The sequence below is a fragment of the Streptomyces venezuelae genome (assembly GCF_008642375.1).
Lineage (GTDB): Bacteria > Actinomycetota > Actinomycetes > Streptomycetales > Streptomycetaceae > Streptomyces > Streptomyces venezuelae_G.
In genome coordinates this window covers 3580430-3634523 of record NZ_CP029194.1, presented here as the reverse complement: position 1 = coordinate 3634523, position 54094 = coordinate 3580430, and the positions used below count along the sequence as shown (strand labels likewise).

59 protein-coding genes and 1 tRNA gene (2 of these 60 cut by a window edge) are annotated in these 54094 nt (G+C 71.9%); 25 read left to right on the top strand and 35 right to left on the bottom strand.

The window, feature by feature from the left end; genetic code table 11:
• Positions 1-166, bottom strand: the start of a protein-coding gene (locus DEJ46_RS16325; protein WP_150267198.1) for a winged helix-turn-helix transcriptional regulator. 272 nt of this gene lie to the left of the window's left edge; the window shows 166 of its 438 coding nt (coding positions 1-166); it begins with the start codon at positions 164-166; the stop codon falls past the left edge of the window.
• A gap of 138 nt (positions 167-304) precedes the next feature.
• On the opposite strand from DEJ46_RS16325, the gene DEJ46_RS16320 reads away from it, so the two are divergent.
• Positions 305-622, top strand: coding sequence for a DUF6401 family natural product biosynthesis protein (locus DEJ46_RS16320; protein ID WP_150267196.1), 318 nt, complete (start codon positions 305-307; stop codon positions 620-622).
• A 26-nt stretch (positions 623-648) separates the two neighbouring features.
• Here the strand turns inward: DEJ46_RS16320 and rarD are convergent, their stop codons facing one another.
• Positions 649-1560: an EamA family transporter RarD gene (gene rarD / locus DEJ46_RS16315; protein ID WP_411757825.1), complete on the bottom strand. Its 912-nt coding sequence runs from the start codon at positions 1558-1560 to the stop codon at positions 649-651.
• Positions 1561-1737: 177 nt separating this feature from the next.
• Complete coding sequence (locus tag DEJ46_RS16310; RefSeq protein ID WP_150267194.1) at positions 1738-2604, bottom strand: NmrA family NAD(P)-binding protein; 867 nt, start codon at positions 2602-2604, stop codon at positions 1738-1740.
• 107 nt (positions 2605-2711) lie between these two features.
• Here DEJ46_RS16310 and DEJ46_RS16305 point away from each other — a divergent pair, with 107 nt between their 5' ends.
• The 4 genes from DEJ46_RS16305 to DEJ46_RS16290 all read left to right on the top strand — a co-directional run bounded on the left by DEJ46_RS16305 (position 2712) and on the right by DEJ46_RS16290 (position 8723).
• Positions 2712-3122, top strand: coding sequence for a winged helix-turn-helix transcriptional regulator (locus DEJ46_RS16305; protein ID WP_150267193.1), 411 nt, complete (start codon positions 2712-2714; stop codon positions 3120-3122).
• Positions 3123-3205: 83 nt separating this feature from the next.
• On the top strand, positions 3206-4051 hold the full coding sequence (locus DEJ46_RS16300) for a hypothetical protein (protein ID WP_150267191.1): 846 nt from the start codon (positions 3206-3208) through the stop codon (positions 4049-4051).
• Positions 4048-6534, top strand: a complete 2487-nt coding sequence (locus DEJ46_RS16295; RefSeq protein ID WP_223834675.1) for a protein kinase domain-containing protein — start codon at positions 4048-4050, stop codon at positions 6532-6534. The genes DEJ46_RS16300 and DEJ46_RS16295 overlap by 4 nt, the downstream gene beginning before the upstream one ends.
• Positions 6535-6536: 2 nt before the next feature.
• The gene (locus DEJ46_RS16290; protein WP_150267189.1) at positions 6537-8723 is read left to right on the top strand and encodes a bifunctional serine/threonine-protein kinase/ABC transporter substrate-binding protein; all 2187 of its coding nucleotides are present in this window, start codon (positions 6537-6539) and stop codon (positions 8721-8723) included.
• A 55-nt stretch (positions 8724-8778) separates the two neighbouring features.
• Here the strand turns inward: DEJ46_RS16290 and DEJ46_RS16285 are convergent, their stop codons facing one another.
• The 5 genes from DEJ46_RS16285 to DEJ46_RS16265 all read right to left on the bottom strand — a co-directional run bounded on the left by DEJ46_RS16285 (position 8779) and on the right by DEJ46_RS16265 (position 15525).
• Positions 8779-9840, bottom strand: coding sequence for a 2-oxoacid:ferredoxin oxidoreductase subunit beta (locus tag DEJ46_RS16285; RefSeq protein WP_150267187.1), 1062 nt, complete (start codon positions 9838-9840; stop codon positions 8779-8781).
• Positions 9833-11770 (bottom strand): 2-oxoacid:acceptor oxidoreductase subunit alpha, encoded by a 1938-nt coding sequence (locus tag DEJ46_RS16280; RefSeq protein ID WP_150267185.1) that lies wholly within the window; start codon positions 11768-11770, stop codon positions 9833-9835. The genes DEJ46_RS16285 and DEJ46_RS16280 overlap by 8 nt, the downstream gene beginning before the upstream one ends.
• A 360-nt stretch (positions 11771-12130) precedes the next feature.
• Entirely contained in the window at positions 12131-12790 is a 660-nt protein-coding gene (locus DEJ46_RS16275; RefSeq protein ID WP_056652441.1) for a response regulator transcription factor, read from the bottom strand.
• Positions 12791-12922: 132 nt separating this feature from the next.
• On the bottom strand, positions 12923-14209 hold the full coding sequence (locus tag DEJ46_RS16270) for a sensor histidine kinase (protein ID WP_150267184.1): 1287 nt from the start codon (positions 14207-14209) through the stop codon (positions 12923-12925).
• Positions 14210-14361: 152 nt separating this feature from the next.
• Positions 14362-15525 (bottom strand): sensor histidine kinase, encoded by a 1164-nt coding sequence (locus DEJ46_RS16265; protein WP_150267182.1) that lies wholly within the window; start codon positions 15523-15525, stop codon positions 14362-14364.
• 146 nt (positions 15526-15671) lie between these two features.
• On the opposite strand from DEJ46_RS16265, the gene DEJ46_RS16260 reads away from it, so the two are divergent.
• The 14 genes from DEJ46_RS16260 to DEJ46_RS16195 all read left to right on the top strand — a co-directional run bounded on the left by DEJ46_RS16260 (position 15672) and on the right by DEJ46_RS16195 (position 28762).
• Positions 15672-16100: an NADH-quinone oxidoreductase subunit A gene (locus DEJ46_RS16260; protein WP_174867584.1), complete on the top strand. Its 429-nt coding sequence runs from the start codon at positions 15672-15674 to the stop codon at positions 16098-16100.
• Entirely contained in the window at positions 16091-16654 is a 564-nt protein-coding gene (locus DEJ46_RS16255) for an NADH-quinone oxidoreductase subunit B (protein WP_150267180.1), read from the top strand. The genes DEJ46_RS16260 and DEJ46_RS16255 overlap by 10 nt, the downstream gene beginning before the upstream one ends.
• Positions 16651-18120, top strand: coding sequence for an NADH-quinone oxidoreductase subunit C (locus tag DEJ46_RS16250; RefSeq protein WP_150267178.1), 1470 nt, complete (start codon positions 16651-16653; stop codon positions 18118-18120). Before DEJ46_RS16255 ends, DEJ46_RS16250 begins: the two co-directional genes overlap by 4 nt.
• Positions 18117-19085 (top strand): complex I subunit 1/NuoH family protein, encoded by a 969-nt coding sequence (locus DEJ46_RS16245; RefSeq protein WP_150267176.1) that lies wholly within the window; start codon positions 18117-18119, stop codon positions 19083-19085. Before DEJ46_RS16250 ends, DEJ46_RS16245 begins: the two co-directional genes overlap by 4 nt.
• A 107-nt stretch (positions 19086-19192) precedes the next feature.
• Positions 19193-19732 carry a 4Fe-4S binding protein gene (locus DEJ46_RS16240; protein WP_150267174.1) on the top strand — a complete coding sequence of 180 codons (540 nt, stop codon included), beginning with the start codon at positions 19193-19195 and terminating at the stop codon, positions 19730-19732.
• The gene (locus DEJ46_RS16235) at positions 19729-20286 is read left to right on the top strand and encodes an NADH-quinone oxidoreductase subunit J (RefSeq protein ID WP_223834664.1); all 558 of its coding nucleotides are present in this window, start codon (positions 19729-19731) and stop codon (positions 20284-20286) included. Before DEJ46_RS16240 ends, DEJ46_RS16235 begins: the two co-directional genes overlap by 4 nt.
• Positions 20286-20690 carry an NADH-quinone oxidoreductase subunit NuoK gene (nuoK, locus tag DEJ46_RS16230; RefSeq protein WP_150267172.1) on the top strand — a complete coding sequence of 135 codons (405 nt, stop codon included), beginning with the start codon at positions 20286-20288 and terminating at the stop codon, positions 20688-20690. The genes DEJ46_RS16235 and nuoK overlap by 1 nt, the downstream gene beginning before the upstream one ends.
• On the top strand, positions 20687-22678 hold the full coding sequence (locus DEJ46_RS16225) for an NADH-quinone oxidoreductase subunit L (protein WP_150267169.1): 1992 nt from the start codon (positions 20687-20689) through the stop codon (positions 22676-22678). The genes nuoK and DEJ46_RS16225 overlap by 4 nt, the downstream gene beginning before the upstream one ends.
• A gap of 27 nt (positions 22679-22705) precedes the next feature.
• Positions 22706-24259, top strand: a complete 1554-nt coding sequence (locus DEJ46_RS16220; RefSeq protein ID WP_150274471.1) for a NuoM family protein — start codon at positions 22706-22708, stop codon at positions 24257-24259.
• Positions 24256-25791, top strand: coding sequence for an NADH-quinone oxidoreductase subunit N (locus DEJ46_RS16215; protein WP_150267167.1), 1536 nt, complete (start codon positions 24256-24258; stop codon positions 25789-25791). Before DEJ46_RS16220 ends, DEJ46_RS16215 begins: the two co-directional genes overlap by 4 nt.
• A gap of 34 nt (positions 25792-25825) precedes the next feature.
• Complete coding sequence (gene mscL / locus DEJ46_RS16210) at positions 25826-26281, top strand: large conductance mechanosensitive channel protein MscL (protein ID WP_150267165.1); 456 nt, start codon at positions 25826-25828, stop codon at positions 26279-26281.
• Between the two features lie 164 nt (positions 26282-26445).
• Positions 26446-27309: a zinc metalloprotease HtpX gene (htpX, locus tag DEJ46_RS16205; protein ID WP_150267163.1), complete on the top strand. Its 864-nt coding sequence runs from the start codon at positions 26446-26448 to the stop codon at positions 27307-27309.
• A complete protein-coding gene (locus DEJ46_RS16200) occupies positions 27306-27698 on the top strand; it encodes a YccF domain-containing protein (RefSeq protein WP_150267161.1) in 393 nt (130 codons plus the stop codon). Before htpX ends, DEJ46_RS16200 begins: the two co-directional genes overlap by 4 nt.
• Positions 27698-28762: a hypothetical protein gene (locus DEJ46_RS16195; protein ID WP_150267159.1), complete on the top strand. Its 1065-nt coding sequence runs from the start codon at positions 27698-27700 to the stop codon at positions 28760-28762. The genes DEJ46_RS16200 and DEJ46_RS16195 overlap by 1 nt, the downstream gene beginning before the upstream one ends.
• Here the strand turns inward: DEJ46_RS16195 and DEJ46_RS16190 are convergent.
• Genes DEJ46_RS16190 through DEJ46_RS16180 form a run of 3 tightly spaced genes read right to left on the bottom strand, consistent with a single transcriptional unit; the run spans position 28728 to position 31111 of the window.
• Entirely contained in the window at positions 28728-29966 is a 1239-nt protein-coding gene (locus DEJ46_RS16190) for an APC family permease (RefSeq protein ID WP_150267157.1), read from the bottom strand. The two genes, DEJ46_RS16195 and DEJ46_RS16190, sit on opposite strands and share 35 nt — an antisense overlap.
• An 18-nt stretch (positions 29967-29984) precedes the next feature.
• Complete coding sequence (locus tag DEJ46_RS16185) at positions 29985-30608, bottom strand: alpha-ketoglutarate-dependent dioxygenase AlkB family protein (protein ID WP_150267155.1); 624 nt, start codon at positions 30606-30608, stop codon at positions 29985-29987.
• Complete coding sequence (locus tag DEJ46_RS16180) at positions 30605-31111, bottom strand: methylated-DNA--[protein]-cysteine S-methyltransferase (protein WP_150267153.1); 507 nt, start codon at positions 31109-31111, stop codon at positions 30605-30607. The genes DEJ46_RS16185 and DEJ46_RS16180 overlap by 4 nt, the downstream gene beginning before the upstream one ends.
• Positions 31112-31462: 351 nt before the next feature.
• Here DEJ46_RS16180 and DEJ46_RS39920 point away from each other — a divergent pair, with 351 nt between their 5' ends.
• The 3 genes from DEJ46_RS39920 to DEJ46_RS16160 all read left to right on the top strand — a co-directional run bounded on the left by DEJ46_RS39920 (position 31463) and on the right by DEJ46_RS16160 (position 33472).
• Positions 31463-31858: a hypothetical protein gene (locus tag DEJ46_RS39920; RefSeq protein ID WP_223834662.1), complete on the top strand. Its 396-nt coding sequence runs from the start codon at positions 31463-31465 to the stop codon at positions 31856-31858.
• Complete coding sequence (locus DEJ46_RS16170; protein WP_150267151.1) at positions 31855-32109, top strand: hypothetical protein; 255 nt, start codon at positions 31855-31857, stop codon at positions 32107-32109. The genes DEJ46_RS39920 and DEJ46_RS16170 overlap by 4 nt, the downstream gene beginning before the upstream one ends.
• A gap of 874 nt (positions 32110-32983) precedes the next feature.
• Positions 32984-33472, top strand: coding sequence for a DUF4352 domain-containing protein (locus tag DEJ46_RS16160; RefSeq protein ID WP_223834660.1), 489 nt, complete (start codon positions 32984-32986; stop codon positions 33470-33472).
• 294 nt (positions 33473-33766) lie between these two features.
• Here the strand turns inward: DEJ46_RS16160 and DEJ46_RS16155 are convergent, their stop codons facing one another.
• The 13 genes from DEJ46_RS16155 to DEJ46_RS16100 form a co-directional block, all read right to left on the bottom strand.
• Positions 33767-33982, bottom strand: a complete 216-nt coding sequence (locus DEJ46_RS16155) for a hypothetical protein (protein ID WP_150267145.1) — start codon at positions 33980-33982, stop codon at positions 33767-33769.
• Positions 33983-34069: 87 nt separating this feature from the next.
• Positions 34070-34912, bottom strand: coding sequence for a helix-turn-helix domain-containing protein (locus DEJ46_RS16150; protein WP_150267144.1), 843 nt, complete (start codon positions 34910-34912; stop codon positions 34070-34072).
• Complete coding sequence (locus DEJ46_RS16145; RefSeq protein WP_150267142.1) at positions 34909-35652, bottom strand: DUF6879 family protein; 744 nt, start codon at positions 35650-35652, stop codon at positions 34909-34911. Before DEJ46_RS16145 ends, DEJ46_RS16150 begins: the two co-directional genes overlap by 4 nt.
• A gap of 170 nt (positions 35653-35822) precedes the next feature.
• On the bottom strand, positions 35823-36611 hold the full coding sequence (locus DEJ46_RS16140) for a phage antirepressor KilAC domain-containing protein (RefSeq protein WP_190622678.1): 789 nt from the start codon (positions 36609-36611) through the stop codon (positions 35823-35825).
• Between the two features lie 349 nt (positions 36612-36960).
• A complete protein-coding gene (locus DEJ46_RS16135) occupies positions 36961-37230 on the bottom strand; it encodes a hypothetical protein (protein WP_150267138.1) in 270 nt (89 codons plus the stop codon).
• Positions 37227-37943 (bottom strand): hypothetical protein, encoded by a 717-nt coding sequence (locus tag DEJ46_RS16130; RefSeq protein WP_150267136.1) that lies wholly within the window; start codon positions 37941-37943, stop codon positions 37227-37229. Before DEJ46_RS16130 ends, DEJ46_RS16135 begins: the two co-directional genes overlap by 4 nt.
• A complete protein-coding gene (locus DEJ46_RS16125) occupies positions 37940-38362 on the bottom strand; it encodes a helix-turn-helix domain-containing protein (protein WP_223834659.1) in 423 nt (140 codons plus the stop codon). The genes DEJ46_RS16130 and DEJ46_RS16125 overlap by 4 nt, the downstream gene beginning before the upstream one ends.
• Positions 38355-38678, bottom strand: coding sequence for a hypothetical protein (locus DEJ46_RS39915; RefSeq protein WP_223834651.1), 324 nt, complete (start codon positions 38676-38678; stop codon positions 38355-38357). Before DEJ46_RS39915 ends, DEJ46_RS16125 begins: the two co-directional genes overlap by 8 nt.
• Positions 38679-38994: 316 nt before the next feature.
• Positions 38995-40512 carry a phage/plasmid primase, P4 family gene (locus DEJ46_RS16120; protein ID WP_150267133.1) on the bottom strand — a complete coding sequence of 506 codons (1518 nt, stop codon included), beginning with the start codon at positions 40510-40512 and terminating at the stop codon, positions 38995-38997.
• Positions 40512-40991, bottom strand: a complete 480-nt coding sequence (locus DEJ46_RS16115; protein WP_150267132.1) for a DUF2742 domain-containing protein — start codon at positions 40989-40991, stop codon at positions 40512-40514. Before DEJ46_RS16115 ends, DEJ46_RS16120 begins: the two co-directional genes overlap by 1 nt.
• Positions 40988-41218, bottom strand: coding sequence for a hypothetical protein (locus DEJ46_RS16110; RefSeq protein WP_150267130.1), 231 nt, complete (start codon positions 41216-41218; stop codon positions 40988-40990). The genes DEJ46_RS16115 and DEJ46_RS16110 overlap by 4 nt, the downstream gene beginning before the upstream one ends.
• The gene (locus DEJ46_RS16105) at positions 41215-41550 is read right to left on the bottom strand and encodes a hypothetical protein (RefSeq protein ID WP_150267128.1); all 336 of its coding nucleotides are present in this window, start codon (positions 41548-41550) and stop codon (positions 41215-41217) included. Before DEJ46_RS16105 ends, DEJ46_RS16110 begins: the two co-directional genes overlap by 4 nt.
• Positions 41551-41675: 125 nt before the next feature.
• On the bottom strand, positions 41676-41891 hold the full coding sequence (locus DEJ46_RS16100; RefSeq protein ID WP_150267126.1) for a helix-turn-helix transcriptional regulator: 216 nt from the start codon (positions 41889-41891) through the stop codon (positions 41676-41678).
• Between the two features lie 88 nt (positions 41892-41979).
• On the opposite strand from DEJ46_RS16100, the gene DEJ46_RS16095 reads away from it, so the two are divergent.
• Both DEJ46_RS16095 and DEJ46_RS16090 read left to right on the top strand, forming a co-directional pair.
• A complete protein-coding gene (locus DEJ46_RS16095; protein ID WP_150267124.1) occupies positions 41980-42807 on the top strand; it encodes a helix-turn-helix domain-containing protein in 828 nt (275 codons plus the stop codon).
• Positions 42800-44140 carry a tyrosine-type recombinase/integrase gene (locus DEJ46_RS16090; RefSeq protein WP_150267122.1) on the top strand — a complete coding sequence of 447 codons (1341 nt, stop codon included), beginning with the start codon at positions 42800-42802 and terminating at the stop codon, positions 44138-44140. Before DEJ46_RS16095 ends, DEJ46_RS16090 begins: the two co-directional genes overlap by 8 nt.
• A 28-nt stretch (positions 44141-44168) precedes the next feature.
• On the opposite strand, the gene DEJ46_RS16085 is transcribed toward DEJ46_RS16090, so the two are convergent.
• Positions 44169-44660, bottom strand: coding sequence for a YajQ family cyclic di-GMP-binding protein (locus tag DEJ46_RS16085; protein WP_055641880.1), 492 nt, complete (start codon positions 44658-44660; stop codon positions 44169-44171).
• 168 nt (positions 44661-44828) lie between these two features.
• On the opposite strand from DEJ46_RS16085, the gene DEJ46_RS16080 reads away from it, so the two are divergent.
• Positions 44829-44910, top strand: a tRNA-Tyr gene (locus tag DEJ46_RS16080).
• Between the two features lie 177 nt (positions 44911-45087).
• Here DEJ46_RS16080 and DEJ46_RS16075 read toward each other — a convergent pair.
• From DEJ46_RS16075 to DEJ46_RS16030, 10 genes are all read right to left on the bottom strand, one after another.
• Complete coding sequence (locus DEJ46_RS16075; protein ID WP_150267120.1) at positions 45088-46473, bottom strand: tyrosine-type recombinase/integrase; 1386 nt, start codon at positions 46471-46473, stop codon at positions 45088-45090.
• Positions 46470-46676 (bottom strand): helix-turn-helix transcriptional regulator, encoded by a 207-nt coding sequence (locus DEJ46_RS16070; protein ID WP_150267118.1) that lies wholly within the window; start codon positions 46674-46676, stop codon positions 46470-46472. Before DEJ46_RS16070 ends, DEJ46_RS16075 begins: the two co-directional genes overlap by 4 nt.
• A gap of 520 nt (positions 46677-47196) precedes the next feature.
• Positions 47197-48669: an ATP-binding protein gene (locus tag DEJ46_RS16065; protein ID WP_150267116.1), complete on the bottom strand. Its 1473-nt coding sequence runs from the start codon at positions 48667-48669 to the stop codon at positions 47197-47199.
• A gap of 1 nt (position 48670) precedes the next feature.
• A complete protein-coding gene (locus DEJ46_RS16060) occupies positions 48671-49543 on the bottom strand; it encodes a bifunctional DNA primase/polymerase (protein WP_150267114.1) in 873 nt (290 codons plus the stop codon).
• Positions 49544-49627: 84 nt separating this feature from the next.
• Positions 49628-50032, bottom strand: coding sequence for an RNase adapter RapZ (locus DEJ46_RS16055; RefSeq protein WP_150267113.1), 405 nt, complete (start codon positions 50030-50032; stop codon positions 49628-49630).
• A gap of 12 nt (positions 50033-50044) precedes the next feature.
• Positions 50045-50536 (bottom strand): hypothetical protein, encoded by a 492-nt coding sequence (locus DEJ46_RS39910; RefSeq protein WP_223834649.1) that lies wholly within the window; start codon positions 50534-50536, stop codon positions 50045-50047.
• A gap of 180 nt (positions 50537-50716) precedes the next feature.
• A complete protein-coding gene (gene traB / locus DEJ46_RS16045) occupies positions 50717-52747 on the bottom strand; it encodes a plasmid transfer protein TraB (RefSeq protein ID WP_150267111.1) in 2031 nt (676 codons plus the stop codon).
• Between the two features lie 23 nt (positions 52748-52770).
• Entirely contained in the window at positions 52771-53340 is a 570-nt protein-coding gene (gene traA / locus DEJ46_RS16040) for a plasmid transfer protein TraA (RefSeq protein ID WP_150267109.1), read from the bottom strand.
• Positions 53341-53357: 17 nt separating this feature from the next.
• Positions 53358-53810, bottom strand: coding sequence for a hypothetical protein (locus DEJ46_RS16035; RefSeq protein WP_150267107.1), 453 nt, complete (start codon positions 53808-53810; stop codon positions 53358-53360).
• A gap of 133 nt (positions 53811-53943) precedes the next feature.
• On the bottom strand, positions 53944-54094 hold the 3' portion of the coding sequence (locus DEJ46_RS16030) for a hypothetical protein (RefSeq protein WP_150267105.1). It continues 65 nt past the right edge of the window; the window shows 151 of its 216 coding nt (coding positions 66-216); the start codon falls outside the window, past its right edge; the stop codon is at positions 53944-53946.

Here is a 54094-nt window from a genome sequence, read left to right as displayed (position 1 = left end):
GGTCGAGGAGGGCGATGACGAGGAGGGACCACTTGTCGGCGACGCGGTCGAGGATCTGGCGGACCTCGCAGTCCTCGCGGGTGTCCCACTGGAAGGGATCGGGGTCCCCGTCGCTCCCGTAGCTCGCCGCGCAGTGGCTCGGTGCCTTGATGGCGCTGTCATCCATGCCGCCGATCCTGACGCAGGGCCCGGTCGGTTACAAGAGGGAACCGACCCCATGGGCGGTAACCGGCCACCTCGGACCCCCGCCGGCTGCGACCAAGGTCACGTCCTGGACCTCCCGGTCCGCACCTAATGTGGAGTGATGAGCGATTCGCCCCGCTGTCCGTTGACCGACCTCGCCGTCGCGTACCTGCCGCGGCTCGCGGATGTCACCGCCGAGCCGGGCCTCGCGGCCGCCGTCGACCAGCACGCCGCCGCGGTGTGCGACACGCTCGTCCCGGCCCAGCGGGGGCCGGAGGGCCGGACCGTAGGGCGGGAGGAGCTCTCCGACTACGTGCGCGGCTTCACCCACGGGCTCTCCGAGGCCGAGTGGGCCGAGCCCGCGGGCCACGACTTCGTGACCCTGCGGCTGACGGCGGTCTGCTGGCTGATTCGGGAGCACGACCTGCTGGACGCGTGAGGGCCGGCGCCCCGGGCCGCCCAGGGTCAGCGCCCCTGGTGGACCTTCTCGGCCGAGGCGGCCTCGACCGAGGCCACCGCCTCCGCCGCCGCGGCGGCCATCGCGGCCCGGCTGCGGCGGGCCGTGCGCAGTGCGTCCCAGGTGAGGAGCGTCAGGGCGAGCCAGACGAGCGAGAAGCCCGCCCACCGCTCCGGCGGCATCGCCTCGTGGAAGTACAGGACCCCGAGGAGGAACTGGAAGGTCGGCGCCAGGTACTGGAGCAGTCCGAGCGTCGACAGCGGTACGCGGATGGCGGCCGCCCCGAAGCAGACCAGCGGCACCGCCGTGACGATGCCGGTGGAGACGAGCAGGGCCGCGTGCCCGGCGCCCCCGGAGCCGAAGGCCAGCGTGCCCTGGGTGCCGAGCCAGACCAGGTAGCCGAGGGCCGGCAGGAACTGGACGGCGGTCTCGGCGGCGAGCGACTCCAGTCCGCCGAGGTTGAGCTTCTTCTTCACGAGTCCGTAGACCGCGAAGGAGGAGGCGAGGGTGAGCGAGATCCACGGCGGCTGCCCGTACCCGATCGCGAGGACCAGGACGGCCGCGAAGCCGACGCCGACCGCCGCCCACTGCGCCGGGCGCAGCCGCTCCTTGAGGACGAGGACGCCGAGCGCGATGGTGACGAGCGGGTTGATGAAGTAGCCGAGGGAGGCCTCGACGACCCGGCCGGTGTTGACCGACCAGATGTAGAGGCCCCAGTTCACGCTGATGACGGCGGCGGCGACGGTGATCAGCGCGAGCTTGCGCGGGCTGCGCACGAGCTCCGGTATCCAGCCCCAGCGGCGGAGCGCGAGCAGCGCGATGCCGACGAAGACGAGCGACCAGACCATCCGGTGGGCGAGGATCTCGACGGCCCCGGCGGGCTTGAGGAGCGGCCAGAAGAGCGGGACCAGTCCCCACATGCCGTAGGCGCCGATCCCGTAGAGCAGTCCTGCTCGTCCCTCGTTCTCCGTCTTCGTCTCCACCGGACCTCCTGCCCTGCCCTGCCCCGCGCCACGCTGTCCTGTCGAAGGTAGCGCCGCGCGGGGGTGGTTGTCATGCCCGTATCGCCATACGGTCATGACATTTCAAGGGCGGGTTCAGGAGGCGTTCAGCGCTTCCTTGATCGTCACGGCGATCGGGGTGGTCGGGCGGCCGATCAGACGGGCCAGGTCGCCGGTCCGCAGGGCGAGCGCACCGCGCTCGACGGCCCGGTCGACGTCGACCAGGATCGCGGCGAAGGGCTCCGGGACCCCGGCGCCGGTGAGGATCGCGAGGTGCGTCTCGGCGGGGACGTTGCTGTACGTGACCTCCCGGCCGGACCGGGCGGCGACCTCGGCCGCGTACTCGGCGAGCGACCAGGCGGTGTCGCCGCTCAGCTCGTACGCCCGGTTCAGGTGCTCCTCGGCCGGGCCGGTCAGGACGGCGGCCGCGGCGGCGGCGAAGTCCGCGCGGGTGGCGGAGGCGATCCGGCCCTCGCCGGCGTTGGCGACGACGGCGCCGTGGGCCAGGACGGGGGCGAGGTTCGCGGTGTAGTTCTCGCTGTACCAGCCGTTGCGGAGGAAGGTGTACGGCAGGCCGGAGGCGAGGATCAGCCGCTCGGTCTCCTGGTGCTCGGCGGCCAGGTCGAAGTCGGCCTCCGGGCCGCCGAGGATGCTCGTGTACGCGAGCTGGGCGACGCCCGCCGCCTTCGCCGCGCCGAGCACGGCGGCGTGCTGGGGGACGCGCCGCCCGACCTCGCTGCCCGAGACGAGGAGCACCCGGTCGCCGGCCTCGAAGGCCTCCGCCAGGGTCTCCGGCCGGTCGTAGTCCGCGATCCGCAGCTCGACGCCGCGCTCCGCGAGGTCGGCGGCCTTCTCCTTGTTCCGGACGACGGCGGCGACGGGCGCGGCCGGGACGGCGGCGAGGAGGGCGTCGATGACGAGACGGCCGAGCTGTCCGGTGGCTCCGGTGACGACGATGCTCATGGTGCTTCCTTCTCCCGGGGGGTGCGGTGGGCGATGCGCTCACCGGTACTCACCGTACGACCGGCACTATCTATTCGTAAGTACCCACTTTGAAGTAAGGTACTGGTATGGGAGTAAGTGAGGAACCGAAGAGCCTGCTGGCGGACGTCGGCGGAGCGATGTGCCCGGCCCGGCTCGTCCTGGAACACGTCACCAGCCGCTGGGCCGTGCTGATCCTCATCGCGCTGCGCGAGCGCGCGTACCGCTTCAGCGAGCTGCGCCGCCGGGTCGGCGGGGTGAGCGAGAAGATGCTCACGCAGACGCTCCAGACCCTGGAGCGCGACGGCTTCGTCCACCGCGACGCCAAGCCCGTCATCCCGCCCCGCGTCGACTACAGCCTCACCGCCATGGGCGAGGAGGCCGCCCGCCAGGTCTGGGAGCTCGCCCGCTGGACCGACCGGCGGGTCCCGGAGGTCGAGGAGGCCCGCGCGCGGTACGACGAGGCCCGTCGCGAGAGCGCTACCGGTTCGTCTCAATGATGTTGTAACCGGGGCGAGTTGTCCCCACGGGTCGTACGATCTGGTCACTGTTCGGGGGAACCGTGAAGGACCGTGGGGGAACTGTGGCGTACGGGGACCGAAGACTGCTGCGTGCCTGCTGTGGCCTACTGCTGGGCGGGCTGATCGCGACCGGCTGCTCCGACGGCGGCGACGAGGGGAAGAGGCCCGACGGCGGCAAGGGCAAGGGGAGTACGAGCGCGTCGGCCGCCCCGACGACGGCGAGCCCGGCCCCGACGCCGACCGCCCTCGACTTCGTTCCCGACCCGAAGCGCGCGCCCAGGACCGAGGCCGACGCCCGGCGGATCGCCCTCGCCGTCGTCGCCGGGCCCGACGCCTGGGGCCCGGACTACGTGAAGCGCACCCCGCACCTCAGCGGCCCCGCCTACTGGCCCGTCCTCGGCGAGGACTGCGCCTGGGGGACGGGCGTTCGGCCCTCCACCGTCCTCTACAACGTCACCGCCTACAGCGAGATCCCCGCCGACGGCGCCCGCGGGACCCTCCGGGTCGCCGCCACCGTCACCGTGCACCGCAGCGAGAGCGACGCCGACTGGGAGATGGCCGGGACCCTGGAGGAGGCGCTCCGCTGCCCCGACCAGAAACTGCGCGACGGCGAACGCATCTCCCAGCTCATCTCCCTCGGCAACCCCTTCGGCGTCGGCGGGAACTTCACCGCCACCGACTCCCTGGGAGAGCGAGGCCTCTACCTCGCCGACGGTGTGAAGGGCGAGCAGTTCTACGGCTGGTACCAGTCCCGGATCGGCCAGGTCACCGTCGCCACCGTCGTCAAGGGCGCGCCCGGCTACAGCGAGGAGGAGACCAGCACCACCGTCGGCACCGTCACCGGCCAGGTCCAGGCCCTCGTCACGATGATCGAACGTGCCAAGGACGAGCTGGAGGTCCAGTCATGAGCCCCACGCCTCCCGAGCCCGAGCAGCGGCCGGAGCAGCAGCCGGAGCGGCAGCCCCGGCCCGATCCCCGGCAGCCCGCGCCCCGGCCCGAGCAGGAGTCCCGGCCCGATCCCCGGCAGCCCGCGCCCCGGCCCGAGCCGCAGCAGCCCCCGGCCGGAGCCGCACCCGTACCCCCGGCCGACGCCTCGCCCGCGCCCCCGGCCGAAACGCCGCCCGCGCCCCCGGCCGGAGCCGCACCTCCGCCCGAAGCCCCGGCGGCGCCGCCCGGGCCCCCGCGCCCGGCCCGCCCCGAGCCCGGCGCTCTCCAGCCGCTGCTCCCCTCCGACCCGTCGACGATCGCCGGCTACCGGCTCCTCGGGCGGCTCGGAGCCGGCGGCATGGGCGTCGTCTATCTGGGCCGTACGGGCAACGGCGAGCTCGCCGCCGTCAAGGTCACCCACGCCGACCAGGCCGACCAGCCCGACTTCCGCGCCCGCTTCCGCCGCGAGGTCGAGGCCGCCCGCCGGGTCTCCAGCCCCTGGGCCGTCCCCGTCACCGGCGCCGACCCGGACGCCCCCGAGCCGTGGATGGCGACCGCCTTCGTCCCCGGTCCCTCGCTCGGCGAGGCCGTCGCCGCGCACGGCCCGCTGCCGGAGCGGAGCGTCCGCCTCCTCGGCTGGTCCGTCGCCCGCGCCCTCGCCGCCGTGCACGCGGCGGGACTCGTCCACCGCGACGTGAAGCCCGGGAACGTCCTCCTCGCCGTCGACGGCCCCCGGCTCATCGACTTCGGCATCGCCCGCGCCACCGGAGAGACCGCCCTCACCGCCACCGACATGGTCGTCGGCACCCCCGGCTTCCTCGCCCCCGAGCAGGCCGAGGCCCGCACCGACGCCATCGGCCCGCCCGCCGACGTCTTCGCCCTCGGCTGCCTCCTCGCGTACGCGGCGACCGGCCGCCCGCCCTTCGGCACCGGCGCCGTCGACGCCCTCATGTACCGGACCGTCCACGACGAACCCGACCTCACCGGCGTACCCGACGGGCTGCTCGGCCTCGTCCGGGCCTGCCTCGCCAAGGACCCCGCCGCCCGGCCCACCGCCGCCGAGACCGGCGTCCGGCTCACCGAGGACACCCCCGGCGACGGCGCCGACTGGCTGCCCGCCCCGGTCGTCAGGACCATCGCCGAACGCTCGGCCCGGATGCTCGCCCTGCCCGAGATCGACGCCACGACGGCCCCCACCGCACCGGAGGGACCGGCGAAGCCCGGCCGGCGGGGATTCCTGCTGCTCGCCTCCGGCGTCGCCGCGCTCGCCGTGGGCGGCGGCGTCGCCGCCTGGGCGGGGTTCGCGGACGACGGCGACGACGGGAAGAACGGCACGAAGCCCGTCCCGCCCCGCACCACCTGGAAGATCGGCGTCCTCGCCGACCTCTCGGGACCCGCCAAGGAGATCGGGCTCGCCCAGGAGCGCGGCGCGCGCCTCGCCGTCGAGCGGTTCAACGCCCGCAAGGACAAGCCCTTCACGCTCGAACTCAAGGTCGCCGACGACCGCGGGGACCGCGCCACCGCCCTCGAAACGGCCCGGAGGCTCACCACCGACCCCGGTGTCCTCGCCGTCCTCGGCCCCACCTCCGACGGCGTCGCGCAGACCGTCCTCCCCGCCTTCGAGGAAGCCGGCCTCCCGCTGATCACGGTCTCCGCCGGGTACAACCTCCTCACCGTCCGGGACAAGGAGAGCGCACCCAACGCCACGGTGCTCCGTGCGATCCCGCACCATCCCTTCGCGGGCATGCACCTCGCCTACGCCGTCACCCTCCTGTCGGGGATCCGCAGACCGGGCGTCCTCCAGGAGCGCACCGACGACCAGTACAGCTGGCTGCTCGTCCGGGGCGTCCAGTTCGCCTTCGGCCAGGCCGGCCTGACACCCCACTTCCGGGTGGTCCCGGCGAGCGCGCGGGACTACCGCTCGATCCTCGGCGAGATGATCGACGCGGGCATGGACGCGTACGTCCACTGCGGAGTCCGGCAGACCGCCGTCCTCGCCGCCAAGGCCCTCAACGAACTCCGTTTCACCGGGCCCCGGTTCGCCGGCCAGCACGCCTTCGGGCAGGCCTTCCTGAAGGAGGCCGGTGCCGACGCCGAGGGCTGGTTCCTCGGCGCCCCCGTGCTGGACGCCGTCTCCCGGAAGGAGGCCGCCGGCTTCGTCGCCGCCTACAAGAAGCGGTTCGGGGCGGCCCCCGCTTACTACACGGGAGAGTCGTACGACGTCGTCACGATGACCGTGGCGGAGCTCGCGCGGAGAGCGAAGGCCGGGAAACCCGCCCGCAAGGGGCTCTGGGCGGCGCTGCGCAAGCAGAAGTACACGGGTGTCATGGGCGGTTACACCTTCGACGAGAACGGCGACCTCACCAACGGCGGCACCTTCGTGCACGCCGTGCAGAACGGCGCCTACAAGGTGATCGGTCCCGCTCCCGTCGCCCCCGCGAACAAGGCGAAGCAGAAGGCCTGACCGTGGAACCACTGCGCAGGGCCGACCCCTCCTCGATCGCGGGCCACCGGCTCCTCGGCCGCCTCGGCGCCGGTGGCATGGGCGTCGTCTACCTCGCCCGCTCCGGCGGCGGGTCGCTCGCCGCGCTCAAGCTCATCCGGGCCGAGCACGCCGCCGACCCCGGCTTCCGCGAGCGGTTCCGGCGCGAGGCCAGGGCCGCCGAGCGGATCACCGGCCGCTGGGTCGTCCGGGTCCTCGGCTCGGACCCGGAGGCCAGGGAGCCGTGGCTCGCCACCGAGTACGTGCCCGGGCCCTCCCTCTCCGAGGCCGTCGGCCTGCACGGCGCCCTGCCGGAGCCGACCGTCCGCGCCCTCGGCGCCCGGCTCGCGTCCGCGCTCGCCGACATGCACGGGGCCGGGCTCGTCCACCGGGACGTCAAACCGGCCAACGTCCTCCTCGCCCTCGACGGGCCGCGCCTCATCGACTTCGGCATCGCCCGCTCCACCGGGGCGACCGCGCTGACCGCCACGGACGCGATGATCGGCACCCCCGGCTTCCTCGCCCCCGAGCAGGCCAGGGCCGCCGGGGCCGGTGAGGTCGGCCCGGCCAGCGACGTCTTCTCGCTCGGCTGCGTCCTCGCGTACGCCCTGACGGGGACGCGCCCCTTCGGCACGGGCGGGGTGGCGGCCGTCGTCTACCGCACCGTCCACGAGGAGCCGGACCTCGCCGGCGTCCCCGGCACGCTGCTGCCCCTGGTCACCGCCTGCCTGGCGAAGGACCCGGCGGACCGCCCCACGGCGGCCGAGGCCGGCGCCGCGCTGGGGGAGGCCGAAGGGCCGGCGGGGGACTGGCTGCCGCCCGGCCTGCCCGCGCTGATCGCCCAGCGCTCCTCGCGGGTCCTGGACCTGCCGGTCCCCGAGCCGACGATGCTCGTGCCCGACGCGCCTCCGAAAGGCGTGTCACGGCGCGGCCTCCTGGCGGGCGGCGCGGCGGCCGTCGTCGGCGCGGGCGGCCTGGCCGCCTGGCTGCTGAGCCGCCCGCCGGCGGGCACGGGTACGGGCACCGGGACGGGCACCGGCGGCCCGCTTCCGGCCTACACGATCGGCGTGCTCACCGACCTGAGCGGCCCCACCGCACCGGCCGGCAGGGCGCAGGAGCGCGGCGCCCGGGTGGCCGTGGAGACCTTCAACGCCCGCCGGGACCGCCCCTTCGACCTGGTCCTGCGCACCGTGGACGACGGCGGGGACGCGGCCCGCGCCAAGGCGGCCGCCCGGACCCTGCTCAAGGACGAGAACCTGGTCGCCGTCCTCGGCCCGACGACCGTCCCGAGCGTCCTCTCCGCGGTGGTCGAGTTCCTCGAACGTTCCGTCCCCCTGGTGAGCGTCGTCGCCTCGGTGCCGACCGGCACCACCGTGAAGGGCCAGACCCTCAAACGCACCTACTTCGAGCCCCGCGCCGCTCCCGACTCGATGATCGTGCCCTTCGCGCGCTACCTCTCCGAGCACGGCTGCGTCCGGACCGCCCTCGTCGAGGACCGGGCCGGCGGCCGGTACACCTGGTTCGCGGCCAGGAGCATGAAGTCCACCCCGCCGTCGATGGCCAAGGGCGGGGTGGCGACCTCGTACCCGGTCGAGCAGGACAGCGAGGACTTCGCCTCCGCCGTTCGGGCGGCCCTCGCGGCCGACCCGCAGGGCGTGATGTATCTGGGCACCTCGCCGCGCCGGGCCGCGCTCTGCGCCAGGGCCCTGCGCGACCAGGGGTACGAGGGCTACCGCGGGAGCGTCGAGCACGTGCTCCGGCCGGAGTTCCTGAAGCTCGCGGGCCCGGCGGCCGAGGGCTGGTTCATCGGTACGGGCTTCGCCGACCCCGACGGTTTCCCGGCGGCGAAGGAGTTCACCGCCGCGTACCGCTCGCGCTGGGGGCTGGCCCGTACGGCCCCCGTCGAGCCGTACGCCACGGAGGCGTACGACGTGGTCAACTGGGCGGCCCAGGCGCTGGGGACGGCCGTCCGGAACCACTCCGAGTCGGAGTCGTCCGGGGTGTCGAACGACCTGCGGACGACGCAGTACCGAGGGCTCGTCAAGACGTACTCGTCGGGGAGCAGGGAGAGTGTCGCCGCGAGTCTCGTCGGGCTCTTCCTGTGGCAGGTGAAGGGCGGAGTGCCGCGGTTCCTGGGGGAGTTCGACAAGGCGGCGGTCGCGGATACGTGACGGGGGCCCGGCCCGTACGGAGGTACGGACCGGGCCCCGAGAGACGTACGGGGTGCTACCCCGCCACCGTCCAGGTGTCGTTGCCGGTGAGGAGCCGGCTCAGGTCGCCCTTGCCGTGCTGTTCCACGGCCGCGTCCAGCTGCTCCGACATCAGCGTGTCGTAGACCGGGCGGTCCACCGACCTGAACACCCCGATGGGCGTCTGGTGGAGGGTGTCCGGGTCCGCGAGCCGCGAGATCGCGAAGGCGGTGGTGGGGCTGGCCGCGTGGGCGTCGTGGACCAGGATCCGCGACTCGTTCTCGGGGGTGACCGTGACGACCCGGAGGTCGCCGGTGGCCGGGTCGCGGACGACGCCCTTGTCGAGCTCGGCGCCGAAGCGGATCGGCTGCCCGTGCTCCAGGCGGATGACGGCCTCCTTGGCCTGGTCCTTGTCCTTGAGGACCTCGAAGGCGCCGTCGTTGAAGATGTTGCAGTTCTGGTAGATCTCGACGAGGGCCGTGCCGTTGTGGTCGGCGGCCTGGCGCAGGACCTCGGTGAGGTGTTTGCGGTCGGAGTCGACCGTGCGGGCCACGAAGGAGGCCTCCGCGCCGAGTGCGAGGGACACCGGGTTGAAGGGTGCGTCGAGCGAGCCCATCGGGGTCGACTTGGTGATCTTGCCGACCTCGGAGGTGGGGCTGTACTGGCCCTTGGTCAGCCCGTAGATCCGGTTGTTGAAGAGCAGGATCTTCAGGTTGACGTTGCGGCGGAGGGCGTGGATGAGGTGGTTGCCGCCGATGGACAGGGCGTCGCCGTCGCCGGTGACGACCCAGACGGACAGGTCGCGGCGGGAGGTGGCCAGGCCGGTGGCGATGGCCGGGGCGCGGCCGTGGATGGAGTGCATCCCGTAGGTGTTCATGTAGTACGGGAAGCGGGAGGAGCAGCCGATCCCGGAGACGAAGACGATGTTCTCCTTCGCCAGGCCGAGTTCGGGCATGAAGCCCTGGACGGCGGCGAGGACCGCGTAATCACCGCAGCCGGGGCACCACCGCACCTCCTGGTCGGACTTGAAGTCCTTCATGGACTGCTGGGCCTCGGCCTTGGGCACCAGGCTCAGCAGCGTCTCCGTGGGCTCAGGCATCGATGGCCTCCTTGAGGGCGGCGGCGAGCTGCTCGGCCTTGAACGGCATGCCGTTGACCTGGGTGTGGCTGCGGGCGTCGACGAGGTACTTCGCCCGGACGAGGGTGGAGAGCTGACCGAGGTTCATCTCGGGGACGACGACCTTCTCGTACCGCTTCAGCACCTCCCCGAGGTTCTTCGGGAAGGGGTTGAGGTGGCGCAGGTGGGCCTGGGCGATCGGCTGCCCGGCGCGGCGGAGGCGGCGGACGGCGGCGGTGATCGGCCCGTAGGTGGAGCCCCAGCCGAGGACCAGGGTGCTCGCGCCGTCCGGGTCGTCGACCTCGACGTCCGGGACGTCGATGCCGTCGATCTTGGCCTGCCGGGTGCGCACCATGAACTCGTGGTTCGCGGGGTCGTAGGAGATGTTGCCGGTGCCGTCCTGTTTCTCGATGCCGCCGATGCGGTGTTCGAGGCCGGGGGTGCCGGGTACGGCCCAGGGGCGGGCCAGGGTCTCGGGGTTGCGCTTGTACGGCCAGAAGACCTCGGTGCCGTCGTCGAGCGTGTGGTTCGGCCCGGTCGCGAACTGCGTCCGCAGGTCGGGGAGTTCCTCGACGTCCGGGATGCGCCAGGGCTCGGAGCCGTTGGCGAGGTAGCCGTCCGAGAGCAGGAAGACGGGCGTGCGGTACGTGAGGGCGATCCGCGCCGCCTCCAGGGCCGCGTCGAAGCAGTCCCCGGGCGTCCTGGGGGCCACGATCGGGACCGGGGCCTCGCCGTTGCGGCCGTACATGGCCTGCAGGAGGTCGGCCTGCTCGGTCTTGGTGGGCAGGCCGGTGGACGGGCCGCCGCGCTGGATGTCGATGATCAGCAGCGGCAGCTCCAGGGAGACCGCGAGGCCGATGGTCTCCGACTTCAGGGCCACGCCGGGACCGGACGTCGTCGTCACGCCGAGCGAACCGCCGAAGGCGGCGCCGAGCGCGGCGCCGATGCCGGCGATCTCGTCCTCGGCCTGGAAGGTGCGCACGCCGAAGTTCTTGTGTCTGGACAGCTCGTGGAGGATGTCCGAGGCCGGGGTGATCGGGTACGAGCCCAGGTAGATCGGCAGGTCCGCCTGGCGGCCGGCGGCGATCAGGCCGTACGAGAGGGCCAGGTTCCCGGAGATGTTCCGGTACGTGCCGGTGGGGAAGGCCCGGGTCGCCGGGGCGACCTCGTAGGAGACGGCGAAGGACTCGGTGGTCTCGCCGAAGTTCCAGCCGGCCCGGAAGGCGGCCACGTTGGCCTCGGCGATCTGCGGCTTCTTCGCGAACTTGCTCCGCAGGAACTTCTCGGTGCCCTCGGTGGGCCGGTGGTACATCCAGGAGAGCAGCCCCAGCGCGAACATGTTCTTGCTCCGCTCGGCCTCCTTCCGGGACAGGCCGAACTCCTTGAGGGCCTCGATGGTCAGCGTCGTCAGCGGCACCGGATGCACGTGGTACGCGTCCAGCGACCCGTCCTCCAGGGGCGAGGTCGCGTAGCCGACCTTGGCCATGGCGCGCTTGGCGAACTCGTCGGTGTTGACGATGATCTCGCCGCCGCGCGGCACGTCGCCGATGTTGGCCTTGAGCGCGGCCGGGTTCATCGCGACCAGCACGTTCGGGGCGTCGCCCGGGGTCAGGATGTCGTGGTCGGCGAAGTGCAGCTGGAAGGACGAGACGCCCGGCAGGGTTCCGGCGGGTGCGCGGATCTCGGCCGGGAAGTTCGGCAGCGTGGAGAGGTCGTTCCCGAAGGACGCCGTCTCCGAGGTGAAGCGGTCACCCGTCAGCTGCATGCCGTCACCGGAGTCGCCCGCGAAGCGGATGATCACGCGGTCGAGTCGGCGTACTTCCTTCTCGGTGCCGTGGTGGGCCGTCGCCGGGGCGCTGCGCTGCTCCCCGAGCAGGGCCTCACCGGCCTCGCTACTGACCTGGCTGGTCACTGAACTGGACCTCCCTCGTGGCAAGGGGACTCTCCGCCGGAGGCGGGAGAAGGCTCGGGAGACGCCGGCCGATCACCGGTCGTCCCGTGGCCCACCCTACGACGGTAAGGGGGGCCCTCCGGGGACTTCTCGTATGGTGGACCTCTTTTTGAGACGCCCTCTTGCCCTGAATTGTCACGTTCTGTCGCCACCCGGATTGTTCCGGAAGGTCGCGTTGCGCCTCATCCTTTAGGTCTGGGACCCTCCGGCTGTCGGACGCACCGTAGCCTCCCCGATCTCACTCCGGCCTCACTCCGGCCTCGCTCCAGCCGCACTCGGCCCGGCTCGACCGAGCTCGCTATCTGACAGAGTGTCAGATTTTCAGGACTTCAGATACGTCAACACCGCGAGTACCCGCCGATGATCACCGTCACTCGGTGAGAGGCCCAGTTTCAGGAAGATGTTGCTGATGTGCTTCTCCACCGCGCCGTCGCTCACCACCAGCTGCCGCGCGATCGCCGAGTTCGTCCGGCCCTCCGCCATCAGACCGAGGACCTCCCGCTCGCGCGGGGTCAGGTTCGCCAGCACGTCCTGCTGCCGGGACCGGCCGAGCAGCTGCTGCACCACCTCGGGGTCCAGGGCCGTACCGCCCCCGGCGACCCGGACGACCGCGTCCACGAACTCGCGGACCTCCGCCACCCGGTCCTTCAGCAGATAGCCCACGCCCCGGCTCGAACCGGCCAGGAGTTCGGTGGCGTACTGCTCCTCCACGTACTGCGACAGGACCAGGACACCGAGACCCGGGTACTCCTTGCGCAGCCGCACCGCCGCCCGTACGCCCTCGTCCGTGTGCGTCGGCGGCATCCGTACGTCCGCCACCACCACGTCCGGCAGCGCGCCCTCGTCCGCGAGCCCGGCCACCAGCTTCACCAGCGCCTCGCCGTCACCCACCCCGGCGACGACCTCGTGCCCCCGGTCGGTCAGCAGCCGGGTCAGCCCCTCGCGGAGCAGCACCGAATCCTCCGCGATGACCACCCGCACCCGGTCCGTCACCTCTTGTACGACCACGTCCCGCAGCCCCCTGTTCCGAAGGTCAAAAGTCAATGAGACCCCCAGCATCGCAAAAAGCCGTCCGCCCCGGGACGAGCCCGGAGCGGACGGTGAGCGTCCGGTCTACGCACGCCAGGGCAGCTCGACGGTCACGGTCGTCGGCCCGCCGGCCGGCGAGTCCACCGCCAGTACGCCGTCGACGGCCCCGACCCGGTCGGAGAGCCCCGCCAGACTCCGCCCCGCCGCCGCCTCCGCACCGCCGACACCGTCGTCCCGCACCTGGAGCATCAGCCGGTCGCCCGTCCGCCACACGTCCACCCAGGCGCGCCGGGCCCGGGCGTGCTTCGAGACGTTCTGGAGGAGCTCCGAGACCGTGAAGTACGCGATGCCCTCGATCGCCGCGACCGGCCGGGCCGGCAGGTCCACGTCCACCGACACCGGGACCGCGCACCGGGAGGCCACCGACGAGAGCGCCGCGTCCAGGCCCCGGTCCGTGAGGACGGCCGGGTGGATGCCCCGGGCCAGGTCCCGCAGCTCCTGGAGCGCGACCTTCACCTCGCCGTGCGCCTCGTCGACCATCGCCGCCGCGGCCTTCGGGTCCTCCGCCAGCTTCTCCTTCGCGAGCCCCAGATCCATCGCGAGCGAGGCCAGCCGCGCCTGCGGGCCGTCGTGCAGGTCCCGCTCGATGCGCCGCAGATCCGCCGCGGCCGTGTCCACCACCACGCCCCGGTCCGACTCCAGCTCCGTCACGCGGGAGGCCAGCCGCGAGGGACCGAGCAGCCCGGCGACGAGGAAGCGGTCGACGGCGACGACCCCGCGCAGCACCCACGGCCCGACCAGGACGAACAGCAGGCCGATCGCGCTGGTGACCCCGATCTCGAAGGGCGAGTCGAGGTAGAGGTCGTGCGTCCCGTCCCCGTACAGCTGGATGCCGTCCTGGCCCACGTACGCCGGGAAGGTCCACTTCCACAGCGGGTACGTGAAGAGGGCCCAGCCCCAGGCCCACAGCGCCACCGTCACGGTGAAGCCGAAGATCGCCCACGGCATGTGCAGGACCGCGTACAGCAGGTGGCGCCACGACGCCCCGTTCTTCAGCATCGCGCCCATCCAGGACAAGGCCCCGCCGGTCTTGCCGCGCACCGGCTCCGGCGCCTTCACATGGAGGTCGAGGAGTGCCCGCGCCCGGGCCCGCTCGACCGCGCCGAAGCCCCGGCACATCGCGAGCGCACCGGCCAGGATCGGCACCCCGAGGAAGGTGATGAGCAGCCCGGCGCCGGCCGAGACGAAGGCGATGGAGAGCGCGAACCAGCAGACGCTGAGCGGCAGCCCGATCAGCACGTAGCCGAGCGCACGCCAGGTGCGGGCCTCGAACGGCGCGCGGATCGCGGCGGGGAGTCGGGGGGAGTCCATCGCGGTCGTCCTTGTCTGCTGGGGGCTGTGGTGTGACGTCTTCCAGGGTTCCGTCCCGCCGCGCCCCGGACCATGAGGGGAGTGGGCGTCTCGGGCGGGGGGTTTTCCCTACCTGGTGCCTGCTGGGACCCGGCCTCAGGCGGACCCGTGACTCAGGAAGCCGGCCGGGGGCGCCACGGCAGCTCCGCCGTGACCGTCGTCGGACCGCCCTCGGGGGAGTCGACGACGAGGAGCCCGTCCACCGCCCCGAGCCGCTCCGTCAGACCCGCGAGCCCCGTCCCGCCGTCGAGCCGCGCCCCGCCGGCGCCGTCGTCGCGCACCTGGAGCATCAGCCGGTCCTCCACCCGCCACACGTCCACGGACGCGGTCCGGGCCCGGGCGTGCTTCGAGACGTTCTGGAGGAGCTCCGAGACCGTGAAGTAGGCGATGCCCTCGATCGCCTCGGCCGGCCGCTCCGCCAGGTCCACCGACACCTTCACCGGGACCGTGCAGCGCGCGGACACCGAGGAGAGCGCGGCGCTGAGCCCCCGGTCCGTGAGGACGGCCGGGTGGATGCCCCGGGCCAGGTCCCGCAGCTCCTGGAGCGCGAGCTTCACCTCGCCGTGGGCCTCGTCGACCATCGCCGCGGCACCCTCCGGGTCCTCCAGGAGCTTCTCCTTCGCGAGACCGAGGCCCATCGCGAGGGCGACGAGCCGGGCCTGCGCTCCGTCGTGCAGATCGCGCTCGATGCGCCGCAGGTCCGCCGCGGCCGTGTCCACGACCACGCCCCGGTCCGACTCCAGCTCGGCGATCCGCCGCTCCAGCTCGTCGGAGGGCGAGAGCAGACCGCGGACCATGCCCCGGTCGCCGTTGGACAGACCGCGGGAGATGAAGGGCAGGACGGGCCAGAGGATCAGGAGCGAGACCAGGGTGACGGTGAACGTCACGATGCCCCAGGGCAGCCGGATCAGCCCGTACAGCTGCGTCCGCCAGGCCACCGGGTCCTTCAGCGAGGACCAGAGCCAGCCGAAGAAGCCGTGGCCCTTCGGCATCCGGGACGGCTCCGGGATCCGTACCTCGAGCAGCGAGCGGGCCCGCGCCCGCTCCGACCGGCCGATCCAGCGCGCGCCGCCGAGCCCGAGGGCGAGCAGCGGCAGCCCGATCACCGTGACGGAGAGGCTCACGCCGACCAGGACGGTCACGACCGCGTAGACGAAACCGGCCAGGGCCGTGAAGAGATTGGAGAGGAGGAAGGCGATCTCCTTCCAGGTCTCCTTGCCGTAGGCGGATCGCACGGGCGGACGGGGGGCGGCGGTGGATTCATGATCGGCGCTCATGGTCCCCAGACTGCCGGTCGCGGAGCGCACGACGCCATGGGGGAGGTGGGTGAGCGGGAGTAGGGATATCCCCACCGGGGACTGCCCGGGGACTGCTTACGGTCCCTTTAGCAGGGCCTAGACTCGCGTCCGTACAGAAGTGACCCATGAGACACCGAGACCGAGGGGCGGACGTGCGGGAACCGACCGTTGTCGCGGCCGACGCGGCGGACTACTTCCAGACGTACTCCGTCGTCGGCGTGCTCGCCGTCGTCGGCGTGCTCTTCGTCGCCGTGGCGTTCACGGCCAACCGGCTGCTCAGGCCGGTCGTGCCGACGCCCGAGAAGCTCCTCACCTACGAGTGCGGCGTCGACCCCGTGGGGGAGGGCTGGGCGCACACCCAGGTCCGCTACTACGTGTACGCGTTCCTCTACGTGATCTTCGCCGTGGACTCGATCTTCCTCTTCCCCTGGGCGACGGTCTTCGCGGCGCCCGGCTACGGCGCCACGACCCTGGTCGAGATGTTCGTCTTCCTCGGCTTCCTGGCCGTGGGGCTGCTCTACGCGTACAAGAAGGGCGTCCTGACATGGACGTAACACCGCTGCCCGCACCCACGCTGGGGCCGCTCGCCCGCCTGGCGCCCGAGCCGATGAAGGTGGTCCTGAACTGGGGCCGCCGCTACAGCCTGTGGGTCTTCAACTTCGGCCTCGCCTGCTGCGCGATCGAGTTCATCGCCGCGTCGATGGCCCGGCACGACTTCATCCGGCTCGGCGTGATCCCCTTCGCGCCGGGGCCGCGCCAGGCCGACCTGATGATCGTCTCCGGCACGGTGACGGACAAGATGGCCCCGGCCGTGAAGCGCCTGTACGAGCAGATGCCCGAGCCGAAGTACGTGATCTCCTTCGGCGCCTGCTCCAACTGCGGCGGCCCGTACTGGGACTCGTACTCGGTGACGAAGGGCGTCGACCAGATCATCCCCGTCGACGTGTACGTGCCGGGCTGCCCGCCGCGCCCCGAAGCGCTCCTCCAGGGCATCCTCAAGCTCCAGGAGAAGATCGCACGCGAGAGCCTGGCGGAGCGGTACGCGAAGACCGCCTCGGTCGCGGAGCTGACGAGCCCGCTGACGCCCCCGCCGGGAGCCACGTCATGAGCGCCTTCGACTCCCTCCCCGACTCCGTCAAGGACGTCTTCGGCGAGCAGGCGACGGCGGAGCAGGCGTACGACCTGCTGACCGTCGACGTCCCGCCGGCCGCCTGGATCACGGCCCTCACCACCGCCCGCGACGAGCTGGGCTGCACCTTCTTCGACTGGCTCAGCGCGGTCGACGAACCGGGCACGGGCTTCCGCGTCTGCGCGCACGTGGTCGCCCTCGCGGCCGGCCACCCGCCGCGCCGCCTCCTCCTCCGCACGACGGTCCCGCACGAGGCCCCGGCCCTTCCGACGGCGATCGGGGTGTACGCGGGCGCGGGCTGGCACGAGCGCGAGACCCACGAGATGTTCGGCGTGGACTTCACGGGCCACCCGCACCTCGTCCCCCTCCTCCTCCCGGAGAACTTCGAGGGCCACCCGCTCCGCAAGGACTTCGTCCTCGCGGCCCGGGTCGCGAAGGCTTGGCCGGGCGCGAAGGAGCCGGGCGAGTCCCACGACGGCGGAGGCCCGAAGCGCCGCCAGATGCTCCCGCCGGGCGTACCCGACCCCAACGAGTGGGGCCCCCTCAAGGGCCAGCTCCCCCCGGCCCCGACCCGCCCGGCCCGCGCGGCGGCGGGCCGGGCCCGCGCGACCACGGAGGGCCCGGAAGCGGGCGCACCGGCACGCCGCTCCCGCTCGGTGACCGAGGGCTCGGCAAGCCGGCCGGACCCGAGCACACCGGCACGCCGCTCGCGCTCGGTGTCGGAGGGCTCGGCGAGCCAGGCGGCTCCGGAGCCGGGTGCTCCGGTGCGCCGCTCGCGCTCGGTGTCGGAGGGTTCGGCGAGCCAGGCGGCTCCGGAGCCGGGTGCTCCGGTGCGCCGCTCGCGCACGACGGCGGAGGGTTCGGCGAGCCAGGCGGCTCCGGAGCCGGGTGCTCCGGTGCGCCGCTCGCGCACGACGGCCGACGGCTCGGCGAGCCAGGCGGCTCCGGGCACCGCGACGCCCGCCGCCCCGCGCACCCGCAGCTCGGACGCCCCCTGGCACCACGCCCGCCCGGCCTTCGACGAGAAGCCCGAACAGCCGGAAGCCCCGGCCGAGGCGGCCCCGACCGCCCCGGCGGAGCCGAAGACGGCGGCCACGCCGACCGGGCCCGAGGCTCCGGCGGCTCCGGTCGCCGACGACCCGGCCGTTCCGGCCGAGGCGGGGGCCCCGGCTCAGCCCGATGGCCCGGCCACGGGGGCGACCCCGGCCGAGCCGGCCGCCCCGGCCGAGAGGGCCACGGACCCGGCGACCCCGGCTGAGCCCGACGCACCGGCGACCCCGGTCGCGCCGGGCCCGGCCGCAGGCGCCGCCCCGGCCACCCGGCCCGCCCCGGCCGAAGGCCCGCCGCCCGCGGCAGCGGAGCCCGAGGGCGGGCCGCCCGCAGGGCGGCGAGATGCCGCCGAGACCACCGAAACCACCGACCCCGCCGGAGGCGACCCCGCGTGAACGACGCACTCGACGTCGCCGTCCGGCTCCTGATCGTCTTCGGGCTGTTCCTCGTCCTGCCCCTCGTCGTCGGCCAGACCGAGCACAAGGTCATGGCCCACATGCAGGGCCGCCTCGGCCCCATGTACGCCGGCGGCTTCCACGGCTGGGCCCAGCTCGTCGCCGACGGCGTGAAGTTCGCGCAGAAGGAGGACGTCGTCCCGAAGGACGCCGACCGCCGGGTCTTCCAGCTCGCGCCGGCCGTCGCCCTTCTCCCGTACCTCCTCGTCCTCCTCGCGATCCCGATCGGGCCGAGCGAGGGCGCGGTCGGCCAGGTCGTCGACGCGGGCATCTTCTTCGTACTGGCCGTCATGGGCGTCGGCGTGCTCGGCAGCCTCATGGCCGGCTGGGCCTCCGCCAACAAGTTCTCCCTGCTCGGCGGCCTCCGTACCGCCGCCCAGCTGCTCGCCTACGAGCTCCCGATGCTGCTCGCCGCCGCCTCCGTCGCGATGGCCGCCGGCACCGTCTCCCTCCCCGGCATCCTCAACGCCTTCGAGTGGTGGTGGCTGCCCTGGCAGATCGTCGGCGCGATCGTCTTCTTCGTGGCCGGTCTCGCCGAGCTCCAGCGGCCGCCGTTCGACATGCCGGTGGCCGACTCGGAGATCATCTTCGGCGCGTACACCGAGTACACCGGCCTCCGCTTCGCGCTCTTCCTGCTCGCCGAGTACGCGGGCATCGTCGTCCTCTGCGGTCTCACCACCGTCCTCTTCCTCGGCGGCTGGCACGGCCCCTTCGGCGGCGACGGCCTCGGCTGGGTCTGGACCCTCCTCAAGACCGCCGTCCTCGCCTTCGTCGTCATCTGGCTGCGGGTCACCTACCCGCGCCTGCGCGAGGACCAGCTCCAGAAGCTCGCCTGGACGACGCTCGTCCCGCTCGCCCTCGCGCAGATCGCGCTCACCGGCATCGTGAAGGTGGCGATCCAGTAATGTCCCGCCCGTCTCCCGACCACCACCCCTCGACGACGCCCTCCGGGCGGCCCCGCTCGTTTCCCGGATCCGGCCTCGCCAAGGGACTCGCCGTCACACTCCGCACGATGACGAAGAAGACCGTCACCGCGCAGTACCCGGACGTCCAGCCCGAGCTGCCGCCCCGCACCCGCGGGGTCATCGGACTGTTCGAGGAGAACTGCACGGTCTGCATGCTCTGCGCCCGCGAGTGCCCCGACTGGTGCATCTACATCGACTCCCACAAGGAGACGGTGCCGCCCGCCGCCCCCGGCGGCCGCGAGCGCAGCCGGAACGTCCTCGACCGCTTCGCCATCGACTTCTCGCTCTGCATGTACTGCGGTATCTGCATCGAGGTCTGCCCCTTCGACGCGCTCTTCTGGTCGCCCGAGTTCGAGTACGCGGAGACCGACATCCACGAGCTCACCCACGAGCGGGACAAGCTCCGCGAGTGGATGTGGACGGTCCCCGAGCCGCCCGCGCTCGACCCGAAGGCGGAGGAACCGAAGGAGATCGCCGCGGCCCGCAAGGCAGCCGAGAAGGCGGCGGAGAAGGCGGCGGCCGAGGCAGCGGCCCAGGCGGAGGCCCAAGCAGAGGCCCGGTCCCAGGCCCCGGAGGAGCAGCAGTGATCCTGGCAGCACAAGCGGCCGCGGAGACCCCCGGTTTCCTCTCGCCCTCCGGCGTCGAGATCGCCTTCCTCCTCGTCGGCCTCGTCACCCTCGGCGCGGCCGTCGTCACCGTCACCACCCGCCAGCTCGTCCACGCCGCCCTCTGGCTGGTCGTGGCGCTCGGCGGGCTCGCCGTCGAGTACCTGCTCCTGACCGCCGAGTTCATCGCCTGGGTCCAGGTACTGATCTACGTCGGCTCCGTCGTCGTCCTCCTCCTCTTCGGCCTCATGCTCACCAAGGCCCCCATCGGCCGCTCCCCGGACGCCGACTCCGGCAACCGCCCGGTCGCCCTCGGCGTGGCGCTCGCCGCCGCCGTCGCGCTCGTCTGGGTCGTCGCCGACGCGTTCCGCACGACCTGGATCGACCTCGACGGCGCCGTCCAGGGCTCCACCGAGGTCACCGGCGCCACCCTCTTCAAGCACTGGGTGCTGCCCTTCGAGGCCCTCTCGGTGCTCCTCCTGGCCGCGCTGGTCGGCGCGATCGTCCTCTCCCGCAAGAAGGAGCAGGAGCGCTGATGCACCTCGCCTATCCCGCGGTCCTCGCCGCGCTCCTCTTCTGTGTCGGCGTGTACGGCGTCCTCGCCCGCCGCAACGCGATCCTGGTCCTGATGTCCGTCGAGCTGATGCTCAACGCCGTCAATCTCAACCTGGTCGCCTTCGACGTCTGGCTCCGCGACACCCTGCACGCCGGGCAGGCCCTCACCCTCTTCACCATCGCCGTCGCCGCCGCCGAGATCGGCATCGGCCTCGCGATCGTCCTGATGGTCCACCGCAACCGCGGCACCGCGGACGTCGACCGCCTCCGCGACACGGCGGAGCGCCCCGGATCCCCGGACGACGGAACCGCCGACGACGCGGGCGCCGCCGGGACGCCCACCGACGAGACGCCCCACGGCGAGAAGGCCGAGGCCACCGCGTGACCACCACGACCCTGGCCGTCCTCGTCCCCCTCCTGCCCTTCCTCGGCTCCGTCGCCGGACTCCTCCTGGGCCGCACCGCGCCCGGCTTCGTCCGGCCCCTCGCCGTGCTCCCGACCTTCGCGGCGGCCGTCCTCGCCGCCCTCGTCGCCGCACGGCAGGGCGGGGGCGCGGCGATCAACGCCGGCACCCAGCTCACGCCGACAGGCTCCGTCCCCATCGATCTGAGCCTGTACATCGACGGCTTCGCCGCCCTCGTCGCCGTCCTCGTCGGCGTGGTCGCGACCTGCGTGCAGATCTACTCGACGGGCTACCTCCGGGACGACCCCCGCTACCCCTCGTACGCCGCGCTCGTCTCCCTCTTCACCTCCGCGATGCTGCTCGTCGTCTACTCCGGCGACCTGATGGTGCTCCTGGTCGGCTGGGAGATCATGGGCATCTGCTCGTACTTCCTCGTCGGCCACTACTGGGAGACCCCCGAGGCGCGGGCCGCCTCCCTCAAGGCCTTCCTCGTCACCAAGCTCGGCGACGTCCCCTTCCTCATCGGTCTCTTCGCGCTCGCCGCCGACGCCGGCACCTTCCGGATCACCGGGGTCCTCGGCGCCGTCGCGAGCGGCGGCCTCGACCACCCCACCCTGATCGCGCTGCTGCTGCTCGCGGGCGTGGCCGGCAAGTCGGCGCAGTTCCCGCTGCACACCTGGCTGCCGGACGCGATGGCCGGCCCCACCCCCGTCTCCGCGCTCATCCACGCGGCGACGATGGTCGCCGCCGGCATCTACTTCACGGCCCGGCTGCTGCCCGTCTTCGCCGCCTCCGCCGCCGCGATGACGGTGCTCGCCGTCATGGCCGCGGTCACCATGGTCGGCTCGGCGCTGGCCGCGCTCGCCCAGGACGACATCAAGCGGGTCCTCGCCTACTCGACGATCGGTCAGCTCGGCTACATGGCCGGCGCGCTCGCCGTCGGCGACCGCGGGGCCGCCGCCTTCCACCTCCTCTCGCACGCCGCCTTCAAGGCGCTGCTCTTCCTCGCCGCCGGCACGGTCATCCACGCCGCCGGGACGAACTCGCTCACCGCCATGTCCCGCATGAGCGGCCTCGCCAAGCGCGTCCCCGACGCGTACTGGACGATGACCGTCGCCCTCCTCGCGCTCGCCGCGATCCCGCCGTTCGCCGGCTTCTTCTCCAAGGAAGCCGTCCTCGTGGCCGCCGAGCACACCGCGCTCGGGGACCAGACCGTCCAGCCGGCCCCCGCCGGGGCCGGCTGGACCGTCCTCGTCGCCGGGCTGCTCACCGCCCTCCTCACCGCGGCCTACGCCCTCCGCCTGTGGCTGCGCGCCTTCCGCGGCCGCGGCGCCGAGGCCCCCGACCACGGCCGCCAGCCGATCGCCATGACGACGGTCCTGTGGGTCCTCGCGATCCCCTCCCTGGGCTTCGGTCTGACCGTCACCTACCTCGACGACTGGTTCGACGGCCACGCCCTCACCCCGACCGTCACCACGGCCGTCCTGGGCACGGGCCTCGCCGCCGCCGGAGCCGTGATCACGTACGCGGTCTGGCGCACCCTCGCGGCCAGGACCCCGGTCGCCGGCCCCGTACCGCTCCCGCACGTGGCCCACCCCGACGCCGACGCCGGCCTGGTCGAGAAGGAGGCGCTGCACCTGCCGCACCCCGCCGAGGACCCGACCGACCCCGGCCGCGCCCTCCTCGGGCCGCTGCACGCCCCGGCCACCGACGGCTTCCACCTGGACGCCGTCTACCGGGCCGCGTTCGTCCGCCCCGTCCTCGCCGCCGCCTCCCTGGTCCGCTTCCTGGACCGCGAGGTCGTCGACACCTACGTCCGCGCCGCGGGCGACTCCGCCAAGGGGCTCGGCTGGCTCGTCCGCCGCGCCCAGACCGGCAACGTCCAGACCTACCTGAGCGCCCTGCTCGCCGGCTCCGTCGTCCTGGTGATCGCCGCAGTCGCCCTCGCCAACGCCGTCGCCGGAGCGTGAGCCGTGATCGATATCAGCGAATCCGTGATGCAGTTCCTTCTCGCGTTCACCGTCGTCGGCCCGCTCATCGGCGCGGCCGCCGCCCTCCTCCCGGCCCCGCCGGGGCTGAAGGGGAAGTCCCCGGACCAGGCCGTGCTCCGGCACGGCGTCACCGTCACCGGTGTGATCCTGCTGGCCGCGATCGTCCTCACGCTGGGCTTCGACCACGACCGGCCGTCGAGGATGCAGGCCACGACGGACATCACGTGGATCCCCGCACTCGACGTGCGCATCCACCTCGGCATCGACGGCATTTCCCTCCCCCTGCTGGTCCTGACCGCGCTGCTGACCTTCCTCTGCGCGCTGTACAGCTACTTCAAGATGCCGAGCGGGCCTTCCCCCAAGGCCTTCGTCGCGCTGCTCCTCGTCCTGGAGTCCGGCACCCTGGCGACCTTCGCCGTCCTCGACCTCGTCCTGTTCTTCCTGGCCTTCGAGATGGTCCTCATCCCGATGTACTTCCTCATCGCCCGCTGGGGCGGCGAGGGCAGGCAGGCCGCCGCCTGGAAGTTCATCCTCTACACGCTGCTCGGCTCCGTCGTCATGCTGCTCGGCCTGCTCCTCATCGGCGTACAGGCGGGCACCTTCGACATGCTGGCACTCGCCACTGACAACGGCCGTGGACTGAGCACGACCGTGCAGGTCACCGCCGTTCTCGCGATCGGTCTCGGGCTCGCGGTGAAGACCCCGATGTGGCCGCTGCACAGCTGGCTCCCGGACGCCCACACCGCCGCCCCCACCGTCGGCTCGGTCCTCCTCGCCGGCGTCCTGCTCAAGATGGGCACGTACGGCTTCGTCCGCATCGTCCTCCCCATCGCCCCCGACGGCATGCGGACCTTCGCGCCGTACCTCGCGGCCTTCGCCGTCGCCGGGATCGTCTACGGATCGCTCGCCTGCCTCGCCCTCGCGCGCCCCGGCGCCAAGGGAGACCTCAAGCGGCTGATCGCGTACTCCTCCGTCGGCCACATGGGCTTCGTCCTCCTCGGCATCGCCACCATGACGCCCACCGGAGTCAACGGCGCCCTCTTCGCCAACATCGCCCACGGCCTCGTCACCGGCCTCCTCTTCTTCCTGGTCGGCGCCCTCAAGGACCGGTACGGCACCGCCGACCTCGACACCCTCGCCGGGGCCACCGGCGCCGCCCTCTACGGCCGCGCCCCGCGCCTCGGCGCCCTCCTCGCGTTCGCCGCCGTCGCCTCCCTCGGCCTCCCCGGCCTGGCCGGCTTCTGGGGCGAGATGCTGGCACTCTTCGGCGCCTTCGAACCCGCCGAGGGCCTCAGCCGCCCCGCCTTCCTCACCTTCATGGCGATCGGCGCGTTCGGCACGCTGCTCACCGCCGCGTACCTCCTCATCGTCGTCCGCCGCGTCTGCATGGGCGGCCCCCGCCCGGCGGGGGAGACGGCGATCGCCGACGTCCAGGGGTACGAGTTCGCCGCCTGGACCCCGCTCGTCGCCCTCACCGTCCTCGCCGGACTCTGGCCCGCCGTCCTCCTCGGCCTCACCGACCCGGCCGTCCAGCAGCTCCTCGCCGGAGGCACCCGATGACCCCCGTGACGACGCTCGCCAGCGAGCCGAGCGAGTCGCTCGTCCAGTCCATCGACTGGCTCACGATCGCGCCCCCGACCCTCACGGCCGTGGTCGCCCTCGCCGTCCTCGTCGCCGACCTCTTCGTCCCCCCGGAGCGCAAGCGGATCCTCGGCTGGACCGCGATCGGCGGCCTCGTCGCCGCCCTCGCCCTCCTCGTCCCGCTGCGGGCCGGCGACCGCTCCACCTTCTGCCTCACCGCCGAGGCCCAGGCCCAGGGGCACGCGGCCGCGTGCAGCTACACCGCGGACCACTTCACCCTCGTCGTCCAGCTGCTCGTCCTCGGCGGCGCGCTGGTCACCGCGCTCCTCTCCCTGGACGAGACCCGCGAGAAGCTCCCGGCCGGCGAGTTCTGGTTCCTGCTGCTCTCCTCGGCCGCCGGCGCCGCCCTGCTGCCCGCCTCCCGCGACCTCGCGACGCTCGTCGTCGCCCTCGAAGTGGCCTCGCTGCCCGCCTTCGCGCTCGTCGGCCTCAAGCGCGGCGACCGCAAGTCCGGCGAGGCCGCGCTCAAGTTCTTCCTCTCCTCCGTCACCGCGACCGCCGTCACCCTGCTCGGCGTCAGCTTCGTGTACGCGGCGACCGGCACCCTCCACCTCACGGAGATCGCCCAGCGCCTCGACGAGGTCCCCGGACAGCTGGAGACGCTCGCCCAGGCCGGCGTCGCCCTCACCCTCGTCGGCTTCGCCTTCAAGACGGCCGCCGTCCCCTTCCACTTCTGGGTCCCCGACACCTACGTCGGAGCCCCGCTGCCCGTCGCCGCCTACCTCTCCGTGGTCGGCAAGGCCGTCGGCTTCACCGGCCTCATCCTCGTGACGGTCGTCGCCTTCCCCTCGTACGCGGACGTCTGGGGCCCGGCGCTCGCCGTCCTCGCCGCGCTCACGATGACCGCGGGCAACGTCGCGGCCCTCCGCCAGGTCTCCACGCGCGCGTGGAGCGCGGTCCGGCTGCTCGCCTGGTCCTCCGTCGCCCAGGCCGGCTACCTCCTGGTGCCGATCGCGGCCGCCGCGTACTCCGACGACGACCAGGTCGGCGCCACCGTCGCGTACGCCCTGATGTACGCCGTCGTGAACCTCGGCGCCTTCGCGGTCGTCGCCCTCGTCGCCCGCACCCGCCCCGCGAACCGGATCGCGGACTACCGGGGCCTGTACGCGGCCAGCCCCGCCGCCGCCCTCGCGCTGGGGTTCTTCCTCCTGAATCTGGCCGGTTTGCCCCCGGGTATCATCGGCCTCTTCGCCAAGGTGACCGTCTTCTCGTCGGCCGTCGACGCGGGCCTCGGCTGGCTGGCCGTGGTGATGGGCCTCAACGTCGTGATCGCGCTGTACTACTACCTGCGATGGACGGCACTGCTCTTCCGCGCGCCGGTGGGTGCCCCCGTCCCCCACAAGGCCTCCGTGCCGGTCACCCTGACGATCGCGCTGACCGCCGCAGGCGGAGCCGTCCTGTCGGGCTACCCGCAGTTCGCCCTCCGCTTCGCCACGGACAGCCTTTTCTGACCCCCCACAAGGAAACACCGAGGAGCAACACCCCGTGCTGAACGGATTCAAGGACTTCATACTTCGCGGCAACGTCATCTCGATGGCCATCGGTCTGGCCGTCGGAACCGCGTTCACGGCCGTCGTCACGGGCTTCAGCAAGGCCTTCATCACCCCGCTCATCGGTCTCGCCACCGGCTCCGTCGGCGACTTCAGCGAGGCGAAGTTCAGCATCGGGAAGACCGTCTTCCCCTACGGCCTCGCCATCTCCGCCGCCATAGCCTTCGTCATCACCGCCGGCGTCCTCTACTTCCTGATCGTCGCCCCGCTCGCGAAGGTCCAGGAGAAGTTCGCCAAGGAGGAGGCGGCCGACCCCAAGTCGGAGAAGCGCGACTGCCCCCGCTGTTTCACCGAGATCCCGGCCATCGCCTCCCGCTGCGCCCACTGCACCAGCGAGGTCGAGCCCACCGCCGCCCACCTGGAGAAGATCGGGGTGCCGGCGGCCCGCTAGCTCTCACAGGGCGCCCATCACCCGAACGGCCCACAGCCGCCCCCGGTACGGCCGGGGGAACCCGAGCCTCCCGCCTGGCGTTGACCAGTACGGGAGGGTCCACTGGACCAGTGGACCACCACGAAGCAAAGGGTTCCCCTGCCGCACGACTTGGAGGGCGTACCGTGCACCGCCGGCACAACGGGCTGAGGACCGCCGTCCTCCTCGGAGGGCTCTCCGCCCTCATCATCGTCATCGGCAGCTTCTTCGGCCGGACGGGGCTGATCGTCGCGCTCTTCGTGGCGCTCGGCACCAACGCGTACGCGTACTGGAACAGCGACAAGCTGGCGCTGCGGGCCATGCGGGCCCGCCCGGTCAGCGAGTTCGAGGCTCCCGCGCTGTACAAGATGGTGCGCGAGCTCTCCACGCAGGCCCGCCAGCCGATGCCGCGGCTCTACATCTCGCCGACCCAGGCACCCAACGCCTTCGCGACCGGCCGCAACCCGCGCAACGCCGCCGTCTGCTGCACCGAGGGCATCCTCGCGATCCTCGACGAGCGCGAGCTGCGCGGGGTCATCGGCCACGAGCTGAGTCACGTCTACAACCGGGACATCCTCATCTCCTCGGTCGCCGGAGCACTCGCCTCCGTGATCATGTTCCTGGTCAACTTCGCCTGGCTGATCCCCGTCGGCCGCTCCAGCGACGACGACGGCCCCGGACTCCTCGGTTACCTGCTGATCCTCATCCTGGGCCCGATCGCCGCCTCGATCATCCAGCTCGCCATCTCCCGCTCCCGCGAGTACGAGGCCGACGCCTCCGGCGCCCAGCTCACCGGCGACCCGCTCGCCCTGGCCAGCGCCCTGAAGAAGCTGGAGGCGGGAACCAAGCAGCTGCCGCTGCCGCCCGAGCCCCGGATCGAGACCGCGAGCCACATGATGATCGCCAACCCGTTCCGCCCCGGTAGGGGCATGTCCAAGATGTTCTCCACCCATCCGCCGATGGCCGAGCGCATCGCCCGGCTCGAACAGATGGCAGGTCGACGCCCGTGAAGACCATCCTCAACATCATCTGGCTGATCCTCTGCGGATTCTGGATGTTCCTCGGCTACATGCTGGCCGGAGTCCTGCTCTGCATCACGATCATCGGCATCCCCTTCGGCCTCGCCGCCTTCCGCATCGGCATCTACGCCCTGTGGCCCTTCGGGTACACGGTCGTCGACCGCCGCGACGCGGGCGCCCCCTCCTGCGTGGGCAACGTGCTGTGGCTGATCCTCGCCGGCTGGTGGCTCGCCCTCGGCCACATCGCCACCGGCATCGCCCTCTGCATCACGATCATCGGCATCCCGCTCGGCATCGCGAACTTCAAGCTGATCCCGGTCTCGCTGCTCCCTCTCGGCAAGGAGATCGTCCGCACGGACCAGGCGTACGCGGCCCGCTGATGCAGCACCCCCGCTATGCGCTGGTGCCCGCCCCCGGTGACCCCGCCCGCCACGTCCTGGCCCTCTGCAAGGACGTCGAGGGCCTCTTCGCCGCACCGGCCCGCCCCGCCAGGATCCGCTACGAGCTCCGCGGCTGCGAACCGCGCGGCGCACTGTCCCGGGCCGTCACCCAGGCGGTCGTCGAGGGCACCGCACCCTTCGGCAGGCTCGTCGTCGACCTCCACGGCACCGGCTGGGCCCTCGCGGACACCCGCGTCCTCGGCATGCGCGGCGACGTCGTCACGGTGGAGGCGGCCGGCGAGCCGCACCGCGTCCACCACCCGCCCGACGCGGTCCCGTGCGGGAACCTCGTCCGGGTCGTGCCCGCCGCACCCGAGGAGGAGACCCACACCGACGTCACCTTCGTCGGCTGCTCCCCGCGCGGCGAGCTCCGCGACGCCCTCGACGCGGGCGCCGAGGAGTTCCGGGAGGTGCGCTACCAAGGGCTCACCCGGATCGGGAACCACCACCACGAGGGCGAGGCGGGCCGGATCACCGGCTGGGACACCTCCACCCGCCACCGGGGCCTCCTCGACCTCACCCTCTCCTTCCCCCGTACGGGCCTGGTGCCGCCCGCGACCGGCGAGATATGGGACCTGTTCTGGCAGGCGAGGCCCATCGAGCCCGGCACCTGGAAGCGGTTCGCCGCCGCGGCGCGCGGCGAGTGGCTGGACCGGGCCGCCGCCCACGGCTCGTACGGCGCCCCTGAGCTCGTCCCCGGCGCCACGTACCACCTCGACGGCACCGACATCGTCGACGAGGACTCGTTCCGGTGCGCGCTGGGGGAGGCCGTACTGGGCCCCGGCCGCTGCTTCCGAGCGGGAGGCGCGGGAGCGATCGGTGCCGCGGAGATCGGCGCCGCAGCGATCGGCGAGGAGCTGTCCGGCGCCACCGTCGTCTGGCACCGCGCCGACGTGGCCCGCACCTGCCTGGGCGTCCTGCCCTACAGGGGGAACCGCCCCGCGACCTTCCAGGCGCTCGTCGACGCGCTCACGGACGCGGGGGTACGGCTCGTCCTCGACTGACCGCCCACGCCACGACCCCCGCCGCCAGGACGCCGGACCCCACGAGGACGGACCCGAGCGGCAGCGCGAAGGCGAGCACCGCGCAGCCGGTGAATCCGAGCGCGGCGAGCGGCCGGTTCCGGCCCCCCAGGGTCCAGGCGGACGCGTTCGCGATCCCGTAGTAGACGAGCACGCCGAAGGACGAGAAGCCGATCGCGGCCCGTACGTCCGCCGTCGCCGCCACCACGGCCACCACCGCGCCCACGGCGAGCTCGGCCCGGTGCGGCACCTGGAAGCGGGGGTGCACGACGGCCAGCGCGCCCGGCAGGTATCCGTCCCGCGCCATCGCCAGGGTCGTACGGGACACCCCGAGGATCAACGAGAGCAGCGAGCCGAGCGCGGCGACCGCCGCGCCCACCGTGACGAGCGGCACCAGCCACCCCGCGTCCGCCGCGCGGGCGGCGTCGGCGAGCGGCGCGGGGGAGGCGGCCAGCGCGGCGGGCCCCAGGACGGTGAGCACGCTCACCGTGACCGCCGCGTAGACGGCGAGCGCGATCCCGAGGGCCACCGGCACCGCCCGGGGGATCGTGCGGGCGGGATCGCGGACCTCCTCGCCGAGCGTGGCGATGCGCGCGTACCCCGCGAACGCGAAGAAGAGCAAACCGGCGGCCTGGAAGACCGAGCCCGCGACGACCTCTCCGCCGAGCGTCGGCCGCGCCGCCTCACCGGCCCCGAAGGACACCGCGACCACACAGGCGAGGACGGCGAGGACGACCGCCACGATGACCCGTGTCAGCAGCGCCGACTTCTGAACTCCCCGATAGTTGACGGCCGTCAGGGCCACCACGGCGGCGACCGCCACCGCGTGCGCGTGGGCGGGCCACGCGTACGCCCCGACGGTCAGCGCCATCGCCGCGCACGAGGCGGTCTTGCCGACGACGAAGGCCCAGCCGGCCAGGTATCCCCAGAACGACCCGAGACGTTCGCGACCGTACACATAGGTCCCGCCGGAGGCCGGGTAGAGGGCTGCGAGGCGGGCCGAGGCCATGGCGTTGGCGTAGGCGACGACGGCGGCGACCCCGAGCGCCGCGAGGAGCCCGGCCCCGGACCCGGCCGCACCGGCCGCCGGCCCGAGCGCGACGAAGATGCCTGCCCCGACCATCGAGCCGAGCCCGATCACGACCGCGTCGAAGACGCCGAGCGACCGGCGCAGTTCCTCTGTCATGGACATCAGACTAGGCGGTCACCAACCGGTCTCCCGCAGGGTGATGTTGAGCCGCCCGACCAGACCGAGCGCCGGATCCGCCGTCCCCGGGCGGACGGTGGGCACCCCGTGATGGACCCACCGCGAGGCCCCGCCGAAGACGAAGAGGTCGCCGGAGAGCAGCTCGACGTCCCGGTAGGGCCGGCCGCGGTTCTCCGTGTTCCCGAAGCGGAAGACACACCGGTCCCCGAGGCTCAACGACACCACGGGAGCCCCGGACCGCTCTTCCTTGTCCTGGTGCATGCCCATCTTCGCGCCGGCCCCGTAGAAGTTCACGAGCGCGGTATCGGGAGCGAAGTCCCAACTCTCCCCGTACGCCTCGACGACCGCCTCCCGCCCCAACGCGACGAGCCAGTCGGGCAGTTCGACGCCGACGGAGTCGAGATAGCGGTACGGCTCCCACCGCCGGCCCAGGGACAGCGACCGGACCGACATGACGCCCCCGCCCGGCAGCACGGTCCGCCGGTACCGATCCGGCCCCCGCCCCCACTCCCGGCAGGCGTCCACCAACTCCCGCTGCCGCGCGAGCGGCAGCCACCCGGGCACGTGCACGGCCCCGGGCGCGACGACGGCCCGCTCGCGGGGGAAGAGCCCCTCGCTCACACGGACCCCGCCGGACCACCCTCGAGCCCCAGCAGCCGCTGCTTGCTCTCCAGCCCGGCGGCGTACCCGCGCAGGCTCCCGTCGGCCCCGATCACCCGGTGGCAGGGCCGCACCACGAGCAGCGGATTGCGCCCGATCGCGGTGCCCACGGCCCGCACCCCGGCCCCGGAGGAGCCGACGAGCCGGGCGACGTCCCCGTAGGACACGGTCGTCCCGTACGGGATCTCCTCCAGGGCACGCCAGACGCGCCGCTGGAACTCCGTACCGCCACTCACGTCGTACGGGATGTCGAACCGGTCCCGCCGCCCGGCGAAGTACTCGCCCAGCTGCCGGGCCGCCTCGGTGAAAGCCTCGGGCGCGTGCGTCCACCCGTCCTCGACCTCGACGCCGCCCTTCTGCCCCGGCAGGGACAGCGAGCGCAGCACGGCACGGCCCCCTTCGGCGAGCTGCCCGACCAGCAGCATCTCGCCCAGGGGGCCGTCGACGTACGCGTACACGGTCATGACTGGTTCCTCTCCCCGCACGGGTCTCTCACGACCCAGTGTGCGGGGCCCGCCACCCTTCCGGCTGGCGGAATTCGGACACCGGCCTCGACGGTCAGCGGTAGTTCACGTACCGCCCGCACGAGTCTCTGACCTGCACTGAGCCCCGGGAAGGGGGCTTGACGTGCAGAAACTACTCACAGTGATTTCCGCAATTTCGCAGCGTTATCCGTGGTCGTGTGCCCTTGCTGTGCCCTCGCGCGCGCCCCCTTCGGGAGCGATCCACGCCCTGTGGACGCGAGCGGCGCCGCCCGGTGTGTCACCACCGAACGGCGCCTTGATCCGAACCCTTCGCATCAAGGAGTCCCGACCATGAGCACGAACGTACCGTCCGCCTTGTGCGGGGCCAGGCGCCCCGGGTGGGAGCAGGGGCCGGCCATCGGCATCAACCGCATCCCCTGCATCCTGTCCGCCGGACACGAGGGCGAGCACGGCAACGCCTTCGGCCAGACCTGGCCTGCCACCGCGCCGCTCACGACGGCGCTGCTGCTGCTCGCCGACCGCTTGCACGGCCACCGACCGGCCGCGGCCATGACCGAGGCACTGCGCCGCGCCCAGGCCCTCGTCATCGCCGACCGGCTGCACGAGGGCGACGCCGTCGACGAGGCCGAGCGGGAGCTGCTCGCCCTGCTGCCGACTGTCACCGGACAGACCCGCGGCGAGTACGCCGCGCTGCTGCGGACCGTAGCCGAGGAGGTCGGCCGGTGAGCACTCCGCCGAAGACTGGCAAGCGGATGAGCGTCCGCGTCGACAACGCGCTGTCCGACGACCTCGCCGCCGTCATGCAGACCGGTATGACGGCGTCCGACGCCGTCCGCCTTGCGGTCGGATTCCTTGCCCACGGGTACCGCGATCTGTGGGAGCAGGGCGTCTATCCCGAGGGTGTCGCACCCACCCGGATGCGGCTCACGTCGCCACCGTACGACGGGCGTCCCACGCCGTCCGACACGACCGGCTAAACCCCTACGACGAGGCCCTCGGAGCGCTGCCCGGGGCCTCGTCATGCCAATGCAGGTGCCTTGGGCCCCGCGGCGGGAGACGCCCCGGAGGGGTAGCCGCCCCGCTCCGGCCTATCCGGTGGTTGGCGACCGGGACACGCTTACGCGCGCGTTCTCGCCTCTCATGGCCTGCGGCCAGCGGCCGTCGATGACACGTGCCGCAGTTCGGCAGTCGCCACAGGCGTTCTCCCGCTCTGGCAGCCACCAGTAGTCGGAGGGCGCCATGTCGGCTTTCTGGATCCCGCACAGCGTCGTGTCGTAGGCGCCGAAGGCGTGGGAGACATCGGAGGGAAGGCCGTCAGCGACAGCCCTCTCCCAGCGCATGTCGATGTGCTGGTACGAGGGCCGCGCGACCTCGAACCACTCGCCACCCACATGGGTCGAGGCGTGGCACCAGGAGCAGGACCAGATCTCCTCTTCCCAGACAGTCGCGGGCACAGGCCACCGCCACATCGGCCGTCCACACACATCGCACTCCACGGGCGGATCCTCACACACCTACGAATACGGCCCCCACCCACCAGGGCAAGGAGCACGTGGGTAGTCCGGATTGCGCCGGGCCGAGAAGAGGCGTGCGCGCACCGGAGGGCTGGACTTTCGCGCACTCCTCCCCGTGACGATCCCTCCACGGTAGGTTCACCTGATCACCACAGCAGAAGCACCGGAGCCCACCGTGACCCAGCCGCCCCCGTACGGCCCGCAGCAGCCTCCGCCGCCCGGTTGGGGACCCCCGCCGCCCGGCCAGCCCTACCCTGGCCCTTACGGCCCCCCGCCGCCGAAGAAGGGCATGGGGGCCGGGGCGATCGTCGCCATCGTCCTCGGCAGCATCTTTGGCTTGATCGTCCTCCTCGGAGTCGTTGGCGCCCTCATCGGCGACGACAGCAAGGACACCGGAAGCACCGCGGCGCCGTCCCGGACCGCCACCGATGCGCCGGCTCCGAAGAAGAGCAAGGCCGCCCCGACGACCGAGGCCCCTAAGGAGGAGCCTGCCGCCGATGCGCCGGTGAAGGTCACGGCGAAGACGACGACGTTCAAGCCGAGCGTCCTCCACGACGGTGGCGCGTTCACCAGCGTCAAGGTGACCGTGACGAACAACAGCGACGAGAAGATCGACATCAACCCGCTGTACTTCGCCATCACCGACACCAACGGCAGCAAGCACACTGCCGAGCTCGGCATGGACGAGAACCAGATGGACACCGTCGACCTCGCGCCCGGCGAGAACATCACCGGTGTGATCACCGGCGAGGGGAAGTTCACCCCGGCCTATGTGACGTACACCGAGGGTCTCTTCGGGGATGGCATCCGCGGCAACGTGGGCTGACCCTGTTGGACATGTAGTCGAGAACGGCCCCCGAGAGCGAACGTGGCTATCGGGGGCCATTCCGGCTCTTCGTCCATGGCCCGCGGTGACCACGCACGAACAGCGCTCAGGGGCCGAGCAGTCCGGGTGCGGCGCCGCAGTCGCTCGGCGGCGGCTTGCCACAATCCGGCGAGCCCTTCGGGTGGTAGTACGCATCCGGCCGGGCCCCGCTCGCAGAGAACGCGGAAACCGTCGTGTACGGCCCCACGATCGGCTGATCGCAGCGGGCGCAGAGCCGCGCACGGTACGGGGTCGTCATGACACGCCTCCGGGGTGTCTCTTGCACGCTCGGGGGAACCACTGAGTCACCCAGTCGGCCCGTCGATAGCGGCGGGGGCCGAGGTCGATGACCGCGCCGGCGGCGAGCGTGACGCCGCACCACACGCAGTCCTGGCCGCGCTGCTGCCGCTGGGTGAGGGTGCCGATGCGCGGTAACTCAACGGCCGTCAGATCGTCTGTCGTCGTCGCCATGACCGGGACGGTAGGACGGCCGGTTGCGGGCGTGCCGGGCGATTGCGTTGGATTGCGCGAGGCGTCGGATGCGTTGGGTGCGGTTGCTCACGCGGGGGCGAGAGAGCCCCGTACGCGGCCGATGAGGCGTCGCGCGTGCTCACCGTGGACGGCGGCGTCGGCGAGCCAGTCCCAGGCCCGTTCATAGGTTGCGAGCGAGTCGTCGTCAGCGAGCCACATCTCGGTTCCGATGGTCTCGACGATGACGAGGCGCCGGTCGTAGATCCAGAATCCGTGACTCGGCGCGCGGCGCAGTTCGGCGCCGAGGGGGATGATGCCGAGTTCGATGGTGTCCAGGCCGATCACGCTCATGAGCCGGTCGAGCTGCGCGGCGTGCACGCGGGGCGGGACGGTCCGGGCGTGCAGCGCGGGTTCCCAGACCAGGAAGTGAAACGTCTTGTCTGGGTCGTACAGGGCCTCTTGGCGGCGGATACGGGCGCGGACCGCGTCGTCCACGTTCCGGACGACCTGGCGGAACTCGGCGGCGGCCGTCAACGTGTGGCGGGCGTAGTCCGGGGTCTGGAGCAGGCCGGGGATCCGGACGGCCTCGACGGCCCGGGTCATCTGGGTGTCCGCGGTCTCGGCGATGCCCTGTTCCTGGCGGGCCAGGTGGCCGGCGGCGAGCTGGCGGCGCCATGACCGGTAGCGGCTTTCCAGGCCGGACAGGCGTCCTCGGAGTTCGGCGGTCGCGTCCGGGCGGCCGACTGCCGCGGCCCATGCGTCGAGGTCGGCCACGGTGGGGGTCTGCTTGCCGTTCTGTAACCGGCTGACCTTGGACCGCTGCCAGCCGAGGCGTTCGGCGAGGGTCTTGCCGTCGAGGCCGGCCTCGACGCGCAGCTCGCGGAGCCTCGCGCCGAGGGTGTCCCGGCCGTTCTGGAAGTCCGTACTCACATGGCCGAACGTACCCGCTGCGCGTACTCGCGGGTGGGGGTTGCGTGGTGCCATGCGGCGTCGCGGGCCTGGCAGGCCGCCGCGATGTCGGCGGGGTCCTCGCTGAGGATGACGCCGAGGGTGGTGTCGTCCTCGTCGAAGACGAACCGGGCCAGGATGCGGGAGTCGAAGAGCCAGAAGTCGTGGTCCGGCAGGTTGAGCCGCTCGGCCTCGGCGCGGGGAAGGTTGCGGATGTCCTCGCCCGCGTCGACGTTGCCGAGGCCGGAGTCGAGGAGGAACCGTTGCCCCTCGGTCAGGGGCTCGTCGACGAGGCGGACCCGCTCGAACCGCTTCCCCTCGGCGCGGGCGGCAGCGACGTTCTCACGCCAGGCGTCCAGTGGCTCGGCGGCGATGTCGGCGCCGGCCTTCCACCGTGCCCACTTGGGGCTGTTGCGGTCGGTGGCGTAGCCGCGGCGGGTCTCCAGTCGCCAGGCGGTGTGCCTGAACTCGCGGAACAGGTGGGCGATCTCGGCGAAGGGGATCACCTCGCGGGCCTCGGTGCGCGGGGCGAAGCGGACGAGGAGGTCTCGGGGCACGGTCACGAACGTCTCGGACTCCTTGACGTGGCGGAGCTCGGCGAGCTGCTCGGGATCGGTGACGCGGTCACCCTGGACGAGGATGTCGGTCGTGCCCTCGACCTCATAGAGAGTGGGGCAGTCGCCGTCGTCGCTGGTCGTGCCGATGAACCTGAGCGCGGGCATGGTGGGCTCTCCGTTCGGTCGGGGAGTCCAGCATGATCGGAACTTGCGCTGTGTGCTGCCGAGTTGCTCAAGATTGCGCGGGTCTGCCTCTTTGTGGGGCGTTGCGCGCAACGCTGGACACGAGGAAGCCGCCCCCTCCGACCGAAGGTGAAGGGGGCGCACGTCAGGCCCTACGCGGCGGTCCGGCTCTGCCGCTGGTCGAAGATGAACTCCGCCCCATCATGGGTGGCGTAGGCCACCTCATAGGAGACCTTGCCGTTGTTCTCGACCTTGATCTCGAACAGGCCAGCCTTCTGGTACGTCCTGCGCGGCATGTTCTGGTTCGAGCCGAACCGGGACAGCTGCTTGCGGAAGATCCCCAGCTCGACGAGCCAGTTCGTCATGTCCTTGACGGGCATGTCGAGCATGTCGGCGATGGCCGTCATGCCGATCAGGCCCTCCGAGTTCATGAAGGCGTCCCACTTGCTTGCCTTGGGAGCCAGGACCTTGTTCTCGGCCTCCAGCGCCTTGTTCTCCCGGACCTTGCCGAGGAGGGCAACGAGCGCCTCCTCGAAGTCCTGGGGAAGCGCCGGTGCCGCGACCGTGGCGGTCTCTGCCTTCCTGGTCTGCACGGCGAAGTACGTCTGGGCCGCCGCGACCTCTGGCTTCCGGGGGTCACCGTTCATGGCGACCATGTACGCGCCGTACCGCGTCAGTTTGTAGTTCAGCCGCAGGGTATTGCCGGACGCTTCGGGGCGCTCCGAAGCGTGCAGGTCAGCGGTCTGCCCGCTGTTTGTGATGGCGACCTTCGCGCGCTCGATGGAGTTACGGAAGTCCTCCCAGCGGAGGTAGCCAAGGAGGGGCTGGAGGTCGCGGGCGGACCACCACTCCCCGGTGTCGTCCGTTCGGCGGATTTTATCGAACGGGGAGGCCCCGGGGTTGCTGTTGGACGCGGAGACGATAGGGTGGTCGTTAACCAAGGAGTTGCTCCTCCAGGTCATTTGCCCTTGCGCTGGCTGCATCCTGCGTGAGGGCGTTCTTCTGTGCACCTTCGATTCGAAGGCGCCTGACTGTTCACCAGATTAGAGCAGCGTCGCGTCATCTGCTGATCGGGTTTGGTCGCATCGGTGGCACTCGGTGCCTTGATCGATCAATGCCCCGTAACCTTCCAGATAGAACTGCTCGTCGAGCATTGCGAGAGTGGCACCTTGTGTCGCCAACACCCCATCCGATAGGGCGATATGTGGTGCAACTCTCATGTCGCGTTCGCCCTCGGTGAGATAGAGCACCCCTCCCCTGCGCGTGGCGCGAGAGGGGGCTCGGGGATGGCTACGGGGCCGCGGCGCCGTACATGAGCCGGTCGTACGTCTCGCGGTGGTCGAGGTAGGTCCGGCTCTGGTCGGCGCTACACATGGCGAGCAGCTCCTCGCGGGTCCCTGGGGTTCGGTAGCGGTCGGCCGAGGCCTCGGCGACGGCGACCGCCCGAGCCTCGGCGTACCGGCGGACGGTCTGGGACACGTATCCGGTCGGCTCGGGCTGCTGGCGGCGGCGCGGCGCCGGATCGGGGCCGGACACGGTGACGTGCTCGCGGGCGCTCATGCGGCCTCGCCCCCCTCGGATCGGGCCAGGAAGCGCCTCACCTGCTCGCCATGGCGGTCAACATGCTGCGTGATCGGGGCGGCGGTGAGGGCGGGTTCACCCGATGGCATCTTCCCCGTGTCGCCCGCGGCGACCTTGGAGAACAGGACGGCGAGCACCTGGCCGGTGCCGACCGGTACGTGGATGCCCTTGCCGAACGTGAACGCGGTCGAGCCAGGGCTCACGTCGACGCGCGGTGCGGTCCGCGTGGCGGCGGCGGGGCGCGCTTCGCGGGTCACGTACTCGCCGTGGTCGACCTGTACGTACTCGTTGATCGGACCGCACTCGGCGTCCCGCAGCAGACGGCCGGCCTCGCTGACGGCCTGGTCGTGGGCCTCCACAGCGGCGACGAGGTCGGCGAGAGCCGCGAGAGCACGGTCGTACGCCCTGCCGACCTGGTCCGCGTCGGCCTTCGTCTCGACAAGGGCGAGGGCCTGGTCGACGAGGGCGCGGCGCTGCCGGTCGGTGGCCTCCGTGGCGGCGCGCTCGGCCTTGCGGTGGGCGGCCTCGGCCCGCAGGTGGGCGAAGAGGCCCAACTCGCGCTGCTCGGCCAGTTGCTGAGGCGTCACGCCCTCGTCGCCGTCGCGGACGCGTTCTTCGAGTGCGGCAAGGAGGGCGTTCGCCTCGGCGGCTTCCTGCTCGGCGGCGGCCTGGGTGGTGGTCTGGGTGGTCATGAGGTGGGGGCTCCTGTTCCGTGGCGGTAGTTGTCGAGGCCGGTCCGGTCGATGGCCCATGTGCGGGCGCCGATACGGCGGGCCGTGAGGGTTCCTCGTCGGGCGAGGCGCCGTACGTACTCCGGGGTGCATTCGAGGAGTTCGGCTGCCTCGTCGACGGCTACCTCGACGGTGGCAGGGCCCGGCGGCGCGGTTCCCGTATCGGAACCGTGCCCGGCCGCGGGTGGCTCGGCGTGCTGTGCGGCCGTATGCAGCGCGTACAGGATTCGGCGGATGTCGGGGGTGACCTCACCTCCGTCGGCCCGTACGCGGGCGGTGAGGTCACGGACGAGGGCACGCAGCACGTCACCCGCGGCGGTCGGCGGGATGATGACCGACCCGTCCGGGCGGACGAGAACTCTTTCGGCGCGGCTAGCCACGGGCGGCGCCGTCCCGCCGGTTGAGCTTCCGGGTGAGGCAGTCGAGTCTGGCCTGCTCGCGGTCGAGCGCGGCGCGGTGGCGGGCTGAGTTGCCCTCGGCCTCGGTGGCAGCGAGAGCGAAGCGTTCGAGGGCTTCGGCCGCCTCCATGGCGATCCGCTCGACGGCGGCGAGGAGCGTGGGGTCATGGCGCCGGCCCTCGCGGGCGAGGCGGGCCAGGGCGCGGCGGAAGTGCTGGTTGGCTCCGTCGAGCCGGTCGCGGCCGGGGTAGCCGCTTGCGGGCGGCGTGATCGTCGTGGGGGTGGGGGCGGTGCTCATGGGGGGTGGGTTCCTCTCGTACATGTCCGCGTGCCTGCGCGTGAGGGGTGGCGCGACCGGTCGCGGACGCGGGACGGGGTCGAATGGTCCGGGCTGTGGTCCGGGGGCGGTCTGGGTGGCGTGGGACCGCGTTTGCGCTGGTGGGGTGGGGGTGGTCCGGGCGGTCCGGGGTGGTTCGGAGAACAGCTCTGCGTGGTGCCTGCGCCTGTGCGCCTGTGCGTACGCGGTACTTCTCGGAATCACCCGGACCACCCGGACCGACAGGAGATGACCTGCTGGTTTGCGGTTCGGAGTCACCTGGACCGGGTCCGGACCGCTACCCGGACCAGCGTGGTTGACCGGCTGGCCGGTCGAGCCGGACACCGACGTACGACGGCGTCCGGACGCCACCGATGCGGATCTTGGACTCCTTGATGCCGAGGCCGGCGGCGAACAGGTCGCGGCTGAAGGTCGGCTTCGTACCGGGGCGGTCGCGGCCTTCCGTACGGCACCAGTCGCGCCACGCCTCGTACAGGTCGTCCTTCGGCGTGGTCGCTTCGGCGCCGAGCCGGCACCAGTCGGCGAGGAACGCGCGGATCGGGCTGGTGCTGGCGGCGAGCAGCGCCACGGCCTCGGTCGACGAGGCGGGTTCGACGAGGCGTCCGCGCCGGGTGAGCCGGTCGAGGCCGTCCAGGGCCCAGTTCAGGATCCCGGGCATCTCGCGCGCCAGGTCCCGTTCGAGGGTGGTGTCCTCGCGGCCGAGGTTGCTGATCGCCATGGTGAGGATGAGGAGCCGGGACGCGATCGCCCCGGAGGAGTCGCGGAACGCCGGCAGTTCGTTGGACAGCAGCATGAACCGCACAGGGAGACGTCCTGACCACGGCTCGCGGTGCTTGCGGTCGACGGTGACAGCGTCCTCTCCGGAGATGGTGAGGAGCCGCTCGACGATGGTCTCGGTGCCCTGCCGGGGGAGGCGAGCGTCGGCGACGATCGCGAGCGACTTGCCGACGAGATCAGCGAGTCCGAAGTTCGTCGTCAGGGACGACATGGTCGGGCCGGTCATGTTCCGCTTGCCGACCAGCGCCGTCAGAGTGCGGGCGATCGTGCCCTTCCCGGACCGCATCGGGCCGACGATCAACAGCATCTTCTGGAGATCGGTGCGGCCGGACAGGACGTAGCCGAACCACTCCTGTACGGCCTGGATCGCCTCAGGGTCGTCGGGCCAGATGGAGTTGAGGAAGCCGAGCCAGCGCGCCGGGGCCGGGGCCTTCGACTCGTAGTCGAACGGCACCGACACGCGGTTGAAGAACATCGGGGTGAGCGGGGCCAGGACGCGGGTGGTGACGTCGAGCAGACCGTTCTGGCACGCGACGATGGTGCGCCGCTCGTGCTCGCGGTCGGGCGCGGCGAGCCAGGCGGGCGGCTCGGTGTCGGCGGGGAGGTGGACGATCGCGGCCATGGCTTCCATGAGGTTCGCGATCTTTGCCGAGGTCGGTGCCCAGTCGAGCGTCTTGTTCTGGCCGTTTCGGTCGGTGGTCGTGTAGGTGGCGTGCTCGACGCGCGGGTACAGGTCGGCGCGCATGGCGGCGGCGTCGTCCTCGTCCCAGTGCGGGCCGCGCCACCGCATCCACGCACCGCGCCAGTGCCGCAGCGTGTAGGTGCCGTGGTCCTGCCACGCGGGGAGGAGCGCGCGAGCGACGGCCATGGGGTTGGTGGGGGACGGGAGATACGCCGTCGCGGCCGACGTTTCGGCGGGCGGCGGCTCGTAGCCGGGGGACATGTGAGGGAACAGCCGCACCACCGGCTCAGGCTCGGGCCTGGCCGGCGGCACAGCGTCGCCGTACGCGGCGGTCATCAGGCGGCATGCTCCTGGCGGTGGTGGGTGGGCAGGTCGACTTGGCGGCCGTCGATGAGGTGTCGGTACCGGCCCGGGCGGCCGGGGATGGCGACGGGCGGCCACCCGCGGGTAGCGGTGACCGTCCGAGGCGGGTGGTGGCCGGTGCGGGCCTGGACCTCTGCGGCGGTCGGTCGCTTCGCGAGCGCGGGGGCGATCCGGCGGGCCTCGGCGTCCGCGTCGACGGTCACCCGCCGGAACCACTCCTCGGGGTCGTCGGCGAGCAGGCAGTCGAGTTCGTCGGCGTCGGCACGGTGCCGGCGCCACTGCTCGGCGGCCTCGAAGATCGCGGCGGCCTTCCGGGGATCGGTAGCGAGCAGGGCACGCCACGCGAGACCCCCGTAAGCAGGCCACGTTTCCACCCCGAGGGCGGTGACCTGAGCGGACGACCACAGGGCGACGGGGTCGGTCGCGGCGGTGTCGATGCGGGGGCCGGTCATGCGGCGACCACCCCGCGCAGGTAGAGGCGCTCGGTGATCTCGGCGTCGGACCAACCGCGAGCGGTGAGGCGTCCAGCCTCGGCCCGCAACTCGCGCATGGTGAGGCTGTATGTGCTGGAGGCCGACGGCGTGGCGAGGGTGTCGAGCGGGTCGCGAGAGCCGTGGAACTGCGGGGCGATGCGGAGCGATGCCGCACGGCGACGCCGGATCTCCTCGGGCGCGGTCATCGGCTCACCTCGTCGGCGGCGGCGAGCACGTCGGCCGGCGTCGCGCCAGCGGCCTCGGCGACCACCCAGCGGACGCCGAGCAGGGCCGCGGCCTCGGACGCCGCGTCGTCGTCCCCGGAGGCCTTGGCGGTGCGGTAGGCGGCGAGCGCGGACGCGACCTTGTCGACGGCGCCCCGGCGGTGGTGCTCGTCGAGGAGCTGTTCGACCATGAGGGTCGAGCGGGTGGCCGCCGAGACGAGGGTGTTCGCCCGGATGAAGGCTGTGTCTGGGTCGGTGAGGGACGCGTCGGCGTCGGCGAGCGGATGAACCGGGGCGGGGGCCTGTGAAACCATGGGCGTAGCGCCCTTTCTGCAAGGCGTCGCCCCGGATCTGCTTGGCGGTAGATGCCCGGGGCTTCGCTGTGATGGCGGGGTGTGAGGGCTCTCATCGGGGTTGCAGCCCTGGTGAGAGCCCGTTTTCATGCGGCGATGGTCTGGGAGTCGAGCCAGCGCTCGACGTCGTCCCAGCGGGCGCGGAGGTGCCGACCGACCTTGATCAGGCGGGGGCCGCCGCCACGGTGGCTCCACTGGTAGACGGTGCCGAGCGGCACGCCGCAGTAGTCGGCGAGTTCCTGCGCGGTGGCGAGCTTGCGCCTCTGCGGGGTGGCGAATTCGGGAAGGGCAGGGCGAGGCATGGCGCTCCTGATGTAGAGAAGGATTCCTTGCGCTCCAAAGCTTGCCGACATCTGGCGCGGTCGTCAAGCGGACGGTATTCTTCTCTTCATGAAGCGAGATGTGGGGCATGAATCCATGCCCGTTCCCGGCTCCACGGGGCAACCGAGCGCGGAGGAGTGGGCGGCTGAGCTAGAGGCGGCGCCAACGTTCGGTGTTGCCCTCGGTGAGCGCCTTCAGCGCATCCGGGACGACGACGAGGTGACGGCTGAGGACATTGCCCGGACGGGGCAGAGGCTCGGCCTGTCCTGGCACCGCCCCACAGTCGGCCAGATCGAGAAGGGGAAGCGCGGCATCAGCGCCGTCGAACTCCTCCTGCTGCCGCTGATCTACGGCCGACCGCTACAGGACCTGTTGCCTCAGGGGACGGTGTGGCTCACCGGTGAGGTAGCGGCCAGGCGGGACGCAATCCTCGCTAACGTCAGCAGCCCCGTACGGGGCGCGGGTATGGCGCCGGGGCAATGGCACCTCAAGGGAATCGACATGGACGAGACCGTGCGGAACGTGGAGCGCATGGTCGTTCAGGTCATGGCTCGATGGCCGGCAGGGGCGGAGCACAACCCGAACCCTGACGAGGCGGAGAGCAAGGCGGCCAAGAGGCTTAACACGACACCTGAGTACGTGGCTTACGCCGCGCGCGAGCGGTGGGGGCGTGGGCTTGCGGCCGAGAGAGACGCGCGCCTCGCCGAGCGCACGGATCTCCCAGGGGCCTCGCGGGCGCTCCAGGCTGCAAGGGGGCATGTCACCCGTGCTCTGCTGACGGAGTTGGAGCCTGCGATCAGGGACTACGAGAAGAATCGCATTGATCCGGACGGCCCGTACGAGTGGGTGCGTCGGGATGGATCTGAGCCGGAGGCGGGGGAGTCGGAGGATGGCTGAGGTCTACGACCGCTGGCACCTGTCCCGTCCGTCGAAGACCGGGGAGCCGTGCGCCGAGCACAGCAGCAAGACCCGCACCCTGATACCCAGCGCCGACCACGGCAAGGGCAAGCGCTGGCAGGTCCGTTGGCGCGACGGGAGCGGGAAGCAGTGCAAGGAGAACTTCGCCAAGCGCAGCCAGGCGGACGTTCGCGCCGCGACCATCGAGGCCGACCTCGCCCGCGGCCTGTACGTCGATCCGGCGGCCGGCAAGGAGAGCCTTCGGGCCGTCGCCGAGCGCTGGCGGACCTCGGCCGTTCACCGCGACGGCACGGCCTCCCGTGTCGAGCGGGCGCTGCGGCTCCACATCTACCCGACCTTCGGTGACCGGCCGATCGTGAGCATCCGACCCTCAGAGGTACAGGCGTGGGTCAAGGACCGGTCACAGGTCGTCGCGCCGTCCACGCTCCGTACGACGTACGCCTACCTCGTCACCGTGATGCACACGGCCGTGCGGGACCGGATCATCGCCCTGAACCCCTGCTCGGGCGTCAAGATCCCGGAGGTCCGCAAGGCGGAGATCGTGCCCCTGCACCCCGACGCGGTGCGCGCGCTGATCGAGGCGGCGCCCGACAGATACCGCGCCATGATCCTGCTTGCCGCGGCCTCGGGGCTGCGGCAGGGCGAGGTGTTCGGGCTGGAGGCGGACTGCGTCGACTTCCTGCGCCGCGAGGTGGTTGTCCGCCAGCAGCTCGTCACGCCCGACAAGGGCGACCAGGAGGAGACCCCCGCGTCCTACCTCGGTGAGCCCAAGACGCACGAGAGCTACCGAACCGTGCCGCTGGTCGGCTCGGCCGTCGACGCGCTCGCCGCGCATCTCCAGCAGTATCCGGCCGCACTGGTCGAGATCGAGGACCGGACCGACCCGCGCAAACCGCGCCGCCGCAAGGTGCAGTTGCTGTTCACGAGCGGCCGGACCGACGTGATCAAGCGCGCGAACTGGGCGCACGTCTGGGGGCGCATGGAGATCAGGGCGAACAAGGCACTGACGAAGGCGCACGGCGAGGCGTACGCGGCATGGGTCCAGCGCGGCCGGCCGACGGGGGAGGAACCCGCCCTCGTCCAGGTGCCGGACGGCGCGAGCATGCACGACCTGCGCCACTTCTACGCCTCGGCGCTGATTAAGCACCGGGAGAGCGTGAAGACGGTTCAGCGCCGGTTGGGGCACTCGAAGCCGTCGATCACGCTCGACACGTACACGCACCTCTGGCCCGACGACGAGGACACAACGCGGGCAGCCGTCGAGGCGGTCCTCGGCGATGTGCCCCCGTTGTGCCCTATCAAGCTGGCCTAGCAGAGTTTCAGCAGGTCAGAGGCCTTGCTCAGCGGTAGTTCACGAACTGGAGGGCGAAGTCGAAGTCCTTGCCCTTGAGCAGCGCCTGGACGGCCTGCAGGTCGTCCCGGCTCTTCGAGCTGACACGCAGCTCGTCGCCCTGGACCTGCGCCTTGACGCCCTTGGGGCCCTCGTCCCGGATGGCCTTCGCGACCTTCTTGGCGTTCTCCTGGGAGATGCCCTCCTGGACCGAGGCGAAGAGCTTGTACTCCTTGCCGGACAGCTGCGGCTCACCCTCGACGTCCAGCGACTTCAGCGAGATGCCGCGCTTGATCAGCTTGGTCTGGAAGATGTCGAGGATCGCCATGACGCGCTCCTCGCCGTTCGCCTGCATCAGGATCTTCTCGCCCGACCAGGAGATCGAGGCGTTGGTCCCCTTGAAGTCGTAGCGCTGGGAGATCTCCTTCACGGCCTGGTTGAGGGCGTTGTCGACCTCCTGCCGCTCGACCTTGGACACGATGTCGAAACTGGAGTCGGCCATGACTCGTGGCTCCTTGTTGTTCGCTGTCGGGTACAGCCCAAAGCCTAGGGGGTTCGCCGCGACTCGAACCGCTGATCAATCCGGTGGCGAACCACCCTCCGGGATCAGGTATTGTTTACGTCGTTGCCACGGAACACCGCGAAAGCGGCTCCACGGCAGCGATCTCATGGCGATGTGCCCGAGTGGCCAATGGGAGCGGACTGTAAATCCGTCGGCTTAGCCTACCCAGGTTCGAATCCTGGCGTCGCCACGCGATAAGAACGGCCCCTGATCTGCGGAAACGCGATCAGGGGCCGTTTGCGTGTGTAAGTGAGACAAGGGGTCGACTGTCTCGCTGTGTCTCGCTGAATCCCGGGGTCTACCAGGGTGTCTGGACGGGCCGTGGACGGGATTCAGGGTCACACCCTGGGCTGCGGCCGTAGGCCATTCAGGCGGTCGCGGGACCGCTCGCGCGGTGCTGATTCAACCGGGCGGAGATCTTGGCGTTGGCAGCCTCGTCGCCACCCTTCAGGAACTTCGCGTAGACCCGGAACAGGACCCCCGTCGAGTGGCCGGCCCGCTGGGCGACGAGCTGCGGCTCGACTCCCGAGCTGAGCCAGGTGGAGACGGCCGCGTGACGAAGGTCATACGGCCGCTTGGCCAGCTTGGTCTCCTGCTCGGCGGGCGTGAGGACGTCCCCGCGGGCGCCCGCCCAGACCTCCCCGTATCCGCTCTCCTGGACCATGCCGCCGCGGGCGGTCCGGAACAGCCGGCCGTCGGCGTGGGTGCCGTACAGCGTGACGTGCCACCGGAGCATCGCCACGAGCTCGGGCGGGATCGGCACGTGCCGGACGGCCTTCCGGGTGCGGTGCTTGAGCCCGCGCCGGTCATGAGCCTCGCCCGTGTCCGTCCAGGAGCTTCCGGAGCGCGCCCTGCTCTCCCGAAGCCGGATGAGCCCCCAGCCGCGTCGGGGGAGGTCGCACTCCTGGAGCCGGAGCCCGACCAGCTCGCCTGGCCGGGCGGCGGAGTAGTACATGCACCCGAAGAATGCCTCCATATGCCGCCCTCGGGCGCCCTGCTTTCCCACAGCGGCCAGGAGCGCGGCGGCCTGCTCGGGGTCCGGCACGGCTTCGGGGTCCACTTCCTCCTCCACCTTCTCGGGCGCCTTCCACTTGATCGCCGGGATCGGGTTCTCGCTCAGCAGCTCGGCTTCGACGGCGAGCCCGAGGGCCTGGTGGAAGATGGCCCGCTTCCGGGCGATGACGGTGCCGGCCGACGTCTTGCCGTCCAGCCGCCGGGTGCAGGCGTCCAGGGCCCGGCGAACGAGGATCCGATCCGCCAGGTTGGACGTGGGGACGGACTTCCGCTCCACCCACGAGAGCAGCGAGGCCACGTCCTCCGGGGTCTCCTCCTTCCACCGGTTCACGTTGAAGCCCCAGGTATAGAGCGCGCGGCGTACGGCCTTGTGGTCCGCCATGCCCTTCGTGTCCTTGAGCAGCGCCATGGTCACGGTCGCCATGGCCTCAGCGAGGTTCCGGCGCGTGGAGGCGGGGGAGTGGTCCCACTTCATCTCCACGTAGTTCCTGGCGTGCTGGTACCAGGAGATGTCCTTCGCCTTCTGGACCATCGACTTCGGCAGGCCGCTGTCGATGTCCCAGGGCTCGCCCTCGCGGGTCGCGGTGATGAACTGCGCGCGCCGGCTTTCCGCGAGCCCGAGCGTCAGGAAGGACTCGGAGTGCGGCTTCGTGCCGACCTGCCAGCGGAGTTGGTACGGCTTGCGGTACGGCCGCTTGCGGATGCTCCAGATCCGCACGGTGTAGCTCCAGTCGGTCACGCGATCTCCAGTTCGTTCTTGAAGGCGTCGAGCTTGCTGCGGCTGATCCGCAGGTGTCCGTTGGGGAGGCGCTGCATCTCGGGGGCGTAGCCGCGGTTGCGCCAGCGGTAGTAGGTGGCTCGGGTGATGCGGAGCTCGTCGAGCGCGTCGGTCAGCGACACCAGTTCGTCGGCGGGCTGACGGCGGCGGGCGGTGCGGGCCATCGGGTCCCCTCCTTGGGGCGTGGTCGGGCGGCGTGGTCTCCGTGGCGGTGCGCGGGCTGAAGCGAGCCGCGGCAGTGGGCTGGGCGGCTTCGTGGTGGCCCGCGTGTGTCCGAGGTGGGGATTTCTGCGTCACGGCGTCATCCGCGTCATTTACGGGCCTGACCTGCGGTTTTCGGTGACGCAGGCGTTAGCGGGCTGTGTCACCGGTGACGCACGTCTCCGTCACCGGTGACGCGGGTGACGCGGGGTGACGCAGGATCCGGGGCTCTGCGTCACCGCTGTCGGCGCAGCTCACGGGCGGTTTTTTAGCCGTTGGTGACGTAGGTGACGCAGCGTCTCTCCTCTTAGGAAAAGAGAGAGGGGCCTTCGTTGTGGTGCGTGCCTTAGAACGCGAAGAAGGAGCCGCAAAGCGGCACGTCCTTTGCAGCGGCGGCAAGCCGCCGGAACAGCAAGAGGAGCACGCCGTGCCGGGCGGGGGTGCTCCTCTTGCTTGTGCGCGAGCGGTCGCGGTCGCGCTGGGCTAGAACATCGGGGACTGCTCGTCGGCCGGGGGCGTCTGGCGGGTCATCTCGATGTAGCGGGCGGCCCGGGTACGGCCCCAGTCGACGAGGACTCCCCGTGCAGCCAGGACGGGCTGAAGCCGCTTGAGGCGGTCGGAGAGGACCTTGCCGGTGGTGGGCCAGCCCTTGGGCAGGGGACGGAAGTCCTCGCCGCTGTAGAGCTGCGTGAGGCCGTGGAGCCACTCGGCGGACGTCATCCGGACTTCCGTGCCGGGCTCGATGCCGGCCGCGTGCTTGAGGACGGTCTGGGCGAGCAGGTCGCCTTCGATGACGTCGTCGTTGAGGTCGTCGAGGCTGGCCCGGTAGGCGTCCAGCGCGCCCATGCTGGTGGCCGCGTCGAGCTGCGCGCAGAGATGGGCGAAGTCGGCCATGCGCAGGTCGGTGGGGATGTCGGCCTCGGTGGCGCGGACCTTGACGGCGAGGTCGAGCACGGACCCGAGGATGATCGGCAGGACCTCTTCGAACTCCGCCCACAGCTCCGCCTCCGTCCGCCGCACGAGGGGGCGTTCCAGACGCAGCGGGAGGAGGCGTTCGGCGAGGTCGGGGCGGATGACGCCGACGTCGATGCCGGTCAGCAGCAGGGGGCGGCGGTAGCGGGAGCGCACCACGTCGCCGTCGGTGAACAGGGCGCGCTTGATGGTCTCGGCTCCGGTGACGATGCAGCACATGAGGTCGGACAGGTCCGGGCCGAGGTGGGAGAGGTTGTCCAGGGCGGTGACCCATCCGGCGGCGACGGCCGTGATCAGGTTTTCCTCGTCCTTCGGGGCGCGGCGCAGGTCGCCGCTCATGCCCTCGATGATCCGCACGAGCATCCGGCCGGCGGTGGACTTGCCCGCACCCTGGGGCCCGGTGAGGAAGGGGGCGGGGACGGGCGCGGACGGCCCGAGGCAGCCGATCAGCCAGGCGAGGGCCAGGCTCTCGGCCTGGGCGCTGGCGAAGTTGCACAGCCGCATCAGGAAGTCGATTCCCTTGCCGTTGGTCTTCTCGACCGGCAGGGGCAGCTCCCCGGTGAGTTGGGTGCGGCGCCAGCAGACCTCGCGCGGGTCGGGGGTGAGGATCTCCCAGCCGGTGGGGTGGATGCGGACGGACTTGCCGTCGTCGCGGCCCAGGTCGAGCCAGGTTGCGCCGTCGAATCCGGGGGCGACGCGGATGTGGGTGGGCTGTACGTCCTCGGTCAGAGCAAGTGCTTCGATCAAGTCCAACGCCTCCTTGAGTGCGGTGCCGTTGAATACGCCGAACCCGTCTTTGAAGAGTCCGACCATGAGTTCCTGCCGGTGGCTGCCCGTCGTTCCCTGGGAGCGGATCGGACGGGCCACGGGGTGACCGTTCTTCTGCGCGTATACGGTCCCGTCGACGGTCCGGAAGTACCGGAAATGCTCCTGCGCGTAGTCGGTGATGACCTCGCGGGCCGGATTCTTCTCGTCCTCGGCCATGTCACATGCCCAGAGCGGAACGGGCGTTGGTCCAGGCGTCCGTGCAGTGCCGGGGAGACTCCCCCTTGGCCTGCGCGGCGGTGAACAGCCGGCCGATGTGGGTCTCGGTGAGGCAGCCGCACCGGCCATGGGCGGACAGCACCGCGAGGAACGTCCGGTACACGGTGGCGTGGACCGCGCTGGTGGCATCGGTGATGCGCTGCTCCGCCATGGCGATGCCACGCTCCAGGTAGGAGGGCGAGCGGTGACGGCACTCCCCGCCTCCGGTAGGCAGGGGCACGGTCACGGCATGTGGCGTCGGCCGGATGGCGGTGGGCTCCTTCTCGGCGAGCGCGAGCACGACCTCCGGCAGCGGCGTCATGGTGCCGGTGCCGGGGCCGAGCCACCGGGCGTAGGACATCGTGGACTTGAGGTCGACGCCCTCGCGGACGCCGTTCACGGAGCGCATGGTGCCCTGGTAGATCCAGTGCTCGCCGCGCGTCGTGCCAACGGTCCGGGTCGGGGGCAGGTTCTCCCGGGCCCAGTCGACGGCCTCGGTGTTGTCGAGGTCGACCACGGTCACCCCGGCGCCGCCGGGGTGATAGCCGACGGTCCCGGCGTACCTCCACGCGGTCTTCCAGGCCGGGGAGGTGATGGTGGTGGGGTCGGAGGTGGCGGCGGCCCAGGCGTGGCACGGCCACGGGCACTGGCAGGGGCCGGGGGTCTTCATGTTCGGCCGTCCGCCGCACGCGTTGTTGGCGCAGTTCCGGCAGTTGCCGAACGGGCCCTTCCCGGCGCGCAGTGGCAGGACCGGCAGTCCGTCGGCGGCCAGCCGCAGGGCCACATTGAGGTGACCGGTCCGGGCGTCTCGCCGGATCGGGATGGCATGGGTCATGCTTGGTATCTCCAGTTCTCTGAGCGGTGCTGGTAGACGAGGGCGGCCCCGGCTTTGGCGAGACGGGGGCCGCCCTTCGTGCTGCTAGGCGGTGGTGCGGGCGGGGAGGATCGGCTGGTCGATGTGGCGGTGGTGGATGTGGACGTAGTCGTCGAGGACGGAGAGGTCGACGGCGAGGAGTTCGGCGATGGCGACGGAGCGGTGTCGGCCGCCGTAGCAGTGGACGTGGACGTCGATGCGCTGCTCGCCGCCCTCGATGCGCTGCTCGATGCTGCGGCGGGCGTTGTCGATGAGGTCGTGTGCGCCGGGGGTGGCCAGCACGTAGGCGGCGACGTCGGCGTGCCGTCCGGTGAGCTGCGTCAGTCGGGCGCGGACGGCGGGGTCGTCGGGCGGGTTGCGCAGGGCGGTGGTGTCGACGACGACGGGGTCGGGGGCGGTGGGGGCGTCGTTGTGTCCGGTGCCGTAGGAGGTGATGCGGATGCTGGCCATCGGTGGGGCTCCTCAGTGGTGGTTGATGGTGCCGTTGGCGCGGCCGAACAGGCCGGTCGCGGTGACGTTCTGCGTGATGTGCGTCGACCCGCCCCCGCGGTTGCTGCCGGTGGCTCGGCGGGCGGTCCGGAGGAGGACGGGGACGGCGATGACGGCTGCGACGACGAGGGCGGCGGCGGACCAGAGGGCGTGGCTCATGGCGATGAGTCCCGGGGCGGCGTAGGAGAGTCCGATGCCGGCGGCGGTGATCCCGCCGCCGACGGTGGGGGCGAGCAGGGCCGTGGTCTTGGCCCACGCGGGCACCGCTCCGGGGGTGATCGCGGGGACGGGCGGGGCGGGGGTGAGGGTGTAGCCGGTGACGATGCGGCCGTCGGGGAGCTGGACACTCTGGACCGCCGGGAGACCGGTCGGCGTGACCGTGGCGAGCGGGGCGCTCGCGGCCGGGTGGAGGGGGACGGGGTAGTGGACGGCGGTGGGCCCGGGGGGCTGCTCGGGGTAGGGCATGGCGTCTCCTCGGGGGTATGGCACGGGCCCGTGACGGGTGGGTGTCACGGGCCCGTGTGCCGGGTGTCAGGGCAGGTGTCAGAGGGTGTCAGGCGCCGGTGTCAGGGCGCGTGACACCCGTTCCCGCCTAAGGGTTTGGGTGTCAGGGGCCCGTGACGGTGTCAGGCGTCACGCGGGGTGTCAGGCGGCGGCGAGGGCGGGGACGATCCGCCAGCGGCCGGACTGGTTCGTCGGTTCCAGGCGGCCGTCGAGGGCGGCGTCCTTCAAGCGGGCGGAGATCCAGGGGCGGCTGTAGCCGTGGGTCTCGCACCAGTCGGAGAAGTCCTTCGGGCCGACGATCATCCGGCCCTCCTCCTCGAACTCCTCCAGCGCCTCCTCGAACAGGAGCCGCGCTTCCTCCGGGGTGGGCTTGCGGCCCGGGTCCGCGCCGAACAGCGGTGCATCATCGCCGAGTTCGTCGCCGGGGAGGTCGGCGTCGGGGTCGATGCCATCGTCCTCGGGGTCGAGCAGCATGCCCGCGTTCACTTCCTCGGCGTCCACCGCCCGCGGCTGCGGGGCGGTGTCGGGTGTGTGGCGGGTGCGGTGGGTGTAGGCGTTGCCGACGGTCGCCTCGAAGGCCCGGGCGGTGACCAGGTCCATCGGGGCGCCGTTGGCGGCGGCCCAGTCCGCGAGCTGTTCCATGACGTCCATGGAGCGGGTGGTGAAGCGTCGCGTGCGGCCCGGGGCGGGGTAGCGGTCCTCGGGGATGCCCGCCGAGACGAGGTAGCAGTAGCCGGGGCGGCGGTTGCCCCACGCGCCGGGGTGGGCCCCGGCGTCGAGGACGGTCTCGGGGAGCGCGAATCCCTCGTCGCGGGGGTCGCAGCCGAACGCGAGCACGGACGGCAGGGAGGCGCGGGTGCTGGTGCTCATCTGGTCGTAGCTGGGGCGCTGGAGGGAGACGATCAGGGAGACGCCGGCGGCGCGGGCCTCCTGGGCGATGCCGGTGAACGCGTCGTCTCCGAGGGCTCGCAGGGTGTTCGCGGCCTCCTCGAACCACGCGACCAGGTAGGCCATGCCCTCGCAGCCGCACGCGGTGCCGTCGGTGCGGCAGGAGTGCGCTGGGTCTGTCTGCTTGCCGGCCGCCTGGACGGTCCACTGGCGGTAGCGGTGGGCACCGAGCCAGCGGGTCCGGGCGGGGATGGCGGCCTGGAGCGCTTCCACCATCGCCTCCGTACCGGGCCCGCCCTCCTCTGCCCAGTCGAAGGCGGGGAGGAGGGGCCGGAAGTCCTGGAAGGACTTGGGGTCCGAGAGCAGTACGTTGACGTCCGTGCGGGAGACGATCTCGGTCAGGACGTTCAGGGCGCCGTCGCCCTTGCCGGAGCCGGTCCCGCCCGCGATCAGCAGGTGAGTCGCGTTGCGGCCCACCTCCGGGTCGCCCGGGAGCCACAGCACGAGCGGGGAGCCGTCGTCGTACCGGCCGATGACCAGCGGGTCCGCGATTGACCCGCCGAGCCGGGTCGGGCCGTCGTACTCCAGGACCTCGGCGAGCATGTCCTCGGGGACGATGACCAGTTCGCCCCGGCGGGCGGAGTCCGCGTTCGGCATGAACCGCAGCGCGGTCGTCGGCAGGTCGAGCGCGGAGGCGAGCCGGGGTAGCACCTTGGCCACGTCTTCGGTGGTCTGCTCGCCCGGCTCCAGCGCGATCTGAGCGGTCACCCGGTTCGGCTCGACCTTCGTCGACCCGATCGCGGCCCTGGCCAGACCGACCTTCTCCAGCAGCCCCTTGTCTCCGCCCGTCGCGGTCGGGGTCTCGTCGGTGCGGCGCATGACCATGCGCACGTTCCACGACAGCGCGAGTGCCGCGCCGCCCATCAGGTACAGGTCGTCCAGCGGCCCCGCCGTCGGTCCGGCCAGGCAGGCGCCGGTCAGCCACGCCGATCCGGCTGCCACCGTGATGGCGGAGTGCAGGCGGCGCTGCTGCGAGCTGGACCGGCCGATCCACCACGTGGCGCCGGTCAGGGCGACGGAGACGGCGGTGAGGCCGACGCCGGCGGCGGCGCTGTCCGCCCACCGCAGGTTGCCGAGGAGTCCGGCCACGCCGGTTCCGGCGACGCCGAGCCACGGCGGCAGGTGGGGCTTGGCACGGTGGAGCAGGTAGCGGGCGATCGTGCCGCCGCCGGAGCCGCGGGCGTCGTCGTCCAGCACGTCTATGGTCGTGTTGCGTCCGGCCATGACCGGACCTCCTTTCAACTGCTCTACTGCTGTGTCCAGTTCATGCGCTGCTGCGGGCGGGGGCGGGCGTGGTGGCGGACGCGGTTGATCTCCTCCTGGTACTCCTGCTGGAACACCGCGTAGGTGGAGGCGGCGAGCTTGGCGGCGTTGCGCAGCTCGTCGGCGGACTTCTGGAGCTTGCGTGCGACCTTCGCGGCCCGGATCCGCGAGCCGCCGATCCGGCCGTCGGGGTCCGGGACAGCCGCGAGAACGCTCTTGAGGATTTCCGCGCCCATCGCGACCTCGATCGACAGCGCGACGGCGGTGGCGCGCAGGTGGTTGCAGTAGGCCCGTACCTGCGAAGGAGAGCTGAAGTCCGGCTCCGGCATCAGCGCCTGCGAGTGCGGCCGACGGCCGCCGTTGCCGTTGACGGTGGTGCGGCTGACGTTGACGTTCACCGGCGGGACGAACGAGCCGCCCATCGCGCCGACGAACCCGCCGACGGCGGCGCCGGCGTTGGCGAACTTGTCCGACTTATTTCCGTTCGAGCGGTTGGTATTGGTCCGGGGCTGCTGGGGTCGGGCGGTGCGCCGCCCGTTGGGGATCTGAGCCATGACGGGATCTCCTCAGGTCAGTTCGAGCGACGGACGACGATCCAGAAGACCTGCGCGGCAGCGGCGAGCAGCAGCCACAGCCACGCCAGCAGCTCCGCGAGCGGGCCGAAGTGCACGATGCCGGCGGCCCAGCCGAGCGCGGCCGTGGTCAGCCCGGCGAGCGCGAGGAGGCGGGCGGGCCGCTCACCGAGGACCTCGGGGCGCTTGCGGCGGGCCCACCACAGGCCGGCGGCGGGCGCGAGTGTCGCGGCGGCCAGGACCCAGGCCATCCACGGCGCGATCATGTGCACGACGGCCGTGACCGCGAAGGCGAGAACGGCGAAACCGGATGGGGCCCACGCGGCGCGGTGGCGCCACGCCCAGCCGCCGACCACCCGCGCGGCGCGGGCGGAGAGCGAGCGGGGCTGCTCGGGGACGAGAACGACGACCGGGGCGGCGGCCTGGCGGCCGCGCTGCCTCGGGATATGCACGGTCGTGGCACCCTGGGGCACCTTCACCGTGCGAGGGCGGGAACGTCGGGACACGACTCAACTCCCTTACAAGTGCGGAGAGATGGACGTGGACGCCGCGCCGATTGGCGAGGCGGCCACGGGGCGGTGCCGGTCAGAGGGTGTTGGGCTCCAGGGAGAAGAACAGGACCGTCGCGCCCTCCATGGAGGGGTAGCTGCGGACCGATTCGGCCCGGAGCTGGTCGTGCACGTCGAACCGGGTCCACCCCTCAGGCGGGGTGTGGGTACCGGTGAACGTGCACGTC

Coding starts and splice junctions, on each gene's coding strand:
- DEJ46_RS16320 (WP_150267196.1), top strand. CDS start 305: ATGAGCGATTCGCCCCGCTGTCCGTTGACCGACCTCGCCGTCGCGTAC.
- rarD (WP_411757825.1), bottom strand. CDS start 1,560: ATGTGGGGACTGGTCCCGCTCTTCTGGCCGCTCCTCAAGCCCGCCGGG.
- DEJ46_RS16310 (WP_150267194.1), bottom strand. CDS start 2,604: ATGAGCATCGTCGTCACCGGAGCCACCGGACAGCTCGGCCGTCTCGTC.
- DEJ46_RS16305 (WP_150267193.1), top strand. CDS start 2,712: ATGGGAGTAAGTGAGGAACCGAAGAGCCTGCTGGCGGACGTCGGCGGA.
- DEJ46_RS16295 (WP_223834675.1), top strand. CDS start 4,048: ATGAGCCCCACGCCTCCCGAGCCCGAGCAGCGGCCGGAGCAGCAGCCG.
- DEJ46_RS16285 (WP_150267187.1), bottom strand. CDS start 9,840: ATGCCTGAGCCCACGGAGACGCTGCTGAGCCTGGTGCCCAAGGCCGAG.
- DEJ46_RS16270 (WP_150267184.1), bottom strand. CDS start 14,209: ATGGACTCCCCCCGACTCCCCGCCGCGATCCGCGCGCCGTTCGAGGCC.
- DEJ46_RS16265 (WP_150267182.1), bottom strand. CDS start 15,525: ATGAGCGCCGATCATGAATCCACCGCCGCCCCCCGTCCGCCCGTGCGA.
- DEJ46_RS16260 (WP_174867584.1), top strand. CDS start 15,672: ATGAGACACCGAGACCGAGGGGCGGACGTGCGGGAACCGACCGTTGTC.
- DEJ46_RS16255 (WP_150267180.1), top strand. CDS start 16,091: ATGGACGTAACACCGCTGCCCGCACCCACGCTGGGGCCGCTCGCCCGC.
- DEJ46_RS16250 (WP_150267178.1), top strand. CDS start 16,651: ATGAGCGCCTTCGACTCCCTCCCCGACTCCGTCAAGGACGTCTTCGGC.
- DEJ46_RS16240 (WP_150267174.1), top strand. CDS start 19,193: ATGACGAAGAAGACCGTCACCGCGCAGTACCCGGACGTCCAGCCCGAG.
- nuoK (WP_150267172.1), top strand. CDS start 20,286: ATGCACCTCGCCTATCCCGCGGTCCTCGCCGCGCTCCTCTTCTGTGTC.
- DEJ46_RS16220 (WP_150274471.1), top strand. CDS start 22,706: ATGCAGTTCCTTCTCGCGTTCACCGTCGTCGGCCCGCTCATCGGCGCG.
- DEJ46_RS16215 (WP_150267167.1), top strand. CDS start 24,256: ATGACCCCCGTGACGACGCTCGCCAGCGAGCCGAGCGAGTCGCTCGTC.
- DEJ46_RS16195 (WP_150267159.1), top strand. CDS start 27,698: ATGCAGCACCCCCGCTATGCGCTGGTGCCCGCCCCCGGTGACCCCGCC.
- DEJ46_RS16190 (WP_150267157.1), bottom strand. CDS start 29,966: ATGACAGAGGAACTGCGCCGGTCGCTCGGCGTCTTCGACGCGGTCGTG.
- DEJ46_RS16180 (WP_150267153.1), bottom strand. CDS start 31,111: ATGACCGTGTACGCGTACGTCGACGGCCCCCTGGGCGAGATGCTGCTG.
- DEJ46_RS39920 (WP_223834662.1), top strand. CDS start 31,463: ATGAGCACGAACGTACCGTCCGCCTTGTGCGGGGCCAGGCGCCCCGGG.
- DEJ46_RS16155 (WP_150267145.1), bottom strand. CDS start 33,982: ATGGCGACGACGACAGACGATCTGACGGCCGTTGAGTTACCGCGCATC.
- DEJ46_RS16145 (WP_150267142.1), bottom strand. CDS start 35,652: ATGCCCGCGCTCAGGTTCATCGGCACGACCAGCGACGACGGCGACTGC.
- DEJ46_RS16135 (WP_150267138.1), bottom strand. CDS start 37,230: ATGAGCGCCCGCGAGCACGTCACCGTGTCCGGCCCCGATCCGGCGCCG.
- DEJ46_RS16130 (WP_150267136.1), bottom strand. CDS start 37,943: ATGACCACCCAGACCACCACCCAGGCCGCCGCCGAGCAGGAAGCCGCC.
- DEJ46_RS39915 (WP_223834651.1), bottom strand. CDS start 38,678: ATGAGCACCGCCCCCACCCCCACGACGATCACGCCGCCCGCAAGCGGC.
- DEJ46_RS16120 (WP_150267133.1), bottom strand. CDS start 40,512: ATGACCGCCGCGTACGGCGACGCTGTGCCGCCGGCCAGGCCCGAGCCT.
- DEJ46_RS16115 (WP_150267132.1), bottom strand. CDS start 40,991: ATGACCGGCCCCCGCATCGACACCGCCGCGACCGACCCCGTCGCCCTG.
- DEJ46_RS16110 (WP_150267130.1), bottom strand. CDS start 41,218: ATGACCGCGCCCGAGGAGATCCGGCGTCGCCGTGCGGCATCGCTCCGC.
- DEJ46_RS16105 (WP_150267128.1), bottom strand. CDS start 41,550: ATGGTTTCACAGGCCCCCGCCCCGGTTCATCCGCTCGCCGACGCCGAC.
- DEJ46_RS16100 (WP_150267126.1), bottom strand. CDS start 41,891: ATGCCTCGCCCTGCCCTTCCCGAATTCGCCACCCCGCAGAGGCGCAAG.
- DEJ46_RS16095 (WP_150267124.1), top strand. CDS start 41,980: ATGAAGCGAGATGTGGGGCATGAATCCATGCCCGTTCCCGGCTCCACG.
- DEJ46_RS16090 (WP_150267122.1), top strand. CDS start 42,800: ATGGCTGAGGTCTACGACCGCTGGCACCTGTCCCGTCCGTCGAAGACC.
- DEJ46_RS16085 (WP_055641880.1), bottom strand. CDS start 44,660: ATGGCCGACTCCAGTTTCGACATCGTGTCCAAGGTCGAGCGGCAGGAG.
- DEJ46_RS16070 (WP_150267118.1), bottom strand. CDS start 46,676: ATGGCCCGCACCGCCCGCCGCCGTCAGCCCGCCGACGAACTGGTGTCG.
- DEJ46_RS16065 (WP_150267116.1), bottom strand. CDS start 48,669: ATGGCCGAGGACGAGAAGAATCCGGCCCGCGAGGTCATCACCGACTAC.
- DEJ46_RS16060 (WP_150267114.1), bottom strand. CDS start 49,543: ATGACCCATGCCATCCCGATCCGGCGAGACGCCCGGACCGGTCACCTC.
- DEJ46_RS16055 (WP_150267113.1), bottom strand. CDS start 50,032: ATGGCCAGCATCCGCATCACCTCCTACGGCACCGGACACAACGACGCC.
- DEJ46_RS39910 (WP_223834649.1), bottom strand. CDS start 50,536: ATGCCCTACCCCGAGCAGCCCCCCGGGCCCACCGCCGTCCACTACCCC.
- traB (WP_150267111.1), bottom strand. CDS start 52,747: ATGGCCGGACGCAACACGACCATAGACGTGCTGGACGACGACGCCCGC.
- traA (WP_150267109.1), bottom strand. CDS start 53,340: ATGGCTCAGATCCCCAACGGGCGGCGCACCGCCCGACCCCAGCAGCCC.